This is a genomic window from Ottowia sp. (genome assembly GCF_016703145.1).
Taxonomy (GTDB): Bacteria; Pseudomonadota; Gammaproteobacteria; order Burkholderiales; family Burkholderiaceae_C; genus Ottowia.
In genome coordinates this window covers 54,719-109,346 of sequence record NZ_JADJCO010000002.1, presented here as the reverse complement: position 1 = coordinate 109,346, position 54,628 = coordinate 54,719, and the positions used below count along the sequence as shown (strand labels likewise).

The 54,628-nt window shown below is 70.6% G+C and carries 59 protein-coding genes and 1 pseudogene (2 of these 60 cut by a window edge); 11 read left to right on the top strand and 49 right to left on the bottom strand.

Annotation, left to right across the window (positions count from 1 at the left end):
* From IPG65_RS00660 to IPG65_RS00625, 8 genes are all read right to left on the bottom strand, one after another.
* Positions 1–143, bottom strand: the 5' portion of a protein-coding gene (locus IPG65_RS00660; protein WP_293187376.1) for a thioesterase family protein. 724 nt of this gene lie to the left of the window's left edge; 143 of the gene's 867 nt are visible here — the first part of the coding sequence; it begins with the start codon at positions 141–143; its stop codon lies off the left edge, out of view.
* A gap of 118 nt (positions 144–261) precedes the next feature.
* Positions 262–636: a DUF2147 domain-containing protein gene (locus tag IPG65_RS00655; RefSeq protein ID WP_293187914.1), complete on the bottom strand. Its 375-nt coding sequence runs from the start codon at positions 634–636 to the stop codon at positions 262–264.
* 110 nt (positions 637–746) lie between these two features.
* Positions 747–2,543, bottom strand: coding sequence for an acyl-CoA dehydrogenase C-terminal domain-containing protein (locus IPG65_RS00650; protein ID WP_293187375.1), 1,797 nt, complete (start codon positions 2,541–2,543; stop codon positions 747–749).
* A 55-nt stretch (positions 2,544–2,598) separates the two neighbouring features.
* Complete coding sequence (locus IPG65_RS00645; RefSeq protein ID WP_293187374.1) at positions 2,599–3,243, bottom strand: TetR/AcrR family transcriptional regulator; 645 nt, start codon at positions 3,241–3,243, stop codon at positions 2,599–2,601.
* Positions 3,244–3,366: 123 nt separating this feature from the next.
* Complete coding sequence (locus IPG65_RS00640) at positions 3,367–4,236, bottom strand: fumarylacetoacetate hydrolase family protein (RefSeq protein ID WP_293187373.1); 870 nt, start codon at positions 4,234–4,236, stop codon at positions 3,367–3,369.
* A gap of 87 nt (positions 4,237–4,323) precedes the next feature.
* Entirely contained in the window at positions 4,324–4,968 is a 645-nt protein-coding gene (gene slmA, locus IPG65_RS00635) for a nucleoid occlusion factor SlmA (protein WP_293187372.1), read from the bottom strand.
* Positions 4,969–5,708: 740 nt separating this feature from the next.
* On the bottom strand, positions 5,709–6,608 hold the full coding sequence (argB, locus tag IPG65_RS00630; RefSeq protein WP_293187371.1) for an acetylglutamate kinase: 900 nt from the start codon (positions 6,606–6,608) through the stop codon (positions 5,709–5,711).
* Between the two features lie 253 nt (positions 6,609–6,861).
* Positions 6,862–7,968: a glycosyltransferase family 4 protein gene (locus IPG65_RS00625; RefSeq protein WP_293187370.1), complete on the bottom strand. Its 1,107-nt coding sequence runs from the start codon at positions 7,966–7,968 to the stop codon at positions 6,862–6,864.
* A gap of 164 nt (positions 7,969–8,132) precedes the next feature.
* On the opposite strand from IPG65_RS00625, the gene IPG65_RS00620 reads away from it, so the two are divergent.
* On the top strand, positions 8,133–11,996 hold the full coding sequence (locus IPG65_RS00620; protein WP_293187369.1) for a methyltransferase domain-containing protein: 3,864 nt from the start codon (positions 8,133–8,135) through the stop codon (positions 11,994–11,996).
* Between the two features lie 32 nt (positions 11,997–12,028).
* Here the strand turns inward: IPG65_RS00620 and IPG65_RS00615 are convergent, their stop codons facing one another.
* Entirely contained in the window at positions 12,029–12,439 is a 411-nt protein-coding gene (locus tag IPG65_RS00615) for a CAP domain-containing protein (RefSeq protein ID WP_293187368.1), read from the bottom strand.
* Between the two features lie 29 nt (positions 12,440–12,468).
* Between IPG65_RS00615 and IPG65_RS00610 the strand changes: the two genes are divergently transcribed.
* Positions 12,469–13,035 carry a hypothetical protein gene (locus IPG65_RS00610; protein WP_293187367.1) on the top strand — a complete coding sequence of 189 codons (567 nt, stop codon included), beginning with the start codon at positions 12,469–12,471 and terminating at the stop codon, positions 13,033–13,035.
* On the opposite strand, the gene IPG65_RS00605 is transcribed toward IPG65_RS00610, so the two are convergent.
* The 38 genes from IPG65_RS00605 to rfbB form a co-directional block, all read right to left on the bottom strand.
* Positions 12,953–13,843 (bottom strand): cyclopropane-fatty-acyl-phospholipid synthase family protein, encoded by an 891-nt coding sequence (locus IPG65_RS00605; protein WP_293187366.1) that lies wholly within the window; start codon positions 13,841–13,843, stop codon positions 12,953–12,955. The genes IPG65_RS00610 and IPG65_RS00605 overlap by 83 nt on opposite strands.
* A gap of 11 nt (positions 13,844–13,854) precedes the next feature.
* A complete protein-coding gene (locus IPG65_RS00600; RefSeq protein WP_293187364.1) occupies positions 13,855–15,153 on the bottom strand; it encodes an ABC transporter ATP-binding protein in 1,299 nt (432 codons plus the stop codon).
* Positions 15,154–15,155: 2 nt separating this feature from the next.
* Positions 15,156–15,959 carry an ABC transporter permease gene (locus IPG65_RS00595; protein WP_293187362.1) on the bottom strand — a complete coding sequence of 268 codons (804 nt, stop codon included), beginning with the start codon at positions 15,957–15,959 and terminating at the stop codon, positions 15,156–15,158.
* Between the two features lie 97 nt (positions 15,960–16,056).
* Positions 16,057–17,001: a peptidylprolyl isomerase gene (locus IPG65_RS00590; protein WP_293187360.1), complete on the bottom strand. Its 945-nt coding sequence runs from the start codon at positions 16,999–17,001 to the stop codon at positions 16,057–16,059.
* 297 nt (positions 17,002–17,298) lie between these two features.
* The gene (locus tag IPG65_RS00585; RefSeq protein ID WP_293187358.1) at positions 17,299–17,736 is read right to left on the bottom strand and encodes a hypothetical protein; all 438 of its coding nucleotides are present in this window, start codon (positions 17,734–17,736) and stop codon (positions 17,299–17,301) included.
* The gene (locus IPG65_RS00580; protein WP_293187356.1) at positions 17,727–17,861 is read right to left on the bottom strand and encodes a hypothetical protein; all 135 of its coding nucleotides are present in this window, start codon (positions 17,859–17,861) and stop codon (positions 17,727–17,729) included. Before IPG65_RS00580 ends, IPG65_RS00585 begins: the two co-directional genes overlap by 10 nt.
* The gene (locus IPG65_RS00575) at positions 17,858–18,826 is read right to left on the bottom strand and encodes a hypothetical protein (RefSeq protein ID WP_293187354.1); all 969 of its coding nucleotides are present in this window, start codon (positions 18,824–18,826) and stop codon (positions 17,858–17,860) included. The genes IPG65_RS00580 and IPG65_RS00575 overlap by 4 nt, the downstream gene beginning before the upstream one ends.
* A 372-nt stretch (positions 18,827–19,198) precedes the next feature.
* Positions 19,199–19,756: a hypothetical protein gene (locus IPG65_RS00570; protein ID WP_293187353.1), complete on the bottom strand. Its 558-nt coding sequence runs from the start codon at positions 19,754–19,756 to the stop codon at positions 19,199–19,201.
* Positions 19,753–20,379 (bottom strand): hypothetical protein, encoded by a 627-nt coding sequence (locus IPG65_RS00565; protein ID WP_293187352.1) that lies wholly within the window; start codon positions 20,377–20,379, stop codon positions 19,753–19,755. Before IPG65_RS00565 ends, IPG65_RS00570 begins: the two co-directional genes overlap by 4 nt.
* 191 nt (positions 20,380–20,570) lie before the next feature.
* A complete protein-coding gene (locus tag IPG65_RS00560; protein ID WP_293187351.1) occupies positions 20,571–20,720 on the bottom strand; it encodes a hypothetical protein in 150 nt (49 codons plus the stop codon).
* Positions 20,717–20,854 carry a hypothetical protein gene (locus IPG65_RS00555; RefSeq protein WP_293187350.1) on the bottom strand — a complete coding sequence of 46 codons (138 nt, stop codon included), beginning with the start codon at positions 20,852–20,854 and terminating at the stop codon, positions 20,717–20,719. The genes IPG65_RS00560 and IPG65_RS00555 overlap by 4 nt, the downstream gene beginning before the upstream one ends.
* Before the next feature lie 228 nt (positions 20,855–21,082).
* Positions 21,083–21,517 carry a hypothetical protein gene (locus tag IPG65_RS00550; protein WP_293187348.1) on the bottom strand — a complete coding sequence of 145 codons (435 nt, stop codon included), beginning with the start codon at positions 21,515–21,517 and terminating at the stop codon, positions 21,083–21,085.
* Positions 21,511–22,785 carry a cell surface protein gene (locus IPG65_RS00545; RefSeq protein ID WP_293187346.1) on the bottom strand — a complete coding sequence of 425 codons (1,275 nt, stop codon included), beginning with the start codon at positions 22,783–22,785 and terminating at the stop codon, positions 21,511–21,513. The genes IPG65_RS00550 and IPG65_RS00545 overlap by 7 nt, the downstream gene beginning before the upstream one ends.
* Positions 22,786–22,918: 133 nt before the next feature.
* On the bottom strand, positions 22,919–23,350 hold the full coding sequence (locus tag IPG65_RS00540) for a hypothetical protein (protein WP_293187344.1): 432 nt from the start codon (positions 23,348–23,350) through the stop codon (positions 22,919–22,921).
* Between the two features lie 50 nt (positions 23,351–23,400).
* Entirely contained in the window at positions 23,401–25,902 is a 2,502-nt protein-coding gene (gene gspD, locus IPG65_RS00535; protein WP_293187342.1) for a type II secretion system secretin GspD, read from the bottom strand.
* 81 nt (positions 25,903–25,983) lie between these two features.
* A complete protein-coding gene (locus IPG65_RS00530) occupies positions 25,984–26,622 on the bottom strand; it encodes a hypothetical protein (protein ID WP_293187341.1) in 639 nt (212 codons plus the stop codon).
* Positions 26,619–27,182, bottom strand: a complete 564-nt coding sequence (locus tag IPG65_RS00525) for a GspMb/PilO family protein (protein ID WP_293187340.1) — start codon at positions 27,180–27,182, stop codon at positions 26,619–26,621. Before IPG65_RS00525 ends, IPG65_RS00530 begins: the two co-directional genes overlap by 4 nt.
* The gene (locus tag IPG65_RS00520) at positions 27,179–28,267 is read right to left on the bottom strand and encodes a PilN domain-containing protein (protein ID WP_293187339.1); all 1,089 of its coding nucleotides are present in this window, start codon (positions 28,265–28,267) and stop codon (positions 27,179–27,181) included. Before IPG65_RS00520 ends, IPG65_RS00525 begins: the two co-directional genes overlap by 4 nt.
* A 29-nt stretch (positions 28,268–28,296) precedes the next feature.
* The gene (locus IPG65_RS00515) at positions 28,297–29,151 is read right to left on the bottom strand and encodes a type II secretion system protein GspK (RefSeq protein ID WP_293187338.1); all 855 of its coding nucleotides are present in this window, start codon (positions 29,149–29,151) and stop codon (positions 28,297–28,299) included.
* Positions 29,152–29,201: 50 nt separating this feature from the next.
* On the bottom strand, positions 29,202–29,888 hold the full coding sequence (locus IPG65_RS00510) for a prepilin-type N-terminal cleavage/methylation domain-containing protein (protein ID WP_293187337.1): 687 nt from the start codon (positions 29,886–29,888) through the stop codon (positions 29,202–29,204).
* 23 nt (positions 29,889–29,911) lie between these two features.
* Positions 29,912–30,313 carry a prepilin-type N-terminal cleavage/methylation domain-containing protein gene (locus IPG65_RS00505; protein WP_293187335.1) on the bottom strand — a complete coding sequence of 134 codons (402 nt, stop codon included), beginning with the start codon at positions 30,311–30,313 and terminating at the stop codon, positions 29,912–29,914.
* The gene (locus IPG65_RS00500; RefSeq protein WP_293187333.1) at positions 30,310–30,795 is read right to left on the bottom strand and encodes a type II secretion system protein; all 486 of its coding nucleotides are present in this window, start codon (positions 30,793–30,795) and stop codon (positions 30,310–30,312) included. Before IPG65_RS00500 ends, IPG65_RS00505 begins: the two co-directional genes overlap by 4 nt.
* 25 nt (positions 30,796–30,820) lie before the next feature.
* Positions 30,821–31,273, bottom strand: a complete 453-nt coding sequence (gspG, locus tag IPG65_RS00495; RefSeq protein ID WP_293187331.1) for a type II secretion system major pseudopilin GspG — start codon at positions 31,271–31,273, stop codon at positions 30,821–30,823.
* A 28-nt stretch (positions 31,274–31,301) separates the two neighbouring features.
* Positions 31,302–32,531 carry a type II secretion system F family protein gene (locus tag IPG65_RS00490; protein ID WP_293187329.1) on the bottom strand — a complete coding sequence of 410 codons (1,230 nt, stop codon included), beginning with the start codon at positions 32,529–32,531 and terminating at the stop codon, positions 31,302–31,304.
* Positions 32,524–34,278: a type II secretion system ATPase GspE gene (gspE, locus tag IPG65_RS00485; protein ID WP_293187327.1), complete on the bottom strand. Its 1,755-nt coding sequence runs from the start codon at positions 34,276–34,278 to the stop codon at positions 32,524–32,526. Before gspE ends, IPG65_RS00490 begins: the two co-directional genes overlap by 8 nt.
* 49 nt (positions 34,279–34,327) lie before the next feature.
* Positions 34,328–34,867, bottom strand: a complete 540-nt coding sequence (locus IPG65_RS00480) for an acyltransferase family protein (protein ID WP_293187325.1) — start codon at positions 34,865–34,867, stop codon at positions 34,328–34,330.
* The gene (locus IPG65_RS00475) at positions 34,756–35,511 is read right to left on the bottom strand and encodes an acyltransferase family protein (protein WP_293187323.1); all 756 of its coding nucleotides are present in this window, start codon (positions 35,509–35,511) and stop codon (positions 34,756–34,758) included. The genes IPG65_RS00480 and IPG65_RS00475 overlap by 112 nt, the downstream gene beginning before the upstream one ends.
* Positions 35,508–36,296 carry a glycosyltransferase family 2 protein gene (locus tag IPG65_RS00470; protein WP_293187322.1) on the bottom strand — a complete coding sequence of 263 codons (789 nt, stop codon included), beginning with the start codon at positions 36,294–36,296 and terminating at the stop codon, positions 35,508–35,510. The genes IPG65_RS00475 and IPG65_RS00470 overlap by 4 nt, the downstream gene beginning before the upstream one ends.
* A 17-nt stretch (positions 36,297–36,313) precedes the next feature.
* Positions 36,314–36,871 (bottom strand): dTDP-4-dehydrorhamnose 3,5-epimerase, encoded by a 558-nt coding sequence (gene rfbC / locus IPG65_RS00465; RefSeq protein ID WP_293187321.1) that lies wholly within the window; start codon positions 36,869–36,871, stop codon positions 36,314–36,316.
* 11 nt (positions 36,872–36,882) lie between these two features.
* Positions 36,883–37,653: an acyltransferase gene (locus IPG65_RS00460; RefSeq protein ID WP_293187320.1), complete on the bottom strand. Its 771-nt coding sequence runs from the start codon at positions 37,651–37,653 to the stop codon at positions 36,883–36,885.
* A 123-nt stretch (positions 37,654–37,776) separates the two neighbouring features.
* Entirely contained in the window at positions 37,777–39,663 is a 1,887-nt protein-coding gene (locus IPG65_RS00455; protein ID WP_293187319.1) for a hypothetical protein, read from the bottom strand.
* On the bottom strand, positions 39,650–40,024 hold the full coding sequence (locus IPG65_RS00450; protein WP_293187318.1) for a GtrA family protein: 375 nt from the start codon (positions 40,022–40,024) through the stop codon (positions 39,650–39,652). Before IPG65_RS00450 ends, IPG65_RS00455 begins: the two co-directional genes overlap by 14 nt.
* Positions 40,021–40,806: a WxcM-like domain-containing protein gene (locus tag IPG65_RS00445; RefSeq protein ID WP_293187317.1), complete on the bottom strand. Its 786-nt coding sequence runs from the start codon at positions 40,804–40,806 to the stop codon at positions 40,021–40,023. Before IPG65_RS00445 ends, IPG65_RS00450 begins: the two co-directional genes overlap by 4 nt.
* Before the next feature lie 10 nt (positions 40,807–40,816).
* On the bottom strand, positions 40,817–41,749 hold the full coding sequence (locus IPG65_RS00440; protein ID WP_293187316.1) for a glycosyltransferase family 2 protein: 933 nt from the start codon (positions 41,747–41,749) through the stop codon (positions 40,817–40,819).
* The gene (locus tag IPG65_RS00435) at positions 41,743–42,858 is read right to left on the bottom strand and encodes a DegT/DnrJ/EryC1/StrS aminotransferase family protein (RefSeq protein ID WP_293187315.1); all 1,116 of its coding nucleotides are present in this window, start codon (positions 42,856–42,858) and stop codon (positions 41,743–41,745) included. The genes IPG65_RS00440 and IPG65_RS00435 overlap by 7 nt, the downstream gene beginning before the upstream one ends.
* Before the next feature lies 1 nt (position 42,859).
* The gene (gene rfbA, locus IPG65_RS00430; protein WP_293187314.1) at positions 42,860–43,759 is read right to left on the bottom strand and encodes a glucose-1-phosphate thymidylyltransferase RfbA; all 900 of its coding nucleotides are present in this window, start codon (positions 43,757–43,759) and stop codon (positions 42,860–42,862) included.
* Between the two features lie 13 nt (positions 43,760–43,772).
* Complete coding sequence (gene rfbD, locus IPG65_RS00425) at positions 43,773–44,666, bottom strand: dTDP-4-dehydrorhamnose reductase (RefSeq protein ID WP_293187313.1); 894 nt, start codon at positions 44,664–44,666, stop codon at positions 43,773–43,775.
* Complete coding sequence (gene rfbB / locus IPG65_RS00420; protein WP_293187312.1) at positions 44,663–45,727, bottom strand: dTDP-glucose 4,6-dehydratase; 1,065 nt, start codon at positions 45,725–45,727, stop codon at positions 44,663–44,665. The genes rfbD and rfbB overlap by 4 nt, the downstream gene beginning before the upstream one ends.
* A gap of 198 nt (positions 45,728–45,925) precedes the next feature.
* Here rfbB and IPG65_RS00415 point away from each other — a divergent pair, with 198 nt between their 5' ends.
* The 5 genes from IPG65_RS00415 to IPG65_RS00395 all read left to right on the top strand — a co-directional run bounded on the left by IPG65_RS00415 (position 45,926) and on the right by IPG65_RS00395 (position 49,513).
* Complete coding sequence (locus tag IPG65_RS00415) at positions 45,926–46,411, top strand: phasin family protein (RefSeq protein ID WP_293187311.1); 486 nt, start codon at positions 45,926–45,928, stop codon at positions 46,409–46,411.
* Positions 46,412–46,518: 107 nt separating this feature from the next.
* Entirely contained in the window at positions 46,519–47,733 is a 1,215-nt protein-coding gene (locus IPG65_RS00410; RefSeq protein ID WP_293187310.1) for a DUF3108 domain-containing protein, read from the top strand.
* A gap of 26 nt (positions 47,734–47,759) precedes the next feature.
* A complete protein-coding gene (locus IPG65_RS00405; RefSeq protein ID WP_293187309.1) occupies positions 47,760–48,446 on the top strand; it encodes a TetR/AcrR family transcriptional regulator in 687 nt (228 codons plus the stop codon).
* A complete protein-coding gene (locus tag IPG65_RS00400; RefSeq protein WP_293187308.1) occupies positions 48,443–49,219 on the top strand; it encodes a hypothetical protein in 777 nt (258 codons plus the stop codon). The genes IPG65_RS00405 and IPG65_RS00400 overlap by 4 nt, the downstream gene beginning before the upstream one ends.
* 33 nt (positions 49,220–49,252) lie before the next feature.
* The gene (locus IPG65_RS00395) at positions 49,253–49,513 is read left to right on the top strand and encodes an acyl-CoA-binding protein (protein WP_293187306.1); all 261 of its coding nucleotides are present in this window, start codon (positions 49,253–49,255) and stop codon (positions 49,511–49,513) included.
* 158 nt (positions 49,514–49,671) lie between these two features.
* Here IPG65_RS00395 and IPG65_RS00390 read toward each other — a convergent pair.
* Positions 49,672–50,748 (bottom strand): annotated as a pseudogene (locus tag IPG65_RS00390) (aminopeptidase); the annotation flags it as partial.
* 61 nt (positions 50,749–50,809) lie between these two features.
* Between IPG65_RS00390 and IPG65_RS00385 the strand changes: the two are divergent.
* From IPG65_RS00385 to IPG65_RS00375, 3 genes are read left to right on the top strand one after another with little or no spacing between them, the layout of a single operon-like run.
* Positions 50,810–52,060 carry a M20 aminoacylase family protein gene (locus IPG65_RS00385; protein ID WP_293187305.1) on the top strand — a complete coding sequence of 417 codons (1,251 nt, stop codon included), beginning with the start codon at positions 50,810–50,812 and terminating at the stop codon, positions 52,058–52,060.
* A gap of 7 nt (positions 52,061–52,067) precedes the next feature.
* A complete protein-coding gene (locus IPG65_RS00380; protein WP_293187304.1) occupies positions 52,068–52,439 on the top strand; it encodes a glyoxalase superfamily protein in 372 nt (123 codons plus the stop codon).
* On the top strand, positions 52,436–53,530 hold the full coding sequence (locus tag IPG65_RS00375; protein ID WP_293187303.1) for a M14 family metallopeptidase: 1,095 nt from the start codon (positions 52,436–52,438) through the stop codon (positions 53,528–53,530). The genes IPG65_RS00380 and IPG65_RS00375 overlap by 4 nt, the downstream gene beginning before the upstream one ends.
* An 88-nt stretch (positions 53,531–53,618) precedes the next feature.
* Here the strand turns inward: IPG65_RS00375 and IPG65_RS00370 are convergent, their stop codons facing one another.
* On the bottom strand, positions 53,619–54,524 hold the full coding sequence (locus tag IPG65_RS00370; RefSeq protein WP_293187302.1) for a LysR family transcriptional regulator: 906 nt from the start codon (positions 54,522–54,524) through the stop codon (positions 53,619–53,621).
* Positions 54,525–54,604: 80 nt separating this feature from the next.
* Between IPG65_RS00370 and IPG65_RS00365 the strand changes: the two genes are divergently transcribed.
* Positions 54,605–54,628 carry the 5' portion of an alpha/beta hydrolase gene (locus IPG65_RS00365; RefSeq protein WP_293187301.1) on the top strand. The gene runs 801 nt beyond the window's last position, so the window shows 24 of its 825 coding nt (coding positions 1–24); the start codon lies at positions 54,605–54,607; the stop codon falls past the right edge of the window.

The window sequence follows — 54,628 nt, the reverse complement described above, 5'->3', positions numbered from 1 at the left end:
GGGCCCACCATGTTGGCGTAGGCGGGACTGGTGCGGCCGACGTACTGGCCGGGCGCGCCGCCGGCTGGGCGGGCGAGCGCCACGGCGTCGTCAAAGGGCCGCTCGGTGGCGGCCGCGCCGCCCATGGGAAATCCATTTTTCATAGCATTGAACGGTTGCTGGACGCTGGCCAGCGGGGATTATCTTCCTGATGTGGCAGCGCGGATCGTGGACACGCGGCGCAGGCGCCGCCGTCGCCGAACGGATCGCCCGGCCAGCGCGCTATTTCACGCGCACCCAAGTCTGCGTGCGGCCGAAGGGGCCGATGGAGCCGCGCACTTCCAGCTTCTGGCCACCCTCGATGGGGGTGAGGCGCAGCGCGTAGTCCTTGCCGTTCTCGGGGTCAAGGACACGGCCGCCCTCCCACACGTCCTTGCCGTCGGCCTTCCTGGCGCCGCGGATCATCTCCAGGCCCTCCACCGGCTGGCCCTTGCGGTCGTCGGTGCATTCGTCGCACAGCGCGTTCGGCTTGGCGTCCTTCTTCAGCACCTTCTCGATGCGGCCGCTGAGCACACCGCCGTGGTCGCTGACGACGATCTGCGCCTTGGGCTCCCTGGTCTGGTCGTCGATGCTGCGCCAGGTGCCCACGGGGGTCATCTGGGCGTGCGCGCCGCAGGCCACGAACGCTATATAAACAGTAGCTATAAAGCGTTTATTGACGCTGGCCCACGGCATTTTTTGCATCAAAACCACCAAGGGAACGGCGTTCAGGCCAGGGCGGCGTCGGTGTCGAGCAGCACGGCGGCGCCGGAGCGCGCGGCCAGCATCAGGCTGGCGGTCTCGGGGAACAGGCGCGCGAAGTAGAAGCGCGCGGTCTGCAGCTTGCCGGCGTAGAAGGGGTCGGTGCTGCCCTCGGCGATCTTCTTGAGCGCCACGCTGGCCATGCACACGAACTGGTAGCCGAACACCAGGTGGCCGGCCACGCGCAGGAAGTCGCTGGCGGCGGCGCCCACTTCGTCGGGGTTGGTCATGGCCTTGACGCCGATCTCGGTGCTGAACTGGCTGAGCTGCCCGGCCAGCGCGGCCAGCGGGGCGGTGAACTCGGCCATCCGGGGGTTGGCGCTTTCCTCCTTCAGCAGCGCGGCCACCTGCTGGCCCAGCTTGCGCAGCGTGGCGCCCTGGTTGGCCAGCACCTTGCGGCCCAGCAGGTCGAGCGCCTGCACGGTGTTGGTGCCTTCGTAGATGGGGTTGATGCGCGCGTCCCGCACGAACTGCTCGGCGCCCGTCTCGTGGATGTAGCCGTGGCCGCCATAGACCTGCATGCAGGCGTTGGTGGCGGTGACGCCGTTGTCGGTGAGGAAGGCTTTGACGATGGGGGTGAGCAGCGCGACCATGTCCTCGCTGTCCTGGCGCACGGCGGCGTCGGGGTGGTGGCGCGCCTTGTCGAGCAGCAGCGCGCATTGCATGGCCAGGGCGCGGCCGCCCTCGGCGTAGGCCTTGGCGGTGAGCAGCATCTTGCGCACATCGGGGTGCACGATGATGGGGTCGGCCGGCTGGTCGGGCGCCTTGGGGCCGGAGAGGCTGCGCATCTGCAGGCGCTCCTTGGCGTAGGCCAGCGCGTTCTGGTAGGCCACCTCGGTCTGGCCCAGGCCCTGGTTGCCCACACCCAGGCGGGCGGCGTTCATCATCACGAACATGGCCATCAGGCCCTTGTTGGGCTGGCCCACCAGGGTGCCGACGGCGCCGTCCAGGCTCATCTGGCAGGTGGAGTTGCCGTGGATGCCCATCTTGTGCTCGATGCCGGTGCAGATGATGGGGTTGCGCGCGCCCAGGCTGCCGTCGGCGTTGACGAGGAACTTGGGCACCACGAACAGGCTGATGCCCTTGCTGCCCTTGGGCGCGTCGGGCAGGCGGGCCAGCACCAGGTGCACGATGTTGGCGGCGAAGTCGTGCTCGCCGGCGCTGATGAAGATCTTGCTGCCGGTGAGCTTGTAGCTGCCGTCGGGCTGGGGCTCGGCCTTGGTGCGCAGCAGGCCCAGGTCGGTGCCGCAATGGGGCTCGGTCAAGCACATGGTGCCGGTCCATTCGCCGCTGGTGAGCTTGGGCAGGAAGGTCTGCTGCTGCGCCTCGCTGCCGTGGGCGTGGATGGCTTCGTAGGCGCCGTGCGAGAGGCCGTAGTACATGGCCCAGGCCTGGTTGGAGGCGTTGAGCATCTCGCCCACGCAGGTGCCGATGGTGGAGGGCAGGCCCTGGCCGCCGTATTCGGGGTCGCAGGTGAGGGCGGGCCAGCCGCCTTCGACGAACTGCGCGTAGGCTTCCTTGAAGCCCTTGGGGGTGGTGATGGCGTGGTTGGCCTTGTCCAGTATGCAGCCCTCGGCGTCGCCGCTCAGGTTGAGCGGCGCGGTGACGGTGGAGGTGAACTTGCCGGCCTCCTCCATGACGGCGTTGAGCGTGTCGGCGTCCAGGTCGGCGAAGCGCGGCATGGCGCGCAGTTGATCGACCGCCTGGTGCACCTCGTGCATCAGGAATTGCATGTCGCGCAGGGGCGGGGTATAGCTGGGCATGGCGGAAGTCTCCAGGGTTGAAAGGCAGGGTGGAACGAAAGGGGTTTGGGCCGGCTTAGCCGCGCTCGCCGTGCCGCGCCAGCACATTGTCGAAGCCGCGCCGCGCGCGCTCGGCGGCGCCCGGCTGGCGCAGGAAGCGGGCCTCGTAATGCAGGGCCAGGATCAGGGCATGGATCTCGAACGCCACCTGCGCCTCGTCGGCCCGGGCGCTCAGGTGGCCCTCGGCCTTGGCCTGGGTCACGGCGCGCTCGAGCGCGCCGGTCCACAGGCGCACGGTGTGCGCCAGGGCGTCGCGCACCGGGCCGGGACGGTCGTCGAACTCCACCGCGCCGCTGATGAAGAGGCAGCCGCCCGTGTCCAGTTCGGCGCTGGTGTAGCGCATCCAGTGGTCGAACAGCGCGCGCAGGCGCGGCAGGCCGCGCGGCGCGGCCATGGCGGGCATGAACACCTCGCGCTCGAAGCGGGCGTGGTACTCGCGCACCACGGCGATCTGCAGGTCGTCGCGCGATCCGAAATGCGCGAACACGCCGGACTTGCTCATGCCCGTGGCTTCGGCCAGGGCACCGATGGACAAGCCCTCCAGCCCCAATTGCGCGGCCGTGCGCAACGCGATGTCAATGATGTGGGCCTTGGTTTGGCGGCCCTTGCCCAGTGCGCGGGGAACGGCCTGCGAGGAAACCACGGCGGACGAGGTGTACATCTTTGAATAAAAACGAACGACTGTTCTATTTTAAACGCGACTCCTGACATTCTCGCCTGACGGCAACGGCCTCTCGGCCAGGGGTTTTCCCGCCCGGCGCGCGCTGGGCTTGAGGCACGCCGGTCAGGGCGCGCGGTAGCCCACCACGCATTGCTGCTGCTGCCCCAGGCCGTCGATCCCCAGGCTGATCTCGTCGCCAGCCCTCAGGAAGCGCGGCGCCGGCTGGCCGGCCGCGTTGCGCAGGCCCATGCCGACGCCGGCTGGCGTGCCGGTGGCCAGCACGTCGCCCGGGTGCAGGGTGATGAAGCGGCTGACGTAGCTGAGGAGACGCACCACGCCAAAGATCATGTGGCGCGTGTTGCCAGCCTGCAGGCGCTGGCCGTTCAGGTCCAGCCACAGGCCCAGGCGCTGCGGGTTCGGCACCTCGTCGCGCGTGACCAGCCAGGGGCCGATGGGGCCGAAGGTGTCGCAGCCCTTGCCCTTGTCCCAAGTGCCGCCGCGCTCGATCTGGTAGGCGCGCTCGCTCAGGTCGTTGACCACGCAGTAGCCGGCCACGTGCGCCAGTGCGTCCTTCCGCGCCACGTGGTGGGCGGTGCGGCCGATGACCACGCCCAACTCCACCTCCCAGTCGCTCTTCTTCGAGCCCTTGGGCAGCATCACGGCGTCGTCGGGACCCTGGATGCACGAGATGGCCTTGGTGAAGATGATGGGTTCCTTCGGGATCGGCAGGCCGGCCTCGGCCGCGTGGTCGCGGTAGTTGAGGCCGATGGCGATGAACTTGCCCACGCCGCCCACCGGGCAGCCCAGGCGCCGCTTGCCGCGCACCGCCGGCAACGACGCGGGCTTGAGCCGGGCCAGCCGCGCCAGCGCCGCGTCGCCCAGTTGCGCCGGGCTGATGTCGGGCACCACGGCCGACAGATCCCGCAGCACGCCGTCGGCGTCGATCAGGCCGGGGGTTTCCTTGCCGAGGGGGCCATGGCGGACCAGTTTCATCGCGTGTCTCCTGAAGATCGAACAAAAGGGATTATGAATCAAATTGGCCTTAAACCCGCATGGATATTGATATATATGCTATTAATATCATAGTATCCGGGCCAGGCAAACCTCCAGGTGCTCGGACGGCGCGCGCCGAAAGCCCGAGCGCGCGAAGCGCTGCAGCCGCCCGGCGGCGAAGGCGGTGAGCGTGGACGCGGCCACCTGCGCCTCGGCGTCGGGGCCCAGAGCGCCATCATCCCGCGCCGCGCCGTCGCGCAGGCACTGGCGCAGCGCCGCCTCCAGCTTGTCGAAGAGCTGGTTCATGCGCTGCTGCAGGCGCTCGTTCTCGAACACCAGCGCGTCGCCCGCCATCACCCGCGTCATGCCCGGGTTCTTCTCGCCGAACTGCAGCACCATGGCGACGATGCGCGCGGCGCGCGCCGGGCCGGCGTGGTCGTGCTCGCCGACCTGCTGGATCAGCCCGAACAGGCTGCTCTCGATGAAGTCGATCAGCGCCTCGAACATCTGCGCCTTGCTGGCGAAGTGGCGGTACAGCGCCGCCTCGCTCACGCCCAGGCGCGCCGCCAGCGCCGCCGTGGTCACGCGCTCGGCGCCGGGCCGCTCCAGCATCTGCGCCAGCGCCTCCAGGATCTGCACCCGCCGCTCGCCCGGCCGGGGGCGCTTGCGCTCCGGCGCGGCGGAGGCGGTGTCGTCGCTGTCGGGTGCGGTGCGGTGGTCGTCGGTCGGCATGGCGGTGCGTTTATTTGTTTCCAAATGATTCTCGCACAGGGTGAGGTGGAGTTGGATGGGCTGTTGGCCGGGATGTGCGCCCGGCCCCCCCCCGGAAAACCGGGCCAGGCCGGCGCCCCCGGAGCGCGGGGGCCGCCCCCGGCCGCCGGGCCCGGGGCCCCCCGGCCCCCGGCGGGCGGGGAGGGGGGCCCCCGCCCCCCCGGGCCGGCCCGGCCGCCGGGCCGAGCCCCCCGCCCCCACCAGCCGGCCCCCCGGCCCCCCGGCCCGCGCGCCCCCCCCCCCCGCCCCCCCCCCCCCCCCCGCCGCGCGGGGGGCGGCCGCGCCGGCCGCGGCCCCGCGCCCCCCCCCCCCCCCCCCCCGCCCCGCCCCGCCCCCGCCCCCGCCAGCCCCCCCCCGCGAGGCCGCCCGCGGCCCCCCCCCCGGCGCCGCCCCCCCCGGGGGGGCGCCCGGGGGGCCGCGGCCCCCCCGGCGCCCCGCCCCCCCCCCCAGAGCCCCCCGCCGGGGGGCGGCCGCCCGCCCCCCGCGCGGGGGGGGAGGGGCCCCCCCCCCCCCCCCCCCCGGGCCCGGCCGGGGGGCCCCCCCGGGGCGCGCGGCGGGGGGCGCCGCGGGGGGGGGCCCTTCCCCACTTCGCCCGCGCAGTGGTCTCCCGCCTCATTCAACCCAAGCAGATCAAATTCAATAGCAGAAGACGCAATACCCAAGCCAGCCAAAGCCCGATTCACCCGAAACCCAGACACGAATCAATGCGACCGGATCATGGTGCCAAACGGCTCATCCGTCAGCACCTCCAGCAGCATCGAATGCGGCACGCGCCCGTCGATGATGTGCACCGCGTTCACGCCGCTCTTGGCCGCGTCCAGCGCGCCGGCGATCTTGGGCAGCATGCCGCCGGAGATGGTGCCGTCGGCCACCAGTTCGTCGATGCGGCGCGGCGTCAGCTCGGGCAGCAGCTGGCCCGCCTGGTCCAGCACGCCCGGGATGTTGGTCAGCATCAGCAGCTTCTCGGCCTGCAGCACCGTGGCCAGCTTGGCCGCCACCACGTCGGCGTTGATGTTGTAGCTCTCGTTGTGCACCCCGAAGCCGATCGGGCTGACGACGGGGATGAACTGGTCGTCCTGCAGCGCCTGCACCACGGCCGGATCGATCTGGTCGATGTGGCCCACCTGGCCCACGTCGTGCTCGATGGTGGGGTCGCGCGGGTCCACCAGGCGCAGCTTGCTGGCGCGGATCAGGCCGCCATCGCGCCCCGTCAGGCCCACCGCCTTGCCGCCGGCCTGGTTGATCAGGCCCACGATGTCCTGCTGCACCTCGCCGGCCAGCACCCATTCGACCACCTCCATGGTCTCGGCGTCGGTCACGCGCATGCCCTGGATGAACTCGCCCTTCTTGCCCAGGCGCTTGAGGGCGGTCTCGATCTGCGGCCCGCCGCCGTGCACCACCACGGGGTTGATGCCCACCAGCTTGAGCAGCACCACGTCCTCGGCGAACGCCGCCTGCAGCGCCGGGTCGGTCATGGCATTGCCGCCGTACTTGATGACCATGGTCTTGCCATGGAAGCGGCGGATGTAGGGCAGCGCCTGCGCCAGGATCTGGGCTTTGTCGCGCGGGGCCAGGGAAGCGGTGTCGAGGGAGGTCGTCATGGCGGGTGGGCAGATCGGGGATCGCGAATCATAGTCACGAAGCCCCCAAGCCCCACCGCCCGCAGCGCACGAATCCCAACGCCCCCATGGTCCTCTATCGCCGGCAGCGCCCACACCCCAAAGAAACAAAAGGCCGCGGAGCAGGCCATGCCAGCAGCCGCCGCGGACGGGCTGGGCCCGGCCGCTGGCGGCGCCCCCTCGAGGGGAAGGCGCCACATCGCGAGGCGAGTGGCGCCACGGGGGTGGTCAGAATCTAGAGCGCTGGAAACACGCGCGGCACCTTGAAGCGCACCAGGCTCACGTAGGCCACCACGTAGCTGACGGCGAACAGCACGCAGAAGGCCAGCAGCACCCCGCTGTAGCGCCAGAACAGCACCGCCGGCACCACGGTGAGCGCGATGAAGCCCCACAGGTAGGGCGCGGTGCGGTTGTTGCGCATCAGCATGTTCCGGGCCTCATCCTCGTGCAGCACGCCGCGCACCAGGCGCCGGTAGACGAGCTGGTGCAGGTGCAGCGCATCGGCCATGCCGGGCGAGACGCCGCGCCACAGCTTGCGGTAGATCGAGAACAGCGTCTCCCACACCGGGTAGATCAGCAGCAGCAACGGGAACCAGGGCGAGACGATCGGGTGGCGCTGCACCAGCAGCAGGCTGATCACCGCGATCAGCAGCCCCCACAGGTAGGCCCCCGCGTCGCCGGCGAAGATCAGCCCGCGCGGGTAGTTCCACACCAGGAAGCCCCCCGTCGCCGCCGCCAGCGCGATGGCCATGGCCGCCAGCTCGCGGTCGCCCACCTGCATCGACACGTGCGCCAGCGCCAGGCACACCACCAGCGCCACCATGCCCGCCAGGCCGTTGTAGCCGTCGATGATGTTGAAGGCGTGCGGCAGGCCCGTCACCGCCAGCACCGCCAGCCCGGCGCCCAGCCACGGCCAGCCGGCCCAGAGGGTGTCGAGCCAGTCGAAGCCCAGGTGCGTCACCGACAAGCCCAGCAGCGCCCAGGCCAGCAGGCCTGAAGTGAGCGTCAGCAGCAGGCGCCAGCGCACCGCCAGGCGCTGGGTCATGTCCTCCAGCACGCCGCCGGCGAAGGCCGGCAGCAGCATCAGGCCCCAGGTCGGCAGGTCCAGCTGCGCCCGGTCGATGTTGCCCGCCAGGTGCGCCCATTGCAGCAGCGGCAACGCCGCCAGCGCCAGCGCCCAGCCCGCCAGCAACCCCAGCCCGCCCAGGCGCGGCGTGTGGCCGACGTGGAACCGCTGCGGCGCGTCGTCCGCGTAGCCGTGCGGCAGGCGCCTGAACACCCGGCGCACCCACAGGGTGGCCACCAGGGACAGCACGAAAGCGAGCACCGCCAGCGAGATCATTCGGAAGCAGGAAAACGGGTTCGGCGGCAGGCCGGATCGTGGGCACCCGGCGGGCGGGTGGAAAAATGCACCATGGTAGCATCCAAGCCCCCCATTTCGAGGGCGGAGCGAGGCCTCGCGCGCGCCGCCCTCCACGATCCTTCATGGCGCCAGAATCGCCCGACATGAACGTCTCCGCGCCCGCCCTGCACGTCTACGACCGGGACATCCAGTCCACCGAACGCACCTCCCTGTCGGTCCTCGCGGGCCGCATCCCGGCCGGTGCGCGCGTGCTGGACCTGGGTTGCGGCAGCGGCGCCGTCGGGCGCTTCCTGGCCGCGCGCGACGGCGCCGCCGCCGGCCCCATCGACGGCCTGACCCTCAGCGCCGACGAGGCCGCCCTGGCCGCGCCGCACTACCGGCGCGTCGAGGTCGCCGACCTGGACGCCTGCCGGCTCACCGGGCTGTTCCCCGAAGGCGGCTACGACATCATTGTCTGCGCCGACGTGCTGGAGCACATCCGCGGCAGCGACCGCGTGCTGGCCGAATGCCGGCGGCTGCTGGCGCCGCGCGGGCGCGCCCTGCTGTCCATTCCCAACGCCGGCTACTGCGGGCTGGTGGCCGAGCTGATGGCCGGCGAGTTCCGCTACCGAGAGGAAGGGCTGCTGGACGAGACCCACGTGCGCTTCTTCACGCGCCGCACCCTGCAGCGCTTCCTGTCCGACGGCGGCTGGGCCATGGACAGCCTGGACACCATCGAGCGCCAGTTGCCGGACTCCGAGTTCCGCGTCGCCTTCGACGCCCTGCCGCCGGCCGTGGCCCGCCATCTGCTGGCCTTGCCCGACGCCCTCACCTACCAGTTCATCGTGGCGGCGCACCCGGCCGCCGAGGGCGAGCGCCTGCCCGACCTCGACGACGGCGCCGCGCTGCCCGCGCGGGCGCTGTTCACCAGCGAACTCTACCTGGGCCAGGGCCGCGACTTCAGCGAGGACCGCAAGCTCATCACCCGCGGCACCATCGGCCAGCAGCGCCAGACACTGTGCTTCGCCTTGCCCGCGGAAGCGCCGCCGGACGGGCTCAAATGGGATCCGGCCGATCGCCCCGGCTACCTGCACCTGCACGCCCTCACCCTGCGCGATGCCGCCGGCCAGCCGCTGTGGCGCTGGTCGCCCGCCGACGCCGGCACGCTGCTCGACGCGTCCCGCAGCGGCATCGTGCCGCAGCCGCCCTGGTGGCCCGGCGGCCCCTTCATGCTGCTGCTGCACGGCAACGACCCCTGGATCGAACTGCCCGTTCCCGCCGAGGCGCTGGCACGGTCCGCCGGCGGCCGGCTCGAAGCCGAACTCGGCTGGCCCATGTCCGCCGACTACCTGGCGCTGGCTGGCTCCACCCAGGACCACATCGCCCGCGCCGAAAAAGCCATCCAGGCGGCAGACGCCGAGCACGCCGCCGCCGAAGCCCGGCGCGCGGCGGCCGAAACCGCGCGCGAGGCGCGCGGCGAAACCGCGCGCGAGGCGGCCGAAACCCGGCGGCAAGCCGCCGAGGCCGAGCGGGACGCCGCCCGCCAGGCCGTGCGCCAGACCCAGCAAGCCCTGCACGCCCTCGCCGAGCAGAACGAGGACCTGCGCCGGCAGAAGCAGACCCTGCTCTCCCGCACCCTCGCCCTCGGCCGTGAGCGCGACGACGCCCGCAGGCTGATCCACGACATCGAGAACTCCACCGTGTTCCGCGCCACCCGCCCCATCGTCCACGCCAAGATGCGGGTCGACCAATGGCTGGGCGTCGGTTCGGCGCGCCCGGCGGTCCGGCCCGAGGCGCGTCCGCTCGCGCCCGAACCGCACCCCGTCGACGTCATCGTGCCCGTCTACCGGGGCCTGGCCGACACGCGGCGCTGCATCGAATCGGTGCTGGCCGCCCGCTGCGCCACGCCTTGGCGCCTCATCGTCATCAACGACGCCAGCCCCGAGCCCGAGGTGACCGACTGGCTGCGCGCCGTCGCTCCCACCGACGCGCGCATCACCCTGCTCGAAAACGAGCACAACCTCGGCTTCGTCGGAACCGTCAACCGCGGCATGGCGCTCTCCGGGCACGCCGACGTGCTGCTGCTCAACAGCGACACCGAAGTGGCCGGCGACTGGCTCGACCGCATCCGTGCCGCCGCCTACGGCGACCAGAAGATCGCCTCGGTCACGCCCTTCTCCAACAACGCCACCATCTGCAGCTACCCGCGCTTCTGCGCGGACAACGACCTGCCCGCCGGCTGGGACACCGCCCGCCTCGACGCCCTGTTCGCCCGCGTCAACGCCGGCCAGGTGGTGGACGTGCCCACCGGCGTGGGCTTCTGCATGTACATCCGCCGCGCCGCGCTGCAAGCCGTCGGCCTGTTCGACGTCGAGCATTTCGGCAAGGGCTACGGCGAGGAAAACGACTTCTGCATCCGCGCCCAGGCAGCCGGCTGGCGCAACCTGCACGTGCTCGACACCTTCGTGCGCCACTTCGGCGGCGTGAGCTTCGGCGCCTCCAAGTCGCCCCGCGAGCGCGCCGCCATGGAAACCCTGCGCCGGCTGCACCCGCGCTATGAAGGCGACGTGCTGCGCTTCGTCCAGGCCGACCCGGCGCGCCTGGCGCGCATCGCCGTCGACCTGGCGCGCGTGCAGGACGGTGGCCTGCCCGTCATCCTCGCGGTGCTGCACGACCGCCAGGGCGGCACCGAGCGCCACGTCCACGAATTGGCCGACACCCTGCGCGGCCGGGCCCAGTTCCTCGTCCTGCGCCCGCTGTCCGACGAACGCGCCAGCCTGCGCCTGCCCGACCCCGGCGAGAGCCTGGACCTGGTGTTCTCCCTGCGCACCGAATACGACAGGCTGATGGGGCTGCTGCGCATCCTCGGCGTCCGCCACCTGCACTACCACCACCTGCTCGGCAACGGCGACCGCGTCCGCGAGATGGCCGGGCACCTGGGCGTGGGCTACGACTTCACCGCGCACGACTACTACACGCTCTGTCCCCAGATCTCGCTGACCCGGCGCGACGGCGTCTACTGCGGTGAAGAAGGCGTCGGCCAATGCACCGAATGCCTGGCCGAGACACCCGCGCCGGGCGGCGTCGACATCCTCACCTGGCGGCGCCCCCACGCCGCCTTCCTCAAGGGCGCGCGCTACGTGCTCGCCCCCTCGCGCGACGCCCTCTCGCGCCTGGCCAAGTGGATTCCTGGCGCGCCGTTGCGCCTGGTGCCCCACACCGACATCGACCTCGCCGAGCGCCTGCCCGCGCCCGCGCCGCCGGCATGGCAGGGCGACCGGCCGCTCCGGGTGGCCATCATCGGCGCGCTCAGCGTCATCAAGGGCGCCGACCTGCTGGAAAACGTGGCCCTGGCCGCGCGCCGGCGGAACGCGCCGGTCGAGTTCCACCTCATCGGCTACGCCTACCGCGCCCTGCGCACCCAGCCGCGCGCCAACCTCACCCTGCACGGCCGCTACGACGACGAGGATCTGCCCGACCTGCTGCGCTGGCTCGCGCCCGACGTGGTGTGGTTTCCCGCGCAGTGGCCTGAAACCTACAGCTACACCCTCAGCGCCTGCCTGCAGGGCGGCTGGCCCGTGGTCTGCCCCGACCTGGGCGCCTTCTCAGAGCGCCTGCAGGGCCGTCGCTGGACCTGGGTGCACCCCTGGAACGCCAGCGCCGGCGAGTGGCTGGACTTCTTCACCAGTATCCGCGAGCGGCACTTCGCCACCGGCCGGTCGCCAGCGCCCCTGCTGCACCTCGCGCCGGCCGACAGCCACGCGCCCGGCGCCGTGAACTCATCCCACTGGTACGCCCACGACTACCTGGACAGCCTGCCCGAAGGCGCGCCCACCCCCGTCACCACCGCCCTGGTGGCCGCGCACCTGCCCGCCGCCAGCCAGGCAGGCGCCGCCACCCATGACGCCGCCAAGGCGCGCGCCCTGGGGGCGCTGGCGCGGCTGCGCGCCATGCCGGCGCTCTCCGGCGTGGCCCGCGCCATCCCGGCGGGCTGGCAACGCCGGGTGAAGGACTGGCTGAGAAAGTAGGCAGGCCCCCGAAGGCAAGCCGCCCTCTCACGTCAGCGTGAAGTGCCCAGGGTCACCGTCCAGTAGAACCCGTAGGTCGTTCCACCGCGGTAGGCGCAACTGCCACCGAAGTCGGTGAAACCCGGGTTCATCAGGGCCGAGCAGTGGCCGGGACTGGCCAGCCACCCCCTGAGAACGGCATCGACGCTGGAATAGCCCGCCGCGATGTTCTCCCCCCCGCTCCATCCACCGTATCCGGCCTCGCCCATGCGCTGCGGCGGCGTGCTGCGGTCGGAACCCGTGTGGTCCATGAAATCGTGGCTCGCCATGTCGTACGAATGGCGTTCCGCCGCCTGGCCCAACGGGTTCGACCACGTCAGCGCCAGCGCCACCGGCATCGACCGACCGCCGCACACCTGCCCCTGCGCCCGAAGCGCATTGACCTTGACCAGCAACTCGCCCATGTCCGCGCAAGCGGACACGCCCGGAGGTGGTGCCGTCGCGGGCGGTGGCGGTGGCGGTGGCGGTGGCGGTGGCGGTGGCGGTGGCGGTGGTGGTGGTGGTGGTGGTGGTGGTGGTGGTGGTGGTGGTGGTGGTGGTGGTGGTGGCGGTGGTGGTGGTGGTGGTGGTGGCGGTGGTGGCGGTGGCGGTGGTGGTGGTGGTGGTGGTGGTGGTGGTGGTGGTGGTGGTGGTGGTGGTGGTGGTGGTGGTGGTGGTGGTGGTGGCGGTGGCGGTGGTGGCGGTGGTGGCGAAGGCGGGACAGGTGTCGGCGCGGGAGCCGGTGGCGCCGGCTCAGGCGCGGGCTCAGGCACCGGTGCCGGCGCAGGCTCGGCGACAGGCGCTGGCGCGTCGGCCGCGCCGTCGCCTCCGCCGCCACAGGCCGCCATGGCGGCGGCGCACAGGATGGATATCGCCGCCAGGCGCGCGCGGCGGTGGGATTCGGTCATGCAGTCACTCCTCCGTGGAATGTTCAATGTTCAGTCCCGGCGCAGCACCCAGGCGTCCTGGTGGTGCCAGAACCACGTCGGCTCGAAACGGGCGATGGCCTCCTCGCCCATGAGCGCCCGCACCTGCGCGCGCACGAAGCGCTCGTCGGTGTACGCGGTGCCGTATTCCTGCGCGTCGATGGCGCTCGACTCGCTGGCCGCGTTGAACGCGTAGCCCTCGCCGTCCAGCGCGCGGCCCACGCGCCGCGCCGCCTCGGTCCCGTGGGTGCTGAACACCAGCAGCCCGCCCGGCGCCACGGCGTCCCACAGCCGGGCCAGCCAGCGCGCCCAGCTGCCGCGCGGCAGGTGCGAGAACAGCGACAGCACGAACACCAGGTCGTAGTGCTCCGGCCACCGCACCGCCTCGGGCCGCGCCTGCGACGCGAAGCCCCGCACCCCGAACGTCTGGCGCGAGAACCGCACCGCGTCCTCCACCACGTCCGACACCGTCACGCCGCCCGCGCCCACCGCCTTGACCAGGTGGCGCGTGAAGCGCCCGTGCCCGCTGGCGAACTCCAGCACGCTGCCCAGCTTCAGCAGCGGACGGTCCACCGACTCCAGCAGCAGCATCAGCTCCGACAGCGTGCGCCAGCCGTCGGCCAGGTAGTCGCGCAGCGGGTTGGTCGAGGTCGGGTGGCCATCGAAGAAGTGGAAGATGTCGTCTTGCGGCGAGATGGCGCAGTCCAGCCCCATCATCTGCGCGAACGAGCCTTCCAGCCCGTGCCGCTCGATCAGCCCGTGCGCCGCCAGCCGCGTGGCCCGCGCCTCGCGCGCGCGCCGCAACGCGCCCGCCGCGTCCTCGCGCCGGCCTGCCGCCAGCAGCGCCTCGCCCTCGCGCAGCAGCGCCATGGCGCGCTCCGCGTCCAGTTCCGTCCCGTTCATTCCCGTCTCCCTCATGTCCACTGGTGCGGCAGCTTGACCAGGCCCGGCATCAGCGTCGGCGTGACGAAGCGGAAATGCAGGAACTGGTACCACTGGTCGTACACCACCAGCCCGCTCTGGTCGAACAGGTACGCGCTGACCACGTACTGCCCGCTGTGCAGCGGCAGGTCGGCGAACGTCAGCACCGACCGCCACACGCCCGGCGACACCTGCGTCGGCGCCGCGCCCTCCTCGTGCGTCGCCAGCGACGTGATGCCCACGCCCCGCGACTGCTCGATCATGAAGCCGATGTTCGGCCGCTCCTCGCCGTGGCCGCGCACCGTGATGGTCGCCACCAGGTCGCGGCTGTCCAGCAGCGGCGGCTCGCCCTCGCCCAGGTGCGCGATGTCCACCGACAGGATCGCCGCCGTCGCATCCGGCTGGTGCGGCTGCCGCGGCGCCGCCGACCCCGCCTGCGCCGTGCCCTGGGGGTCGGCGCTGCCGGCCGCGTCCTCGGTCGGCACCACCATCGCGGCATGCCCCGTGTCCCGCGCCGGCTCGCCGCCCGCGCCGTCCCGCAGGCGCATGTGCATCTCGTAGGCCCCGACCACCGGCTCGGTCGGCCCGAACTCCATCACCCGCCCCTGGTCCAGCCACAGCGCCACGTCGCACAACTGCCGCACGTGGTAGGGGCTGTGCGAGCAGAACAGGATGGTGCAGCCGTTGCGCCGGAACGCCTCGATGCGCTCCACGCACTTCTTCTGGAAGTTCTGGTCGCCCACCGCCAGCGCCTCGTCGATGATCAGCAGGTCCGGCTCCACCGCCGTCACCAGCGCGAAGGCCAGCCGCACCACCATCCCCGACGAATAGGTCTTCACCGGCCGGTCGATCGCCTCGCCGATCTCGGCGAACGCCAGCACCCGCGGCTCCAGCCGCGCCATCTCCTCGCGCGCGATGCCGATCAGGCTGCCGCCGAAGTACAGGTTCTCGCGCCCCGTGAAGTCCGGGTGGAAGCCCGCCCCCAATTCCAGGATCGCCGTGATGCGCCCGCTGCGCGCCACCCGCCCCGTGGTGGGCTGCAGCGTGCCAGTGATCAGCTTGAGCAGCGTGCTCTTGCCCGCGCCGTTGTGCCCCACCACGCCCAGGCACTGCCCGCGCCCCAACTCGAACGACACCTCCCGCAGCGCCCAGTGGCTGCGGTGCAGCGCCCGCCCCGTCAGCAGCGACTTCAGGCGCGCCCTGGGAGAGTCGTACAGCAGGTATTCCTTGCCCACGCCGTCCAGCCGCAGGGGCACGGCCGCGGCGTGCACGGCGGGGGGAGCGGCGTCCATGCTCACAGCCAGTCCACCAGTTGGTCGCGGCTGCGGCCGATGGCCAGCGACAGCAGCGCCGCCAGCACGCCGATCCACGCCAGCAGCACGGCCCACACCGGCCACGCCGGCCACGCCCCCTGCAGCAGCGCCGACTGGTAGCCCAGGATCGGCGCCGTCATCGGATTCAGCCACAGCAGCCAGCGCCAGCCGGCGGGAAACATGGTCACCGGAAACAGCACCGGCGACAGGAACACCCCCAGCGACAGCAGCACCCCCACCACCTGCACCACGTCGCGCAGCGCCGCCGCCAGGATGGCCAGCAGGTAGCCCGCCAGGAACGACAGCACCCCCTGCAACGCCAGCAACGGGATCACCGCCCACACCCCCGGCCCGAAATGGTGCGCGCCCGCGTACAGCGGTATCAGCGCCACGACCAGAGGCGCGAACACCACGCCGCTGGCCAGCACCGCCCGCGCCGGAAACAGCCCCGGCGGCAGCGGGTTCTTCTGCAGCATGCCACCGGCCTCCAGCAGGCTGTTCATGCCGCGCTGCGCCGCATCGGCAAAGGCCATCCACGCCAGCATGCCCACGATCAGGTAGGTGCCCACGCGCGTCGTCGGCGCCTGGCCCCCCAGGCGCATGCCGAACACCACGTCGAACACCAGGTAGTACGACGCCACCGTCAGCAACGGCGGCAGCCACACCCACAGCAGGCCGCCGGCCGAGCCGGCGAAGCGCGCGCCGATCTCGCGCCGCGTCAGCACCGCCAGCAGGCCGCGCAAGCGCCAGAGCTGGCCGCATTCGGCGGTCAATGACGCGAACATGGTGGAAACTCAGCCTGATCGGCGGTTGAACGCACCCGCCAGTGCCGTGATCGGCGTGGCAGGCAAGGCGCGGTGACGCTGCGGGCTGCCGCCTGGTTCAGGGCTTCCCGAGATGGGTCGGGTGGCGCGCCATCAGGGCATTGACGGCTTCGTCATTCACCTTCGCCTCGGTGTCGGCGCTCTCCCAGAGCCGACTGCGCTCGCGCCCCTCGATCTTGGTGCGCAGTTCCTCGCGCAGCTTGGGCAGCACCTCCTCGAAGGGAACGGTGCGCGCCGGCTTGCGCTCCACCAGTTGAATGATGTGGTAGCCGAAAGGCGTCTTCACCAGTTCGCTCAACTCACCCGGCTTCTTGAGCGCGAAGGCCGCCTTCTCGAAAGCGGGCGCCATCCTGCCGGCGGCGAAGAAGCCCAGCTCGCCGCCGCGCGTGGCGCTGCCGGGGTCGGCCGACTGCTCGCGCGCCAGTTGGGCGAAATCCGCCCCCTTGACCAGCTCGGCCCGCAGCGCCTCGGCCTTGGCTTTCACCTCGGCATCATCGCCGCCGCCCTGGGCCACCGCCAGCAGAATGTGGCGCGCATTCACCTGCTCCGGTTCCTTGAAGCGGTCCGGCTGGGCCTGGTACTCCGAGCGGGCATAGCGGTCCAGTGCCTGCTCATTGGGCAGCGCCGTGCGCACGCCCTGGCGCAGTTGCAATTCCATCAGCGCGCGCTCGTGCATCATCTTCAGGTAGGCGGTGCCCTCGGGCGTCTTGTCCAGCCCGGCCTTGGCGGCCTCGGCCGACAGGGCGCGCTGCACGTAGGCGCTGCGGGCAAAACGCACCACGGCGTCGCGGCTGGCCCAGAACCTGGCGATTTCGCCGGCCGGCACCATTTCCTTGATCAGCATCTCCATGTCACCGGCGGTCACCTGGCCGGCCGGGCCGGACGTCAGCGCCGCCGCACCACCGGCCTGCGCCAGCGCGGGCACGGGCGCGAGAGAAAGACTGGCCATCGAAAGCGCGGCCGCCAGCGCCGTGCGCAGCTTGCCGTGAAGGGGATTCAGCATTGCGTTCAAACCTCGTTGCATGAAAAGTGCAGGGCATCCAGACCCACGATCAGCCTGAAGGGCCAGTTGCCCGGGAAACCCCGCATCATACCCGTTTGCCCCCGAAAGCCGCGCCACGGACCCATGGGCACCCAGACGCCTTGTGGCGCGAGGTTCTTTCGCCCCTCGCAGGAAGCAGGAAAGGCCGCCTTTCGTCCTGGAACGGCTGGGCAACAAAAAAGGGCGGGGTTGCCCCCGCCCTTTTGAGTTTGCACGGCATCGGCCCTCTCAGGCCGATGTCGATGCATCGCCCCTGAATTACTGGGGCTGCACGACAGCAGCGCCGGTCCAGCGATGCGGGATGGTCAGGCCGTAGTTGCCGTTGCCAGCCTTGATCGAGGTGGCCGCGAAGCCCACCACCGGCACCGGGTGGATGGCCGTCTGAGACCCGGAACCCGTGCCCGTGTTCTGGCTCATCTGCAGCTTGGCCCAGCCCGCCACGCCCGGCAGCGGGTGCGTCACGCTGTGCGCCGTCACCGCCGCTTGCAGCACCGAGCTGGTGCCGAACTGCAGCGTGAACACTTCACCGCACGCTTGACCCTCGCCAGGCGAGAAGCCGCCCGTCCAGCCACCCGTCTCTTCACGATCCCAGAGCGTGAGGATTGGACGCAGGCACGCCATCGGGCCGTAGCCGCCAGCGTTGCGGTTCAGCACCAGACGGCCGGTGTACGGGCTCTCGGGGTTGATCAACCCCACAAGCCCATGTCGCCGAAGAAGTCCGGCAGAATCACCGGGCTGCCGTTGGTGAGCGGCGACAGCGAGTCGTACAGCACCGCGGCGTGGTAGCGGCGCGTCGGCTGCGACACCACCCAGTCCGTCATCCAGGCCACTCCACCAGCGCCCGCGTCGTGGCCACGTAGTCGTTCATGATGAATTCCTTGGCCAGGGCGTCGGACAGCCTCATCGCCTGGACTTGCGGGGAATCACCCACGATGTACGGCGTGGACAGGTCGGGCAGATCCCACCACTGAGCGATGATGCCCAGGCCGGGGAACTGGTTGGGCGGCACGATCAGCAGCGGATCGGAGGTGAAGGCCACCGTGGTCGCGTAAGGCACGTCGCCGGTCATCTGGGGCGAGTAGTTGATCAGGCCGGCACCTTCGGGGGCCACGCCGTTGACACCCAGCTGACCAGAGGTGGCCAGAATGGCGGTCTGCTCGCCACCGTACACGGCGATCTGTTCGGTGTTCAGCACCGCCCACGAGCCCATCAGCTTGCCCGTGGGGCTGTCCAGGCCCACGGCCAGCGCGTCGGAGGCGGTGGTCAGCACCTGGACCGACTTCAGCACGTCCAGCACGTCGGCCGTGCACGGCGCAACGCCTGCCTTGTGCTTGATGGCCGTGTACAGCGGGTTGGGGGTCGCGCCGAACGGACCCTTGCTTTGCGCAGGGACGTCGGCCATGTTGTACACCTCGAAGTAGCCTTCGCGGGTCAGCGCGTTCACCTTGCTCTCGTCATTGAGCTGGGGCAGGCGCAGGGTCTTGAACACGCCAGGCCACTGGTTGGGCGCACCGGCCTCGGGCAGGGTGCACGATTTGTCGTCGGTGCTCAGCACGGTGCGGCCAGCAGCGTTGCGCGTCAGCGATCCGCTCCACACGTCGGCGGGCGACAGGAACACCATGAAGTCCAGCAGTTCGTCAGAGCCGCTGGCCCCGCGGAAGCGAACCTTCACCACCTTGCCGTTGACCGTGTCGGTGTTGGTGATGTTGAACAGCGAACCCATGTTGCCCTGGGTCGTGAAGTACGGCCCGATCAGCATGTGGCCCGTGCCGGCGGGGTGAATCACCAGATCCCTGGCGGGCCGCCGTGCCGCCAAGGTTGGTGCCCTCGATACCCAGCGCGACAACCGCGTGGGCCGTGCTGGCAAGCCCCAGGCCGCCCAGGGCAATTGCTGCGCTCAGCGACAGAATGCTCTTTTTCATAGCTATGACTCCATTGAAGAAAATGTTGCAAGACCCAAGCGAATCTTGGAGATGCGATGAAGATGCTAACACGGGCTTGCCGGGGCTTTCAATTCTCGGCCCGGCGAACACGGCATCGCTCCGTTCGACTGTCGTTTTTTTGCATCAATCGTGAAAAGAAAAAGGGCGGGGTTGCCCCCGCCCTTCTTGAATTCGCCCGCCATCGGCCATCAGGCCGCTGGGGTCGATTTACCCGCTCAATTCTCCACGCGAGCGCCGGTCCAGCGGTGCGGGATGGTCAGGCCGTAGTTGCCGTTGCCAGCCATGATCGAGGTGGCCGCGAAGCCCACCACCGGCACCGGGTGGATGGCCGTCTGAGACCCGGAACCCGTGCCCGTGTTCTGGCTCATCTGCAGCTTGGCCCAGCCCGCCACGCCCGGCAGCGGGTGCGTCACGCTGTGCGCCGTCACCGCCGCTTGCAGCACCGAGCTGGTGCCGAACTGCAGCGTGAACACTTCACCGCACGCTTGACCCTCGCCAGGCGAGAAGCCGCCCGTCCAGCCACCCGTCTCTTCACGATCCCAGAGCGTGAGGATTGGACGCAGGCACGCCATCGGGCCGTAGCCGCCAGCGTTGCGGTTCAGCACCAGACGGCCGGTGTACGGGCTCTCGGGGTTGATCAACCCCCACAAGCCCATGTCGCCGAAGAAGTCCGGCAGAATCACCGGGCTGCCGTTGGTGAGCGGCGACAGCGAGTCGTACAGCACCGCAGCGTGGTAGCGGCGCGTCGGCTGCGACACCACCCAGTCCGTCATCCAGGCCACTCCACCAGCGCCCGCGCCGTGGCCACGTAGTCGTTCATGATGAATTCCTTGGCCAGGGCGTTGGACAGCCTCTCCGCCTGGTCTTGCGGGTCATCACCAGCGATGTACGGCGTGGACAGGTCGGGCAGATCCCACCACTGAGCGATGATGCCCAGGCCGGGGAACTGGTTGGGCGGCACGATCAGCAGCGGATCGGAGGTGAAGTTCACCACGGTCTGGTAAGGCACGTCGCCGGTCATCTGGGGCGAGTAGTTGATCAGGCCCGCACCTTCGGGCGCGACGCCGTTGACGCCCAGCGGGGCAGCAGCAGCCAGAACCGCGGTCTGCGCGCCACCGTACACGGCGATCTGTTCGGTGTTCAGCACCGCCCACGAGCCCATCAGCTTGCCCGTGGGGCTGTCCAGGCCCACGGCCAGCGCGTCGGAGGCGGTGGTCAGCACCTGGACCGACTTCAGCACGTCCAGCACGTCGGCCGTGCACGGCGCAACGCCTGCCTTGTGCTTGATGGCCGTGTACAGCGGGTTGGGGGCCGAGCCGAACGGGCCCTTGCTTTGCGCAGGGACGTCGGCCATGTTGTACACCTCGAAGTAGCCTTCTCGGGTCAGCGCGTTCACCTTGCTCGTCATTGAGCTGGGGCAGGCGCAGGGTCTTGAACACGCCAGGCCACTGGTTGGGCGCACCGGCTTCGGGCAGGGTGCACGATTTGTCGTCGGTGCTCAGCACGGTGCGGCCAGCAGCGTTGCGCGCCAGCGATCCGCTCCACACGTCGCCGGGCGACAGGAACACCGTGAAGTCCAGCAGTTCGTCAGAGCCGCTGGCCCCGGCGGAAGCGAACCTTCACCACCTTGCCGTTGACCGTGTCGGTGTTGGTGATGTTGAACAGCGAACCCATGTTGCCCTGGGTCGTGAAGTACGGCCCGATCAGCATGTGGCCCGTGCCGGCGGGGTGAATCACCAGACCCCCGGCGGGCGGCGTGCCGCCAGGGTTGGCGCCCGAACACCCAGCGCGACAACCGCGTGGGCCGTGCTGGCAAGCCCCAGGCCGCCCAGGGCAATTGCTGCGCTCAGCGACAGAATGCTCTTTTTCATAGCTATGACTCCATTGAAGAAAATGTTGCAAGACCCAAGCGAATCTTGGAAATGCGGTGAAGATGCTAACAGGGCTTGCCGGGGCTTTCAATCCCGGCTCGGCGAACACGGCATCGCCCCGTTCGACTGTCGTTTCTTTGCATCAAGACGGCCCCATGAAAAAAGGGCGGGGTTGCCCCGCCCTTCTTGAATTCGCTCGCCATCGACCATCAGGCCGATGGAGTCGATTTAGCCTCCTGGGATGGGGGGCAGCTCCATCCCTGGGGTGGGGGGCAGCTCCATCACAACGGCGCCGGTCCAGCGATGCGGGATGGTCAGGCCGTAGTTGCCGTTGCCAGCCTTGATCGAGGTGGCCGCGAAGCCCACCACCGGCACCGGGTGGATGGCCGTTGGAGACCCGGAACCCGTGCCCGTGTTCTGGCTCATCTGCAGCTTGGCCCAGCCCGCCACGCCCGGCAGCGGGTGCGTCACGCTGTGCGCCGTCACCGCCGCTTGCAGCACCGAGCTGGTGCCGAACTGCAGCGTGAACACTTCACCGCACGCTTGACCCTCGCCAGGCGAGAAGCCGCCCGTCCAGCCACCCGTCTCTTCACGATCCCAGAGCGTGAGGATTGGACGCAGGCACGCCATCGGGCCGTAGCCGCCAGCGTTGCGGTTCAGCACCAGACGGCCGGTGTACGGGCTCGGGGGTTGATCAACCCCCACAAGCCCATGTCGCCGAAGAAGTCCGGCAGAATCACCGGGCTGCCGTTGGTGAGCGGCGACAGCGAGTCGTACAGCACCGCAGCGTGGTAGCGGCGCGTCGGCTGCGACACCACCCAGTCCGTCATCCAGGCCACTCCACCAGCGCCCGCGGCCGTGGCCACGTAGTCGTTCATGATGAATTCCTTGGCCAGGGCGTCGGACAGCCTCTCCGCCTGGTCTTGCGGGTCATCACCCACGATGTACGGCGTGGACAGGTCGGGCAGATCCCACCACTGAGCGATGATGCCCAGGCCGGGGAACTGGTTGGGCGGCACGATCAGCAGCGGATCGGAGGTGAAGTTCACCACGGTCTGGTAAGGCACGTCGCCGGTCATCTGGGGCGAGTAGTTGATCAGGCCCGCACCTTCGGGCGCGACGCCGTTGACGCCCAGTCGGCCGGAGGTGGCCAGAATGGCGGTCTGCTCGCCACCGTACACGGCGATCTGTTCGGTGTTCAGCACCGCCCACGAGCCCATCAGCTTGCCCGTGGGGCTGTCCAGGCCCACGGCCAGCGCGTCGGAGGCGGTGGTCAGCACCTGGACCGACTTCAGCACGTCCAGCACGTCGGCCGTGCACGGCGCAACGCCTGCCTTGTGCTTGATGGCCGTGTACAGCGGGTTGGGGGCCGAGCCGAACGGGCCCTTGCTTTGCGCAGGGACGTCGGCCATGTTGTACACCTCGAAGTAGCCTTCTCGGGTCAGCGCGTTCACCTTGCTCTCGTCATTGAGCTGGGGCAGGCGCAGGGTCTTGAACACGCCAGGCCACTGGTTGGGCGCACCGGCTTCGGGCAGGGTGCACGATTTGTCGTCGGTGCTCAGCACGGTGCGGCCAGCAGCGTTGCGCGCCAGCGATCCGCTCCACACGTCGCCGGGCGACAGGAACACCGTGAAGTCCAGCAGTTCGTCAGAGCCGCTGGCCCCGCGGAAGCGAACCTTCACCACCTTGCCGTTGACCGTGTCGGTGTTGGTGATGTTGAACAGCGAACCCATGTTGCCCTGGGTCGTGAAGTACGGCCCGATCAGCATGTGGCCCGTGCCGGCGGGGTGAATCACCAGACCCCCGGCGGGCGGCGTGCCGCCAAGGTTGGCGCCCGGAACACCCAGCGCGACAACCGCGTGGGCCGTGCTGGCAAGCCCCAGGCCGCCCAGGGCAATTGCTGCGCTCAGCGACAGAATGCTCTTTTTCATAGCTATGACTCCATTGAAGAAAATGTTGCAAGACCCAAGCGAATCCTTGGAGATGAATCCTTGGAAATGCGGTAAAGATGCTAACACGGAGGTGTGGCAGGTTTCAATCCTCCATAAGAAGGACCGCCCGGGATCACAAGGCCTGGTAGAACCACCACTGGCCGTCTTCGCGGACCCAGGTTTCGTCGACGAGGTTGACGATTTTCTGGCCGATGAAGGGCGGCGTCAGCATGGTCATGGAGAGGCGCACGCGGACTGCGCACCGCTCGGCCTCGCAGGTGACCTCGTGCACCTGCACGCCATCCCACCGGGCGCCGGCACCGAAGCGTTTGGCGTAGTCGACCTGCTTGACGATGGCGCGGAAGCCGGGCTGGGTGTATTGCCAGGCCTTGGGGAATTGGGCGTCGATCAGGGCGGCCCAGCGTTCCTCGGCACGCTGGCGCACGACGTCCTCGGTGGTCTTGGGCTGGAGCGAGGCGCAGCCGGCCAACCAGAGGACGGCGCCGGCCAGCGCGGTGGCGAACATGGCGCGGCGCGGCGCCCGGGATTGGAAGGCGATGGACATGCAGGAGGCTCCTTGGGATCGAAAACGGATGAGGGCCGGGAAGGCCGGGTTCAGGGTTGACCGGCCGGGAGCGCGGATTGGGCGCCCAGGCTCAGGGTGATGCCGCGCATGCGGTCGCGCAGCTCGCGGCTGATGGCGCGGGCGTCCTCGTCGGAGCGCAGCACGCGCGGGGTCAGGATGACGAGCAGCTCGGTGCGCTCGGCGGTGTCCCGGTGGCGGCCGAACAGCGCGCCGACGACGGGAATGGACGACAGCAGGGGCAGGCCGGCCTTGCCGCTGTCGGTCTTGTCCTTGATGAGACCGCCGAGCACCAGGGTTTCGCCCGAGCGGACGGCGACCTTGGAGTTGATCTGCCGCTGCAGGAAGGTGGGGTAGCCGGCGGTGGCGGCCGAGCTGGAGTCGAGGCCGAGGTCGGTGACGGTCTGGTCGATGTCCAGCGTGACGAGATCGCCGGCGCTGACCGAGGGGGTGACGCCGAGCATGACGCCGGTGTCCTTGTACTGGATGTTGGTGGTCTGGAAGTTGTTGGTGCCGCTGATGGTGGTGCCGGTGTTGACGGGCTGCTGGGTGCCCACCTGGATGGCGGCGGTGTGGTTGTCGAGCACCATGAGCGAGGGGCTGGACATGACCTTGACGAGCGACTTGTTGGCCAGCGCGGTGAGCACGGCGGAGATGCTGCCGGCGGCGTTGCGCAGGGTGTAGGTGAAGGCGTTGGTGTTGGCGCCGCCGGGCGGGGGAGGGGGCGCGAGGCCGCGCGCGTCGGACAGCGGCCCCAGCACGCCCTGGCCGCCGCGGCCGCCGCCGACGCCGCCGTTGAAGGTCCATTGCAGGCCGTACTCGAGGCCGTCGCCCAGGGTGACTTCGATGATGGAGGCTTCGATGACGATCTGCGCGCGCTGGATGTCCAGGCGCTTGAGGGTGGATTCGATGCGCTCGTACTCGGCCGGGGTGGCGTGGATGAGCAGGGTGTTGTTGATGCGGTCGGCCATGACGCGCACGGTCTGGCCGAGCATGGTGGTGACGACGTTGGGGCCTTGCTGCCCGCCCTGCTGGTTGACGCCCTGCCCGAGGCCGCCAAAGCCGCCGCTGGAGCCCGCGCCGAAGCCGCCGGTGTTGCCGAAGCCGGAACCGCCGAGCCCCGAGTTGCCGAAGCCGCCGCCCCCGAAGGCGTTGCCGCCCAGGCCGGCGCGCTGGTTGCGGTTGGCGCCGAACTGGCTGGCGTAGCTGTTGTTGATGTTGGTGTTGCTGCCGGCGACGCCCGTCAGGCCGGGCGCGATGCCCGTGGCGCCGGTGGCGCCGGGCTGCTGGATGACGCCGCCGCCGTAGATGCCGTTGAGCAGTTCGGCCAGGTGGCTGGAGGAGCCGTTCTTGATCTTGTAGACGAAGAGCTGGGGTTCGGCGCTGTTGAGGTTGGGGCGGTCGAACTGCTCGATCCAGTAGCGCACTTCGTCGAGGTAGGCGGCGCGGGGGGTGACGACCATGACGGCGTTGATGCGCTCGATGGGCATGACGCGCAGGGCGCCGAACAGCGGGCTGTTCTCGCCCAGGCTGGCCGGCGCCGCCCCTTGGCCGGCCGCCGCGGTGGCAGCCTGGCCGGCGGCGCCGGGCCGGGCGCCCTGGGCGGGCGCGGCGCGGCCAGGCGTGGCCGCGCCGGCGATGGCGGCGCCGGCCCCGCCCGAGGTGGCGCCGCCGGACATCATGCGCAGCGCGGCCTCGACGTCGGCGGCGGAGGTGTGCTTGAGCGGGAACACGCCGACGGACATGCCGCGCAGCAGGTTGACGTCGAAGGTGTTGACGAGGTCCATCCAGCCTTCGGCCTGGGCGCGGGTGCCGCGCATGACGAGGATGTTGCGCACGGTGTCGACGCGCAGGATGGCGTCGGAGGCGACCAGGGGCCGGAGGATGTTGGCCATCTCGCCGGCGCCGAGGTACTGCAGCGGAACGATGACGGCGCCGTAGCCGGGCGGCAGCGGCCCGTCGCCGGCGAGCTGCGGTGCGCTGACGATGCCGTTGAGGGCCTCGGGCGTGCCGACGTGGTAGGTGCCCCGGGCGTCGCGCCCGATGACGATGCCGTTGGCCTGCAGGGCCTGCTCCAGCAGGAACATGGCCTTGTCGGCGGGGACGGTTTCGCGTGTGCTGAGGGTGATGCTGCCCTGCAGGGGCGGGTGGACGACGTAATCGACCTTGAGCATGTCGTTGAGCATGACCTTGACGACTTCGCCCACGGGCGCATCCTGGAACTTGAGGCTGCTGACGGGGCCGCTGACGGGCGCGGCGGGGTTGCGCGGGCCGGCGACCATGCGGTCGGTGCCACGGATGATGATGGGGTCGGTGGCGCGCCCTGCCCCGCCCGTGTCGGCGCCCAAGGCCGGGGAAATGGGGGCCGCCTCCGGCGCGGCGGCAGCCTTGAGCGGAGCGGCTTCGAGCGCCGGCAGGCGGGCGGGCGGGTCACCGGCGGGCTGCTGAAGGGCGCCTGCCTGCTGGGCGCAGCCGGTGAGCTGGCCCAGGACGGCCATGGCGATGAGCGTGAGGGAAATGCGGGTCATGTTCATGAGGCGATGGACAGGTGGTTCGTGGCGAGCCTGGGGCGACCCCGGGAAGGAGGTGGCTCGGGCGGCGGACCGCCCGAGCGGTCAGCCAGGGGCCGGCACGACGCGGGACCGCCGTCTGGGACGTGGGCCTTCCGGGGTCGCATCGGCGGGGTTGGCGAAGTCGGGGCTACCGACGGCCCGCGCGGGCGAACGCTGCGCGGGCGCTGCTGCTGCTGCTGCTGCGCTGGCGCTGTCGAGGGGCACCTCGATCTCGCGCCGTTCGGCGTTGCGTTCGAAGCGGACGCTGCGACCCTGGACGCTGGTGACGCGCCAGCCGCCCAGTTCCTCGCCAGGACGCACGAATCGGGTCTGGCCCTCGTATTCGACCATCACGCCGGTCAGGGCCGGGCCGGTGATGACGCCGAACACGCGCGCCTGGTCGATGGGCTGGGGTGGCGGCTTGTCGGGCTCGGCGGGCTCCTTGTCGACGCTCGGCGGCCGGCGGGTGGACATGAACAGCGGACGCTCGACCGTGCCGGGATAGGCGGCGCCGGCCGCGGGGTTGAAGGCGAGCCGGGCCTGCCGCACTTCGTCGAGGGCGGGGGGCTGGGGCTCGGGCGCGGACCACTGGCGCCAGCGCTCGGGCGCGCCGGGCGCGAACCACAGGCCGGCCAGCAGCACCGCCAGCATGGCGCTGCCGGCCATCAGGGCGGTGGTGGGGGTGAAGGCGCTGCTTTTCATGGCCTTTGCCTCAGCACGAACAGGCTCAGCCGGAAGGTCGCGACGTGGGGGCGGCCAGCCGTGCCGGCGCCCTGGGCGCTGACACCGGCGACGCCGGTGAAGACCGCGGGGCGCACGGCGGAGAGGTCGCGCAGCAGGCCGAGCGCGGAAGCCCAGTCGCCCTCGACGGCCAGCGACAGGTCGATGCGGTCGAGGCCGGTGTCCTTGTCTTCCTTGGGCTGGGCGGCCTGGCTGCTGGAGACGCGCAGGCCGCGCTGGGTGGCGAGTTCGCGCACGCGCTGCAGGGCGTCGTTGCCGATGTCGTCGGCACCCCGTTCGGCGGGGTAGACGAATTGGGCCAGGTTGGCGGTGAGGTCGGCTTGCGCCCGCCGGAGCTGCTCTTCGTTCTCCAGCAGGCCGGTCAGGCGGGCGACGCGGGGGTTGACGCCGTCGAGGGCCTCGGCTGCCGCGATGTGCGCGCGCACGGCGGTGGTAACGCCCCAGCCCAGGACGAGCAGCAGCACGCACGCGGCAATGAGAAGCCAGGCGTGTTCGGGCCGCAAGGCGGCGCGCCGGATCATGGCATGCCTCCGGTGGCGGCGCGCACCAGGCCGTAGCGCGCGGCGTCGGCGTGGAGTTCGATGTTGAAGCGCTCCTTGGCTTCGCCCGGCCCGCGGGTGGCGGGCGAGGACAGGCGCACGCCGCTGACGCCGGGCTGGGAGGCCAGGTGCTTGACCAGGGCGGCGGCATCGTCGGCCTGGCCAATGGCAACGACCTTGTCGCCATCGACCTGCAGGGCGTTGAGCCAGGCGCCGTCGGGCAGGGCACGGGTGAGCATGTCGAGGACGGGCGGCAGGGCCAGTTGCTGGCGCGCCAGTTCGCCGACGTGGCGCAGCAGTTCGGCGCTGCGCAGGAGGGTTTCGCGCTGGGCCTGCTGGGGCGCGGCTTTCTGCTGCAGCGCGCGCAGGGCGGCCTGCGCCTGCGCGGCGCGCTGGTGCAGCATGAGGGTGGGTGTGACGGCCAGCGCGGCAAGCAACACGAGCAGCAGCGCGATCCATCCCAGCACCTTGCGCTGGCCGCTGGCGCTGGCGCGCTGGCGCGCGGCTTCGCCCCAGCCGCGCAGCACCAGCGGCACGGTGGGCGCGGCGGCGGTGGCTGCGTCGGCGGGCAGCAACCAGATTTCGGCCTGCTCGTCCAGGCCGGCGCGCTGCAGGACGGCCTGCCCTTGCTGGCGGGAAGTGAGGGCCAGATCGACCTGCATGAGATCGCCCTCGCCCGCCCTGGCGCGCCAGCCATGGACGGTCTGATCGACAGGGAAGGGCGTGGACGACAGCACTTCGAGCCGCACGGCCTGGGCGAGATCGTCGGCGCTCAGGCTGGGGAGCACCAGGTGGCGTTCCAGCACTTCGTCAGGTGAAATTTCGGCCGCCGCGACGCCGGCCTCGGGCGACTGGAACGGCCCGTTCAGTCGCGTGGCGAGTTCCTGGCGCACGCTCCAGTAGCTGGCCTGGCCGTCGCGGCCCACCAGCCGCACCGGCACGGCGGGCGCCAGGGCGCGCAGGGCCGGGCGCGCCAGCAGCCATTGCCCGGCCGCGCGCCATTGGGCAGGCCACCGGGCAAGGTCGAGGCCGAGCAGACGAGTGTCACTGGAGAGTTGAGCAACCATGTGGAACGTTGATCAGGGCAGCGCCCTCGTCATGAGGAAGCAGCACCCGCGGAAAGCAACTGCCGCGACTGGCGCAGAAAGCGCCACGGCAAAAGGTGCACGGGGTCGGTGGCAAGAGATACATCACGCGTGAGGACCAGTATTCTGCCTGCATCCAGAGGGACGCTGGCGCGCAGCCGGTAAAGTTCGGTGCCGCCCCCCCCGGACGATGTCGTGAATCGGCCGTCGAGAAAGCTGCTGTCCACGCCGGGTTGGCCGGCGGCGCGCTGGGCGGCGAAGCGCGCGATGCGTCCGGGATCGCCGGGGGCCAGCGCGGCCAGCACGTCGGGCGGCGCGGCCAGGGCGTTGACCTTGGCGGTGCTCAGGTCGGCGCTGACCAGGGGGGCGATGCGGGCGTACAACGTGTAGTCGACGCCGGGCACGAGCATCAGATCCTCGGGGGCTTCGAACCTGCGCTGCTGGCTGAGGGCGGCCGCGGCCGGGCTGGTGGGGTCGGCGGGTGGACGCTCGCTGCGCCATTGCACCAGTTGCCGCGCCAGCGCTTCGGCCGCGCCGGGTGCCAGGCCGCCGGCGTTGTGCAGCATCTGGGCCAGCAGCGGGACGTCGGCGCCGTTGAGGGAGATGAGCCCGTCGAGCGGCGCCGCCTCGACCTGGATGGCCACGCCTTGATAGACGATGGACGCGGTCTGCACGCCGGGGGGCCGACGGGTTTCGGCCAGCAGCGCCTGCAGCGCGATGTGGATGGCGCCGTCGCCCAGCGCCTGGCCGACGGCGGCGTCGCGCTGGACCGAGGCGGTGTCGATCTGGGCACGGGTGGTCTGGCTCAGGCCGGCCGCCAGCAGGCTGAGCGCGGCCACGATCCAGAGCACGGCGACCAGGGCCACGCCGCCATGCCGGGCGGGCAGGCGGCGCGGTGCGCGGACGGCCGGGGCCCTCAATCGCTGCCCCCGCCAAAGGTGGAGCGCACGGCCGACGGGTCGCTGATGAAGTTGGCGGACACCGGCAGCACCATCGGCGGCCAGGGCGCGTCGGCGGCGCCGAAATCGATGCGCACGGCATCGGGCAGCAAGGGGGTGCGAGACACGGTGAGCGGATCGACCTGCGCGGGCGGCCAGGCGGGCAACCAGGCGCCACTGGCGGGATGCCGGTAGCTGAGCCGCGGTTGGACCGTGGCCGATGCCAGCGGCTGCGCCGCGGCCGCTCCCCATTGATCGAAGGTGGCCGCGCCATTCCAGGGCGCGTAGCGCAGCACCCAGCGGGACTGCCCATCGACGGTTTCGACGGCCAGGCGCAGGTAGTGACGCCCGCCGACACCGAAGCGCGCGGGCATGATGCCGATCCACTGGACCGCGCCGGCGTCGCCGAGGAAGAAGGGCATCTCGGGCGGCAGCGCGGCTTGCAGCACGCGCACCCGGCGGGCGGATACCTGGTCGAACGCGCCGTTGAGGAATTGCCAGGCGAGGCGATAGTCCTCGGCCTGCGCGATGCGCTGGTCCACCCGCTCTTCGGTCTGGCCCATGGCGCGCATGGCGCCGGTCAGCACCACCATGAGAATCGAGAGCAGCGACAGGGCGATCAGCACCTCGATCAGCGTGAAGCCGAGCCGGCGCCGGGCGCGCAACGGCGATCGATCGTGGCGGCTTCTCACAGGCCGCCTCCCCGAGGCGGCAGGGTCTGGGCTCGCAGGCTGGTCAGCACGAATTCGCGCAGGGCCGTGCCGTCGGCCCATTGAACGGTCACGCGGATCTCGTGCAGGCGGGGCGCCTTGAGCACGGCATCGGCCGGCGCGGCATAGGGCTGCGAGTCGATCTGCCACGCATAGCCGCCGCCCTCGCCTCGCTCGTGCAGGCCCTCGGGTGGCACGCCGGGCTGGGCCGCGAGCAGGGAGTCGGCCAGCAGCATGGCGCGCTCGCGCCCGACCAGTTGCCCCACGTGCCGCGCGTCGCCGCCCATCACGCGGTAGAGCAAGCCCAGCGCGATGGCCATGATGGCGAAGGCGACCAGGATCTCCAGCAGCGAGAAGCCGCGGGCGTGACGAGCGGTCATGGCGCGATGGCCTCCTGCTCGACACGGCCGGTGAACCAGTCCACGCGCAGGCGCACGCCGCTGCCCGAGGGGCGAACGATGTCCACGCTGCCGCCGGAGGCGCCGCCGCGCGGCAGGAAGCGGATGGACAGGCTGCCGTCGGCGCCCGCTTCCTCGGCCGCCATGACGGCACGCAGGGCAAGGGGCTCGGGGACTTCGTGGCGCGCACCGCCCTCGACGCCGAAGGTGCGCGACGCCAGGTGCACGGCGAAGCGCGTCTCCGTGCCCTGGCTTCGCGCCAGTTGCCGCGCGGCGCGCATGTCGGTGAGGACGGCGCGCACGGTGTCGCGGTATTGCGCCGATTCGTGCAGGCGGCCGAAGGCGACGGGCACGAGGGCAACCAGCAGGGCCATCAGGGCGAAGACGACCAGCAGCTCCAGCAGCGTGAAGCCGCGCGCCGCGCGGCGCGGGGGGTGCGGACGCAGGTTCATCGCCTCGGCCATGGCGGACGGGCCGCCGGCACTCCGATCAGTGGGCGTTGCGGACGTCGGCGTTCTCGCCCTCGCCGCCGGGCGCGTTGTCGGCACCGAGCGAGAGGATCTCGATGCCGCCATTGGGGCCGGGGTTGGCGTAGCGGTAGGGGTTGCCCCAGGGATCGGTGGGCAGTCCGCCCTTCAGGTAGGGGCCGTTCCAGCCGCCGGCCGAGCCGGGCCTGGCCACCAGCGACTGCAGGCCCTCGGCGTTGGTGGGATAGCGCCCGACGTCGAGCTTGAAGAGTTCGAGCGATTTGTCCAGGTCGGCGATCTGGATCCCCGCGGTCTTGGACTTGGCGCCGCCCAGCCTGTCCATCACGGCGGGGCCGACCAGGCCGGCCAGCAGCGCGATGATGGCGATGACCACCAGGATTTCGATCAGGGTGAAGCCCAGGCCCGCGCGGCGGCCTTCCAGGCGCCGCGAGCGGCGTGCGATCCAGCGATTCATGAGTGCATTTCCTTAAAAAATCAGTCCATCAGCCGGCCAGGTCGTTGATCGACAGGATGCCCAGCAGGATGGAAACGATGATGGCCGCGATCAGCATGCCCAGCACCAGGATCAGGATCGGCTCCAGCAGCGTCAGCGCGCGCTTGATGCCGGTCTCGACCTCGCGGTCGAGCACTTCGGCCAGCTCCGTCATCATGGGGCCGATGCGGCCCGTTTCCTCGCCCACTCGGACCAGATTGATGGCCAAAGGTTCAAAACCCTGGGTGGCCGCCATGGCATTGACCATGCGCGAGCCTTCCTTGACCAGGGGCGCCATCTTGCCCAGGGCCGCGCGCAGGTTGCCGTTGCCGACGGTCTCGGTGGCGATGTGCAGGCCGGTGAGCAGCGGCACGCCGTTGCCCAGCAGGGTGCCGAGCGAGCGCGAGAACAGCGTTAGCTCATATTTATATAGCAAAGAACCCAGTATCGGTAATGACAAAACGCGGTTTTGCCACCAAATCCGGCCGCCGGGCGAGCGCAGCCAGCGCGCTGCCAGCCAGCCCAGCACGAGCGCGGCGATGGCCAGCACCAGCCCGTGCTGCCGGAACCCCTGTCCCAGGGTCATGACGATGCGCGTGGGCAGCGGCAGCGCGTCGCCCATGTCGGCGAAGAGCCGCTCGAACTGCGGCACGACGAAGCCCAGCATGCCCACCAGCGACAGCACCGCCACGCCCAGCAGGATGGCGGGGTACAGCGTGGCGGAGATGACGCTCTCGCGCAGCGCGCGCATGCGCTCCATGTGCGCGACCAGGCGCTCCAGCACCTGGGACATCTGGCCGCTGGCCTCGCCGGAGCGCACCATGTTGATGTAGAAGTCGCCGAACAGATCGCGCCGCGCCGTCAGCGCGCGGCTGAAGGGCGCGCCGCCCTTGACGTCTTCCAGCAGGCCCTGCAGCAGTTGCTGGACGCTGGGCTTGGCGCTCATCTCGATCAGCACGCGCAGGGCGTTGTCCAGCGCGAGGCCGGCGCGCAGCATGATGGACAGCTCGGAGGTCAGGGCCAGCACGTCGACCCGGTTGACCGGCCCCTTGGCCGGGCGCTGGCGCGCGCGGCCGGCGGGCAAGGCGCCGGCGGGCGCCTGGGTGGCGTCCTCGACCTTGATCGGCGTCAGACCACGCTCGCGCAACTGGCGCAACATGGCATCGGCGGCGGCGGCTTCGCCGCGCCCCTCGACCAGTTGCCCGTCGGCCTGGGCGGCGCGCCAGGCGAATTCAGGCATCGCTCTGGTCCTGGGTGACGCGCAGCACTTCGTCCAGGCTGGTCACACCGGCCGCCACCTTGCGCAGGCCGTCGTCGTACAGGGTGTACATGCCGGCCTTGGTGGCGATGGTCTGCAGCGTGCTGGCGTCCATGCCCTGGAGGATGGCGCTGCGCATGGTCTCGTCCACCACCAGCAGTTCGTGGATGCCGGTGCGGCCCTGGTAACCGGTGCCGCGGCAATGCTCGCACCCCCGGGCCTCGTGGATGGGCGCGCCGGGCGCCACGAAGCGGTCGAGGCCGGAGCTTTGCAGCAGCTCGGGCGGGGGCTGCACGGGCGCCTTGCAGTGCGCGCACAGGCGCCGCACCAGGCGCTGGGCCAGCACGCCGTTGACGGTGGAGGTGATGAGGTAGCGCTCCACGCCCATGTCCTGCATGCGCACGACGGCGCTGGCGGCGGTGTTGGTGTGCAGGGTGGACAGCACCAGGTGGCCGGTGAGCGCCGACTGCACGGCGATCTGCGCCGTCTCGCCGTCGCGCATCTCGCCGATCATGATGATGTCCGGGTCCTGGCGCAGGATGGAGCGCAGGGCGTTGGCGAAGGTGAGGTTGATCTGGGTGTGGACCTGGATCTGGTTGATGCCTTCGAGCTGGTATTCGACCGGGTCCTCGACGGTGATGATCTTCTGCGTCGTCGAATCGAGCTTGGCCAGCGCGGCGTAGAGCGTGGTGGTCTTGCCCGAGCCGGTGGGGCCGGTGACCAGCAGGATGCCGTGCGGACGGCTGACGAGGTGGTTGAAGCGGGCCAGGGTGTCCTTCTCGAAGCCCATGTCCTCCAGGCTGAAGCGCACGCTGGCGCGGTCGAGCACGCGCATGACCACGCTCTCGCCATGCACGGTGGGGACGGTGGACACGCGCAGATCCAGCTCGCGCCCCTTGACGCGGGTCTTGATGCGGCCGTCCTGCGGCAGGCGGCGCTCGGCGATGTCCAGGTGCGCCAGCAGCTTGACGCGCGAGCTGACGGCCGCGCCCTGCTGGGCCGGCACCACCTCGCCAGGGTGCAGCACGCCGTCCACGCGGTAGCGCACGTGCAGGCCGTCGTCGAAGGGCTCCAGGTGGATGTCGGAGGCGCGCAGCTCGATCACGCGGCCGATGATGGCGTTGACCAGCCGGATGACCGGCGCCTCGCTGGCGAGGTCGCGCAGGTGCTCGACGAAGTCGCCGGCGTCGCCCTCGGCGTCGCCCCCGCCCTCCTCGCCGTCCGCGCCGGCCTCGGCCTCGTCCAGGTGGCGCCGCAGCGCCTTGTCGATGTCGGAGGCCAGGCCCACGGCCGGCCGCACGCGCAGCCCGGTGGTCAGGTGCAGCGCCTTGACGACGAAGGCGTCCTGCGGCGTGCGCATGACCGCTTCGAGGCTGCCACCGTCCACGCGCAGCGGCAGCACGCGGTGGGCCTTGAGGAACTCGGGCAGCAGCCCGCCCAGTTCGGGCAACACGTCAGGGAAGGCTTCGACCGGCACGAAGGGCAGTCGCAGGTGCTCGGCCAATGCGCGGGCGGCGTCGATCTCGGACACCAGCCCCAGGCTGACCAGCACGCCGTCGAGCGCGCCGCCCATCTCGCGCTGCGCGGCCAGCGCGCGTTCCATGTCGCGCGGCGTCAGCTTGCCGGCGTGCACCAGCAGTTCGCCGTATTCGGGCCAATGCACCGTGGGCGCGGAGGGGCTGGCAGGGCGCGCCGGGGTGTCGGGAGAAGTCAATCGGGGTTCCGTCATGGCAATGAATTGCCCGTGGATTCTAAGATGCCGGCCTTTGCGGGCAGGGTCAGCCCTCGCCCCGCCCGCCGAAGGGGCCGGCCTGCACCCGCCGGGTGAAGCGCTCGCGCAGATCGGACACGGGCTTTTCGAAGCTGTGGAACACCAGCGCCGACAGGCTGAGCACCAGCGCCACCCAGGCCAGGACCACCCAGCCGACGATGGGGCCGATGTCCACGCCGAGCGCCTTGAGCGCGTACACCATGGCCAGCATCAGCGGCATGTGGCACAGGTAGATCGAGTAGGAGTAGTCGCCGATGCGGCCGGCCAGCCAGCGCACCCAGTCGGCGCCGCCCTGGCGATTGGCGAGCCACGGCAGCAGCAGCACCGTGCCGACGCCAGGCGCGACGATGAGCGCGAGGTCGTTGAAGCGCCCGCCGGCGAAACCGCGCCAGTCGATGAGCATGAAATAGAACATGGCGGCCGCCGCGCCCAGCATCAGCAGGGCGCCCAGCACCGCCTTGCCCCCCTGCCAGCGCCCCCACCAGGCGGGGTGCCAGCGGTTGAGGATGGCCGCCGCCACGCCATAGCCGGTGGCGTCCAGATGCATGACGGTGACGCGGCGGACGTGGTCGTCCCATTCGAAAAGTGCGCGGGCGGCACCGCCATCAGGCTGCGCAGCACCGAAGGCAGCAGGATGAGCAGCCCGGCCACGGCCCAGAACAGGTGGCGGCGATCCAGCCGGGTCAGGAAGGCGACGCAGCCCAGCAGCAAGGGCATCAGGAAATAGAACCACTCGTCCAGCGCCAGCGACCAGGCCTCGGCGAAGAACAGCGGCTTGGCCTCGGCCCAGGCCAGGTTCTGCGAGAACACGGCGAACGGCCAGGCAAAGTGCCCTTCCTCGATGCCCCACCACGCCAGCGCGGCATTGATGGCCAGGAACAGGTAGTAGTTGGGAATGGTGCGGAACCAGCGCCGCAGCCAGAAATCGCGCGCGCTGGCCCACCAGCCTGCCCGGGCTTCGAAGCTGCGGATCATCATCGATCCGATCAGGAATCCGCTGAGCACGAACAGCCACTCGATCGAGAACACGGCGCAGGCGCTCAGCGCCGCGCGCCAGCCCTCCCACCGGGAAAGGCCGGTGGAGAGGAAGAAGCCGATGAAGCCATGGTTCATCAACACCACGGTGATGGCCACGGAACGGAGTGCGTCGAGACCAAAATTGCGCTGGTAGCGGGGCGCGGAGGACGTCATGGAGAAGCGGAGGAATCGGAAACTGAGGCCGGACCGGACCGCCATGCCCGCCAGACCGGGGACCGCCACAGGCGCAGCAGGCTGCGAGCATGCCACAGCAGATGCCGGACCTCGCGCCGGCTGGCGCGCTGGGCCGCGTGCTCGACCACGGCGCCGTCGGCGCGCGCCAGCCGCCAGCCGGCCAGTTGCAGCCGCAGGCACAGGTCCACGTCCTCGCAGTACATGTGAAAGCCTTCGTCGAAGCCGTGGATGCCGGCGTAGGCGGTCCGGCGCAGCAGCAGGAAAGCGGCGTTGACCCAGTCGGGCCGCTGACCTTCGCCAACCTCGGCCGCCCGGCGCAGCACGTGGCGCGCCAGCAGCCGGGCGGGGGTGGGCAGCAGGCGCTCCTGGTCCTGCCGGCGGCTCGCGGCGTCGAGCTGAACGGGGTACACGGCGCCGGCCCGGGGGTCGGCTTCGAGCACGGCCGCCATGGCGCCCCAGGGCTCGGCGCGCCACCGCAGATCGGGGTTGAGCACGGCGAAGAACGCGCTGGCGCCGTGCCGGCCGTCCCGTTCGAAGGCGCGGTTGTGGTTGGTGCCGAAGCCGGCGGGCGCGGCGTTCTCGGTCACGTCCAGATCGAATGGCCAATCTCGCGCGCGCAGCCGGACGGTCAGGCCAGGTTCGGGCAGGTTCAGCGTGACGATGACGCGCCGCGGACGGTGCCCGCCGGGCTGCGCCAGCCGGGCCAGCAGCGCCTCGACCTGCGTCCCGTGCCCATGGCTAACGATGGATGCCGTGATGTCCACGCCTGGCGGTCCGCGCGTCAGCCCGGGATCTCGGCACGCGCCAGCGGCACGCCGGCGCGGTCCTTGGCGGACAGCAGCGGCTCGATGATGCCGTGCGCGGCCAGCGGCCAGTCGATGCCGATGTCGGTGTCGTTCCAGGCGATGCAACGCTCGTGCTCGGGCGCGTAGTAGTCGGTGGCCTTGTACAGGAAGTCGGCCGATTCGCTGAGCACGACGAAGCCGTGGGCCATGCCGGCGGGCAGCCAGAGCTGGCGCTGGTTGTCGGCCGTCAGTTCGACGCCCACCCAGCGCCCGAAGGTGGTCGAGCCCCGACGGACGTCGACCGCCACGTCGAACACCGCGCCCTGTGTCACGCGCACCAGCTTGCCCTGGGGTTGGCGCACTTGGTAATGCAGGCCGCGGAGCACGCCCCTGGCGGAGCGGCTGTGGTTGTCCTGCACGAAGTCGATGTCCAGCCCCGTGGCGGCGGCGAAGGTGCGGCGGTTGTAGCTTTCCATGAAGAAGCCGCGAGTGTCTCCAAAGACCTTGGGTTCGAGGATAAGAACGTCCGCGATGGCGGTGGGAATGGCTTGCATGCTCTGGGGTGTCACTCAAGGGAAGGGTTCTCGTTCACGTGGAATTCGGTGCGCCACCGGGCCACCACTTGGTCCGGATAGCCCCGCGTGAACTGGCGTGGCCACGGGTAGGCCGCATTGCCCGTCCCGTCACGCAGTTTGATTTTGCTCGTCGGGCACAGGAATCTGGCGGGCACACCGCCAACGACCGTGTGCGGCTCGACATCCTTACCGACACAGCTGTGTGCGGCGACCAGCGCGTGTGTCCCGACTTTGACACCTGGAAGGATGACGGCCATCGTGGCAATCGCTGCATAGTCACCGATTTCCGACCCCATGCACAGGTTGCTGGGAGGATGAGGGTCATTGGTGAAGACGACGTACGGAAAAACCCAGACAAAGTTTCCGATCTTCGTGCCGTGCGCGACAAATACATTGCTGTGCATGCGCGTGAAATCGCCGATTTCGCAATGACCCTGAATGTCGCCAAGGGTGCCGATCTGAAGATGTCTGCCAGCCCGCGTAAGTTCTCGCACGGTCACGCGGTGACCGGTGACGAGGCGCTCACCGAATGTCGAGCCCGCATAGAAGATGCTGTGCGATCGAATGAGCGAATCATTCCGGATGATCAGTGGTTGATCGTTCGCAAGCTTCGTGGGGTGGCCGATTTCACAGTGGCTCTCGATGACCGTGTTGTCGCCGACAACGACACGGTCATGAACAATCGTGAAGGCTCCGATCCGGACATTTTGACCAATGGTCGCGTTTTTCGATACGAAAGCCGTCGGATGAATTTGTGTCATAGCTCTCTCCACTTCCAGTGACCGCCCGGTCGGGACGCATGCGGATGATGCAGCAGCGAACCGCCTGCGTTCGAGGTCATGTCCAGGCGCTGGATCGTTGTCTTGCGAAGAGCGTGAACGGGCCTAAGGCTCCGAACGCAAGCGGCAGGCGACGCGCAGCCTTGACAAATCGACGCGCCCGCTCGGCCCCACGACATCGACCCGCAGCACGGGGGCGAATCCGGACCTGCTTTCCAATGCGAACTCGATCTCCGCCTCGCTCGTGGCCGCACTGGCCAGGCTCTTCTGGACGGACCATTCCTGCTTGAACTCCGCGCTGCCGGGCGGCCGATGGAACAAACGGATGGCACTCGCGCCGGCCGTCTCCCGCAGCGCAAGCCGCACTCCCATGATCCAGCAGCGCGCCGACTCGGCTTCAGCCTGCTTGAACTTCACCAGCAGACGCGTGGAACCGGGGCCGTCCGCAGGCTGGGTCTCGGTCATCTCCACGTCCGGCAAGGGCGTGCTCCCGGCGTCCCAGCGCAGCAGGTCGGCGCCCAGATGTTCGCGCTCAACGATGGGAAAGTAGCGCGTGAACGATGCGCGGATATCCAGGCCGTATCTATAAGCGCGCGTCGCGTCCGGTATGTTCATGAAGACGAACAGGGGACAGTCGATCGGATGACCCGTGCCGATCTGCCGGCTCAGGCAGCGGATCTCTTCCATGCGGGACAGAGACGTTTCCTTGTAGGCTTTCTGAACATTGAACACGCCTCGCGGCAGCGCGGCAAGAATAACGAGCCCCCCCACGGCGACCGGGACGACCAGGAGCCATCGCACAGCGCCCGCATGCCCGCGGACGGATAGCAGCGCCACGATCAGCGTCGCCGCGAGCCAGGGATAGAGCAGCGTGGCCCAGAAGAAATGAAAGCGCAGGTACGCCAGCCGGAACACCGCTTCGGGACTTTGAACGGAGGCTTCCCGCAGGCCGGTGCGTCCCAGGCTGACGAGTGCCAGGTACGCCAGCACGGCGGCCAGCAGTGGCAGGAATACCAGCGCCAGGCGGCGCCTCATGACGTCCGCTCCGCCCTGCTGGTGGCCGCCGCGAAAGCATCGTCCGACGGTCCACGCGGCGGCGGCCGCGATCACGGCGATGAGCAAGGCCACCCACGCGACCTCCAAGGCCAGGGAAGCGAACCCCGCGCCGCTGCTGCGGCCGAGCTTGCCGGCCATGAAGAGCCAGAAATCGGATTGATCGGGCCAGGTCAGGCCCATGTACTGCACCCGGCTGCCCGGCGCCGCCCTTCGCGTGAGCACGATCTGCAGGGCGCTGGTGGCGCCGCCCGCCGCGACCAGAGCCCACCCGCCGTGAGCGACGCGAACGAGCAGGGGATCGGTTCGTTCGTGCCCGAGGCGCCATGCCAGTCCCGTCCAGGCCACCCCGATGACGAAAGCCGCGACCGCGCCTGAGATGTAGGTCAGGCCCGCCACCACACCCAGCACGAAAATCGCGCTCACCCGCGGGAAGGCAGGCCACCCGCCGCGCAGGGTCAGGCTCATCGCCGCCAGCAGCGCGACCAGGGGCAGCGCCTGGTGGTAGGCCAGGTTCTGCGCTCCCCAATAGGTGTCCGACTGCAGCATGAACACCGAGAAGGCGAACGCCAGCGCGGCCCATTCGGTGCGCCGCAGCACCCAGGACAGCAAACGCCACTGCAGCCACAGCAGGCCGCCCAGCACGCCCAGCATGGACACTGTCTGATAGGGCAGCGGATTGCCGCCGAACCACCGTTGCGCCAGGACATCCAGCACCAGGCCAACGGGAGTCAGGGTGTTGTTGATGGCCTCGAACAGGCGCGCGGGGGCCAGCGACAGGGCATTGCGCTCATCGTAGACCCGCCAGTCGTCCACCATCGGCAGGTCGGTGCCCCAGCGCAGCCAGGCCAGCAGGTTCGCCGCCAGCATCAGCAGCGGCACGATCACGCATGCGCGCAGCAGCCAGCGCTGCAGGCGAGGGGTTTCAGTGCGACGCATGGGGCGTGAAAATCCAGCGTTGCAGGACGAACATGACCGGCACGCTCACCAGCACGGCGGCCACCGGCGCCAGCCACGCCGGCCCGTGCAGCCAGGCGACCCAGCATTCCACGACCGCCAGGCCCAACCCGAGTTGCAAGCCATGGCTGGCCGCGACGTAGGCCAGCGAGAAACGCTTGCCGGGCCGCGCGAACACCATGTGGCGCAGCAGCAGGAAGGACAGGCCGATGCCCACGATGAACGCCAGCACGTAGGCCGAGCGGTAATGCATCACCTGCAGCAGGGCCAGATACAGCACATAGGTCACCAGGGTGTTGGCCCCGCCGGCCAGCAGGTAGCGCAGGGCTTCGCGCGCGATCACGTGGCGGCCCCCGCGCGCACCAACGCCACGAACTCACCGTAGTCGCGGATGTAGTCCGCCGGGTCGTACGGGTCGGAGGCCAGCACCAGCAGCACCGCGCCCTCGGCATAGCGGTACTGGATGCCCCAGGTCATCGGCGGCAGGTACAGGCCCAGGTTAGGCCGGTCGAGGCTGAATTCTTCGCGCTGCGCGCCGTCGTCCACCACCACGCGCACCGAGCCCTTGACAGCCATCAGGAATTGCGCGCAGCGGCGGTGCGCGTGTTCGCCGCGCAGCTCGGCGTTCGGCACGTTGTAGACCAGGAAGCCGCGGCGCACGACGAAGGGCAGGTCACCGCCGACCTCGGCGGCGCACAGATCGCCCCGCATGTCCTGCACCTCGCGCAGCACGTGCAAGCGCACGCCCTTGACCACGCTCTCGACCACGCCTGGCGCGGCCGGCGCCACGCGCGCGGGCAGGTGCGCCGGTGCGTCGGCGTAGCCCACGATGGTGGCGGCCGGCCCCTGCACCACGGCGCGCGGCGGCACCTGGCGCGTGACCACCGCGCCCGCCTCGATGCGCGCCCCGGCCCCCACCCGAACGCGGGCCGCGACGACCGCGCCCTCGCCCACCGTCGCACCCGCGCCGATGACGGCGCCCTCGCCGACGCAGGCCGCCGCGCCCAGCCTGCAGCCATCCTGCAGCTCGGCGCCAGCGCCGACCGCGGCCAGCGGACCCACGCTCACGCCGCTGCCGACGCGGGCGGCGGCGACCTGGGCGCTGGGATGGATGGCGGCGGTCATGGCAGGCGGATTATCGAGACTCGAAGCGCTGCACGCGCAGGACCACGGCCTGCGGGCGCTGCTTGGTGTTCTCGTAGGCACGCCAGGCGTAGGTGCCGACGATGCCCAGGCTCAGGAGGTTGAGCGCGCCGAAGAAGAGGATGGCGATCAGCGTCATGGCGTAGCCGGGCACACTGATCAGGCCCGCCAGCCTGCCGAACAGCACCACGGCGGCCAGCGCCGTCGCCACCAGCAGGCCCAGCGCGCCCACGCGGGTGAGCAGGCGCACCGGCAGGTCGGTGAAGGCGAACACGCTGTCGGCCAGGTAGGCCACCTTCTTGCGCCAGGTCCAGGCCGATTCGCCATGCCGGCGCGGCTGCCGCACGTAGGGCACGCTGGCGCGCCGGAAGCCGAGCCAGAAGATCTGCGCGATGAGCGAGCTGCGGCTTTCCTCCAGCCCCAGCAGCGCGTCGCGGAACGCCCGGTTGCAGGCGAAGATGTCCACGCCGCCGGGCGGCATCTCGGGCACGACGTAGCGCCGATAGAACCACCAGAACAGTTGCGCCTGCCAGCGCTGCCAGGGCGGGTCGTGGCGCAGGGTGCGTTCGGCCACGACGACATCGGTCTCGCCGCGCGCCAGCACGGCCTGCATCCGCAGCACCAGCTCGGGCGGCTCCTGCAGGTCGGCCGCCATCACGGCGAAGAACTCGCCGCGCGCATGCGCCAGGCCCGTGCGCACGGCGGCGAAGGCGCCGAAGTTGCGCGTCAGCAGCACCAGCGTGGCGTCCAGGCCGGTGTGCGGCAATTGCTCGCGCAGCAGGTCATGGCAGCGATCAGGGCTGCCATCGACGACGAACACCACTTCCAGGGCGCCCGCCAGCGCCTGGTGCAGGCCCTGCAGCACCGCCAGCAGCTCGGGAATCGAGCCCTCGTTGCGGTAGACGGGAATGACCAGGCTCAGCATGGCCGCGCCTGGTCGAAGAAGCCGCGCACGGCGCCGACCACCTGTTCGGCCTGCGCGGGCGTCAGCCCCGGATAGCAGGGCAGCGACAGCACCTCGGCGCACGCCGCTTCGGTGACGGGTAGGTCGGGCGCCGCCTGCCCGGCACGCACGGGCTGCCGATGGTCGGGCACCGGGTAGTGCACGTCGCTGGCGATGCCGCGCGCGGCCAGGTGCGCCTGCAGCTCGGCGCGGCGCGGCGTGCGCACGACGTAGAGGTGCGCCACGTCGTCCTCGCCCGGCAGCGGCGGGCAGGCCAACGGCAGGTCGGCGAATGCGGCGCCGTAGCGCGTGGCGATGGCGCGGCGCTCGGCGTTGGCGGCGTCCAGCCGGGGCAGCTTGGCCAGCAGCACGGCGGCCTGCAGCTCGTCGAGGCGGCTGTTGACGCCACCCGCCAGCGCCACCTCGTACTTGCGCGCCCAGCCGTACTGGCGCAGCGCGCGCAGGCGTTCGGCCAACGCGGTGTCGTCGGTCAACACCGCGCCGCCGTCGCCCAGGGCGCCCAGGTTCTTGGTGGGATAGAAGCTGAAGCAGGCCACGGCGCCCCAGGCCCCGGCCTGGCGGCCCGCCCGCACCGCGCCGTGGGCCTGGGCGCAGTCCTCGATCAGCGGCACGCCGGCCTGCCGGCACAGGGCGGCGATGGCCGAGGCCTCGCCCATCCGCCCGTACAGATGGGTCAGGATCACGGCGCCCACGGGGCCGTCCCGCAGCGTGGCCCGCAGACGATCGGGCGAAAGCGTCAAACTGCCCTCATCCACGTCCACGAAACAAGGCACGGCCCCGACCTGCGCGATGGCGGTGCTGGCATAGCAGCCGGCATTGGCCACGGTGGCCACGCGCTGGCCCGGCCCGATGCCGAGCGCGCGCAGCGCCAGGGCCAGCGCGTCGGTGCCGTTGGCGACGCCCACCGCATGGCCGACGCCGACGTAGCGGGCAAAGGCCTGCTCGAATTCGCGCACGTTCGGTCCCAGCACGTACCACCCGCTGTCGACCACGCCCTGCAAGCAGACGCCCAGATCGACCCCGAAGGCTGCGCCCCGCGGGGAGAAGAACGGCACGGCGGGCGAGGGCACTTCAGGCTCGCTCGGATGGATGGCGCGTTTCCTTGAGCAACCGCAGCAGGTACTGCCCATAGCCGTTCTTGGCCAGCGGCGTGGCCAACCGCTCGACCTGCGCGGCGTCGATGAAGCCCTTGCGCCAGGCGATCTCCTCCGGGCAGGCGATCTTCAGGCCCTGGCGGCGCTCCAGCGTGGCGATGAACTGGCCGGCGTCCAGCAGGCTGTCGTGCGTGCCGGTGTCCAGCCAGGCGTAGCCGCGCTGCATGATCTGCACGTTCAGCCGGCCCTGCTGCAGATAGGCGTGGTTGACGGCGGTGATCTCCAGCTCGCCGCGCGCGCTGGGCCGGACGGACTTGGCGATCTCGACCACCTGGCGGTCGTAGAAATACAGGCCGGTGACGGCGTAGCTGCTCTTGGGCTGGGCGGGCTTTTCCTCGATGCTGATGGCCTTGCCGGCGGCGTCGAACTCGACCACGCCGTAGCGCTCGGGGTCGTGCACCGGGTAGGCGAACACGGTGGCGCCCTGGCCTTGAGCGTCGGCGCGCGCCAGCAGCGGCTCGAAGTCGTGGCCGTAGAAGATGTTGTCGCCCAGCACCAAGGCGCTGGGCGCGTCGCCGACGAAGCGCTCGCCGATGATGAAAGCCTGCGCCAGCCCGTCGGGGCTGGGCTGCACGGCGTATTGCAGGCGGATGCCCCACTGCGCGCCATCGCCCAGCAGCTGCTCGAAGCGCGGCGTGTCCTGCGGCGTGCTGATGACCAGGATGTCGCGGATGCCGGCCAGCATGAGCGTGGCCAGCGGGTAATAGATCATGGGCTTGTCGTACACCGGCAGCAGTTGCTTGCTGAGGGCCAGGGTGGCCGGGTGCAGGCGGGTGCCGGAGCCCCCGGCGAGGATGATGCCTTTGCGTTCGGTCATGTCGTCGTGGGAGTCAAAGAATCTCGGCCAGCATCCGGTCCACGCCATCCTGCCAGGGCGGCAGGGACAGGCCGAACGTCGCTTGCAGCCTGCGCGTGTCCAGGCGCGAATTGTGCGGGCGCCGGGCGGGCGTGGGGTAGGCGCTGGTGGGAATGGGCGCAATTTCATTTACTACTATTTTAATAGCTGATGGCCCAATGCCGGCGCGGCCTATCACGTGTTTTGCATATGAAAACCAATTGGTCTCACCGGCTGCCGCCAGGTGGTAGATGCCCGCCTTGCCCGGCTGCGCGCGCACCTGCGCGATGGCGTGCGCGCTGACGTCGGCGATCAGCTCGGCCCCGGTGGGCGCGCCCCACTGGTCGTCGATGACGGTCAGGCGCTCGCGCTCCTGCGCCAGCCGCAGCATGGTCTTGGCGAAGTTGCCGCCGCGCGCGGCGTAGACCCAGCTCGTGCGCAGGATCAGGTGCGCGCCGCCCGCCCGCACGATGGCTTGCTCGCCCGCCAGCTTGGCGCGGCCGTAGACGCTCAGGGGGCCGGTGGCGGCGTCCTCGGTCCAGGGCGCGCTGCCGCTGCCGTCGAAGACGTAGTCGGTGCCGTAGTGCACCAGCAGGGCGCCACTGGCCGCCGCCTCGCGCGCCAGCACGGCGGGGGCTTCGGCGTTGATGCGCCACGCCAGTTCGGGCTCGCTCTCGGCCCGGTCCACGGCGGTGTAGGCGGCGGCGTTGACGATGACCTGGGGACGCAGCGCGCGCACGGTGGCGGCCAGCCCTTGCAGGTCGCCCAGGTCGCCGCACAGGCCGTCGCCTCCCTGGCGGTCCAGCGCGGTCAGGCGGCCCAGCGGTGCCAGGCTGCGCTGCAGTTCCCAGCCGACCTGGCCGTTCCTGCCCAGCAGCAGGATGTTCATGCCGCCTGGCCGTATTGAGCGGCCACCCAGTCCCGGTAGGCGCCGCTCTGCACGCCGAGCACCCAGTCGGGATGGTCCAGGTACCACCGGACGGTCTTGCGGATGCCGGTGTCGAAGGTTTCGAGAGGGCGCCAGCCCAGCTCGCGCTCGATCTTGCGCGCATCGATGGCGTAGCGCCGGTCGTGGCCGGGGCGGTCGGCCACGTGCGTGATCTGCGCGCGGTAGCTCTGGCCGTCGGCGCGCGGCGACAGTTCGTCGAGCAGATCGCAGATGGTGTGGACGATGGCCAGGTTGGTCTTCTCGTTCCAGCCGCCGACGTTGTAGGTCTCTCCGGGGCGGCCAGCCTCCAGCACGCGCCGGATGGCGCTGCAGTGGTCCGTCACGTACAGCCAGTCGCGCACCTGCTGGCCGTCGCCGTACACCGGCAGTGGCTTGCCCGCGAGGGCGTTGACGATCATCAGCGGGATCAGCTTCTCGGGAAAGTGATAGGGCCCGTAATTGTTGGAACAGTTGGTCGTGAGCACCGGCAGCCGGTGCGTGTGGTGCCAGGCGCGCACCAGATGGTCGCTGGCGGCCTTGCTGGCGCTGTAGGGGCTGTTGGGCTCGACGACGTGGTCCTCGGCGAAGGCCGGCGCGCCGGGCGCCAAGCTGCCGTACACCTCGTCGGTGGACACGTGCAGGAAGCGGAAGGCGGCCTGCTCGTCCGCTGGCAGGCCGGCCCAGTAGCCACGCGCGGCCTCCAGCAGGCGGAAGGTGCCGACGACGTTGGTGGCGATGAAGTCTTCCGCGCCGTGGATGGAGCGGTCCACGTGGCTCTCGGCCGCGAAGTTGACGATGGCACGCGGCCGATGCTCGGCCAGCAGCCGCTGCAGCAGCGTCGTGTCGCCAATGTCGCCCGGCACGAAGACGTGGCGCGCATCCCCCTGCACCGCCGCCAGGTTGGCCAGGTTGCCGGCGTAGGTCAGCTTGTCGAGGTTGACCACGCCCTCGCCGCCGCCGGCCAGCCAGTCGAGCACGAAGTTGCTGCCGATGAAGCCGGCGCCGCCGGTGACGAGGATCATGGGAGTCGAGGCCTTTCACGCGCACCGGCCGGCGGCGCCCTCATTTGGGACGCCCACGCCGAAATGCGCAACGGTGGATTATTTCATGCGCTCCGCCGCGCCCTGGACGGCGTTACAGTGTGGGCTGTCGCGGCAAGGCGGCTTCGGGGCGGACGCCCGCAACCGCCCGCGACCGCCGTGCCGCCCGGAGACACCGCCATGCCGACCAAGCCCCGCAAGACCGCCACAGAACCCGCCCCCACGCCCTCGCCCGCTTCCCTGCCGTTCCAGTTTCCCGCCTCGACGCAGACGCCGGCGCACAACGTCTGGCTGGCCGGACTGGGCGCGCTGGCCAGCGCGCAGGCCAATGCGCATGCCGAGGGCAGCAAGGCGTTCGAGGCACTGGTCAAGCAAGGGCTGGAGATGCAGGCCCGCACGCAGGAGCAGTGGGCCGAGGCCGCGCAGCGCATGGGCGCGATGACGACCCAGGCCACCAGCGGCGGCGGCTCGTGGGACCGGCTGGGCGGCATTTTCGAGGGCCGCGTGGCCCGCGCCCTCGCCAGCATGGGCATGCCGTCGGCGTGCGAGATCGCCATCCTGAAAGCGCGCGTCGATGCGCTCGAGCAGGCGCTCGCGAAAATGACGGGCCAGGCCGATGCACCGGCGCCGGCCAGCGCGGCCCGCAAGAAGCCGCCGCGAGGCTGACGCGGGCGCGCCGCGGGCGAACCAACGCCGGCCGCCGCGCTCCAATCTGGCCTGACCCGTTCACACCGCTTCGACGCCGATTCACTCGACGCCCTGGCTTTTCCCACTTGAGCACCGATTCCATCGCCCCTACCACACCACCTGGCCGTCAGTTGACGTCGGTCACGCTGCTGGTGGCCGCCGTGCACGCCTTGCTGCTGCTGGGCCTGCCGCGCCTGGGCCAGACCGCGCGGGCTGGCCAGGATGCCGGGACGTTCACGACGCGCCTGGTGGCGCCGCCCGCCGAAGCAAGCCCGCCAGCGCCGGAGACCGCTCCACCCCCATCGCCTGCTCCGGCACCGGCACCGGCTCCAGCGCCCCGCCCCAAGGCCAAGCCAACGCCCAAGCCCAAGCCCAAGGCGCCCGCCACCCCACAAAGCGCCACCAGCGCGCGCGACGCCAGCAGCGATACCAAGGCCGAAGCCCCGGTGCTGGGTCCCTACACCGGAACCACCTTCGGAGGCGAGTCGGCCCCCCTGCCGATCAGGATCCCGTTGCCACCAGCCGACGCCGCAACGGCGCTGACGTTCGCTCAGGGCCAGGGCGATGCGCCCGTGCGGATACCGCGCGCGGCCCATCTGACTTACCGCACCACCGGCACCATCGGCGGCGAGTCGTTCGAGGTGCCCACCGCGTTGAACTGGCGCCAGGACGGCCGCTGGTACGACGCCCACTGGAATCTTTATGTGTATGGCTCGCCCATTGGCCAGCACACGCGCACCGTCACCGGCCTGCTGACGCCGCAAGGCCTGGTACCGGTGCAGGCCACGCTGCGCACGCCCGCGGTGCAGGACGTGCGCTTCGACTACGACGCGCAGCGCGTGCGTTTCGCCGCCGCCGACGCCCCGTTGCAGGCCGGCATGCAGGACCGGGTGGGCGTGCTGCTGCAACTGGGCGCCCTGCTGGCGGGCGACCCCGGCCGCTACCCGGCCGGCAGCGTGATCGAGCTGCCGGCCGCGCACCTGCACGACACAGGGCGCTGGCGCTTCGTGGTCGAGGCCGACGAGATCGTGCCGGCGCTGCGCGACCGGACCTTGCCCACGGTCCGGCTGGTGCATGCGGCGCAGGACGAGCGTGACGTCCGCATCGAGGCCTGGCTGGGCCGCACGCTGGACTACCTGCCGGTGCGGCTGCGCGTGACCGAGGCGAATGGCGATACAGTGGAGCACACCGTGACGGTGGCCTACACCCAGCTTGTCCCCGCGGCGCCGGAGCCCGTGGTAGCGCCGCCCGAGCCCCAGACGCCCGCGCCCGCGCCCGCGCCGGCCTCCAGCACACCCTGAGAAGCCGTGAAGCCGAGGAGAACACCATGACCCGGAAAGCGCCCCGCCGCACCGCCGAGCGCATCCTGGTCACGTCGCTGGAGTTGTTCAACCGCTTCGGCGAGCCCAACGTCTCCACCACCATGATCTCGGCCGAGCTGAACATCAGCCCCGGCAACCTGTACTACCACTACCCGTCCAAGGACGAGCTGATCAACACGCTGTTCGGCCTGTACGAGGGCGCGCTGGTCGAGCTGCTGGCTGCCAGCGACGACGTGCGCGACGTCGAGGACGCCTGGTTCTTCCTGCACTCGCTGTTCGAGCTGATCTGGCAGTACCGCTTCCTCTACCGCGACCTCAACCACCTGCTGTCGCGCAACCGGCGGCTGGAGACGCACTTTCCCGCCTTGCTGATGCGCAAGAAGGGCGCGCTGCGCGTGGTGCTGGACAACCTGCGCGCCGAGGCCGCGCCCTCGGACGACGCCCTGGCCGGCACCGCCGGCGAGCGCGGGCACGACGCCGTGGCCGCCAACATGGTGGTGCTGCTGACCTACTGGCTCAGCTACGAATACGTGCTGAGCCCGCGCAGCGCCATGGAGCCCGAGAACGCCCAGGACGCCTTGCTGCGCGGCGCCTACCACGTGCTCGGCCTGCTGGCGCCCTACCTGGGCGACGAGCCGCGCGCCCACCTGCTGGCGCTGATCGAAGCCTACCAATCCCCCGCCACGCCATGACGACCTGGCTGCCCTGCCCCCACGCCGGCGACTACGCCTTCCTCGACGCCGACGAAGTGCGCGCCCAATGGCCGCGCCTGCACGCGCTGGACGCCGAGCCGCTGCCGCGTGGCGAGGCCGCGCTGGCGGCCTGGGCGCTGCTGCACGCCGGCCAGTTCGAGCGCGCCGAGGCCGCCGGCCTGGCCGCGGGCGTCGAGGGCCTGTCCGTCGCCAACCGCGCCGCCACCGCCCACGCCACGCTGGTCGAGCCTGGCGAGAAGGCGCGCCTGGCGCTGCTGCAGCGCGTGCACTTGCGCGGGCGCCAGCACGCCGCCCTCGCGCCGCTGCACCCCAACGCCTGGTTCTGGCAGGGCTACGCGCTGGCGCGCTACGCCCAGGGCATCCACGTGGCGCGCGCGCTGGCGCAGGGCCTGGGCACGCAGGTGCGCGCCGCGCTGGAGATGACGCTGATGCTGGCCCCCGGCCACGCGCTGGCCCATGCCGCGCTGGGCCTGTTCCACGCCGAGGTGATCGACAAGGTCGGCCCGCTGGTCGGCGCCATGACCTACGGCGCCCGGGCCGAGACGGCGCTGCACCACCTGCGCGAAGCCGGGCGGCTGGCGCCCGATTCGGCGGCGGTGATGATCGCGCGCGCGAACGCCGTGGTCATGCTGGAGGGCGAGGCGCGGCTGGCCGAGGCCGCCCGGCTGCAGGAGCAGGCGGCCGCCGTGACGGCGCGCGACGCGGTGGAGCGCCTGTGGGTGGAGCTGGCGCGCGCCAACCTGACGCTGTAGGTAACATCGCCTCTCCCCCTGAAAGTGCCCCTCATGTCCGACCTGCAGGCCCGCTTCGAGCAAGCCTATGCCGACGCCCAGGCGCGCCCCGAGCGTCCCGACAACCTGACGCTGCTCAAGCTCTACGCGGCCTACAAGCAGGCCACAGAGGGCGACAACGGGCGCGACAAGCCGCCCTTCAGCGACTTCGTGGCACGCGCCAAGTGGGACGCCTGGAAGAAGCTCGAAGGCACCGGCCGCGAGGAAGCCATGCAGAAGTTCATCGACACGGCCGAGGCAGTGCGCGCCGCCTGAGCCGCATCGGTCTCGGCGTGAATTCTTGAAAGAAATCGGGCTACAGCCCGCGCCGGTATTTCGCCTTCAGCTATTCTTTTGGAAGCGATCGATCCGGTTCGGGCCGCGCTGGCGTGGCGCGCGGGCGCCTCGCCCGCCAGCGCGTCCAGCCGCGCGCCGCGCTCGTCACCCGGCAGCCGGGCGAGGTCGCGCACGGCGGCGTGAAAGCGCGGCCAGTCGCTGCCCTCCCGCGCGAACAGCGCCTCGAAGGCCGGCACCCGCTCGTCGTAGGCCGCCTGCAGGCCGAAGCTGGCGTTGTTGGCCTGCGCCACCCAGCCGTCGAAGCCGTCGAACGGCGTGCCCGCCGCGGCCCAGCCGGCCTTGAGCGCGGCGTAGCGCTGGCGAAAGCGCTCCATCACTTCGTTTTTGATAGCTGTCAGCGCAATACCGGCAAGGGCTTCGGCCTGTTTTTTCTCATAAACCGCCGCCAGCTCGCGGCGCGTCTGCCGGGTGAGCTGGCGGAAGGCCTGGCGGCGCGCGTCGAACACGGCGTATTCGCGCCGTGCCGCCTCGCCCGCCTGCGTGGACAGCCAGCGCGCCACGCCCAGGCGCTCCACCGCCGTGGCGTAGGACTCGTTGAACATGGTGTCGCCGCCGACGTACACGCGCTGGTGCGTCAGCTCGTGGAAGATCAGGCGCGCCAACTCGCCCTCCGGGTAGCGGATGAAGGTGGACAGCAGCGGGTCGCCCCCGGCCCAGTTCAGCCAGCCCAGGGTGGAATAGGCCGGCACGCCGTAGACCATCACCTCCAGCCCCTCGCCGGACCGCAGCTCGGCCGCCAGCGCACGAGCGTCGGCCTCGTCGTAGTAGCCGCGGTAGCCGACGCAGCCGACGACGGCGAAGCACCAGCGCTTGAGCGCCAGCCCATCGGGCGGCGCGGCGGCCACGTTCCACACCGCCGCGCGGCGCCCGAGGTCGCTGTAGCGGTGGTAGCTGGGGTTGTCGGGCAGCGCCAGCTCGGCGGTGGCGAAGGCGCGGATGCGGCGCGCCAGCGCCAGGCGGGCCTTCAGGTCTGCCGGGGTGACCGGGTCGGCCAGCAGTTCGTCAATGGGCCGCGCGGCGGCCATCAGCGCCAGGTGGCCGCGCACCGACTGCGCGTAGTAGCCGGCGGAGCCGCAGCCGGCCAGCAACGCCGAGGCCAGCGCGAGTGGCACGGCGAGGCGCCGGATCACTCCTGAATTCAGAGCACTGGTCATCGGCATCATGGATATGGGAAACCCCTTCCCGCCATTCTGCCGGGCGTACTAGACTTTCGCCATGAACCTCATCGAACCCATCCTGGCGCAGGCTGCGGCCATCACCGAATTGCGGCGAGACCTTCACGCGCACCCCGAGTTGCGCTTCGAGGAGGTGCGCACCGCCGACCTGGTGGCGGCCCGGCTGGCCGAATGGGGCATCCCCATCCACCGCGGCATGGGCACCACGGGCGTGGTGGGCATCGTGCACGGGCGCGACGGCGGCCAGAACGGGCGGGCCATCGGCCTGCGCGCCGACATGGACGCGCTGCCGATGACCGAGTTCAACACCTTCGCGCACGCCAGCCGGCACCCCGGCAAAATGCACGCCTGCGGCCACGACGGCCACACCGCCATGCTGCTGGCCGCCGCGCTGCACCTGTCGAGGCAGCGCGACTTCGACGGCACCGTCTACCTGATCTTCCAGCCCGCCGAGGAAGGCGGCGGCGGCGCGCGCGAGATGATCAAGGACGGCCTGTTCCGGCAGTTCCCCATGGAAGCGGTGTTCGGCATGCACAACTGGCCCGGCATGGCGGTGGGCCGGATGGCCGTCTCCAGCGGGCCGGTCATGGGCTCCAGCAACGAGTTCAGGATCGTCGTCACCGGCAAGGGCGGCCACGCCGCGATGCCCCACATGGGCACCGACCCGGTGCCCATCGCCTGCCAGATCGTGCAGGGCTTCCAGACCATCCTGACGCGCAACAAGAAGCCCATCGACGCCGGCGTCATCTCGGTCACCATGATCCACGCCGGCGAGGCCACCAACGTCATCCCCGATGCGTGCGAGATCCAGGGCACGGTGCGCACCTTCACCTTCGAGACGCTGGACCTGATCGAGCAGCGCATGCGCGAGATCGCCGAGGGCGTCAGCGCCGCCTTCGGCGCGCGCTGCGACTTCCAGTTCAAGCGCAACTACCCGCCCACCATCAACACGCCCTACGAGGCCGGGTTCGCGCGCGAGGTCATGGCCGGCATCGTCGGCCCCGAGAACGCCATCGCGCAGGAACCCACCATGGGCGCCGAGGACTTCTCCTTCATGCTGCTGGAAAAGCCCGGCGCCTACTGCTTCATCGCCAACGGCGACGGCGCCCACCGCGCCGGCTACGCGGGCGGCGGCCACGACGCCGGCCCCTGCACCCTGCACAACCCGCACTACGACTTCAACGACGACCTGATCCCCCTGGGCGCCACCTACTGGGTGCGTCTGGCCGAGGCCTGGCTGGCCCACACGCCGCCGGCGGACCGGCCGATGCCTGCTGGCGCACGCACCTGAGCCGCGCATGCCCTTGCAGGCCGCCACGCCCATCCTGCGCATCTTCGACGAAGCCAAGGCGCGCGAGTTTTACCTCGACTTCCTGGGCTTCCGGCTCGACTGGCAGCACCGCTTCGACGATCACGCGCCGCTTTACATGCAGGTGTCGAAAGACGCTTGCGTGCTGCACCTTTCAGAGCACCATGGCGACTGCTGCCCCGGGGCGGCGCTGCGCATCGCCACCGGCGACGTGGCCGCCTACCAGCAGCGCCTGGCGGCGGCGAACTACCGCCATGCCCGCCCCGGCCTGGAAGAAGCGCCCTGGGGATCGATGGAAATGAGGGTGACGGACCCCTTCGGCAACCGCCTCACCTTCTTCTCCGAGAAAGGCACCCCGTGATCCCCATCCCCTCCGCCTTCTCCCCCAGCTACGCCAAGGCGCGCGTCAAGTTCCTGGAGGGCGCGGCCACGCTGGGCGCGCGCATCGAGTCGTTCAACCACCCCCTGCCCGGCCGCGACGGCGAGCAACTGGCGCTGGACGTGGCGCTGGTGGGCGACGCCGCGAGCGAGCGCCTGCTGATCATCAGCAGCGGCTGCCACGGCGTGGAGGGCTTCTGCGGCAGCGGGGTGCAGGTGTTCGCCCTGCACGACGCCGACTGGCACGGCAAGGCGCGCGCGGCGGGCGTGGCGGTGCTGTACCTGCACGCGCTCAACCCCTGGGGCTTCTCGCACCTGCGTCGCGTGACGCACGAGAACGTGGACCTGAACCGCAACTTCGTCGACTTCGCCCGGCCGATGCCCGTCAACGCGGCCTACCGCCGCGTGCACCCGCTGCTGCTGCCGGCCGACTGGCCGCCCGACGAAGTCAACCGCGCGGCCATCGGGGCCCTCATCGCCACCGACGGCGTGGCAGCCTGGCGGGCGGCCATCTCGGGCGGGCAATGGGAGTTCGCCGACGGCCTGTTCTTCGGCGGCCACGCGCCCACCTGGAGCCACCAGGCCGTGCGGCAGGCGCTGGCCCGATACGCCGGCCGCGCGCGCCGCTTGGCCTGGATCGACCTGCACACCGGCCTGGGCCCCAGCGGCGTGGGCGAGCGCATCCACGCCGGCCGCGACGACGCCACCGCCCTGGCGCGGGCGCGCCGCTGGTGGGGAGCGCGGGTGACGTCGATCCAAGACGGCTCCTCCACCAGCGCCCCGCTGACGGGCTTGATGTGGGAAGCCATCGAAGACGCCGCGCCGCGCGCCGAAACCACCGGCATCGCGCTGGAATACGGCACCGAGCCCCTCGCCGAGGTGCTGGACGCCCTGCGCGGCGACCACTGGCTGGCGCTGCACCCGCAGGCGCCGGCCGCGTTGGCGGTGCAGATCAAGGCACGGCTGCTGCGCGCCTTCCACACCGACACCGACGGCTGGAAGGGCCAGGTCGTCAGCCAGGCGCGGCAAGCGATGTTCCAGGCGGTGGAGGGCTTGGGCGACTGCGGCGCCTGACGTCAGCTTCAAGCCAAATCAGGCTGAAGCCGGCGCAGAATAAACGCTTATAGCTATTAATTTAGAAGCATTCGGTCCACGGCATCTGTCATGCATGCCCCCGCGAAGCCTGCGCATGCGCAAGCAAGCGCTCCCGCATGGCCTGCGCCGCCGGGCTGAGTGATCGTCCGGCCAGCCGGACGATCCCCAGCCTGCGCTGGCGCCGGGGCCCCGCCAGCGGCACGAACGCCAGGCGCTCGGCCAGCATCGCAGGCACGCCCAGGCGCGCCAGCACGGTCACGCCCACATTGGCATCCAGCAGTGCCAGCAGGGTCAACATGGTGCTGACGTGCATCACCGGCGCCTGCAGCCAGCGCGCCTCGTCAGGCCAGGCGGCCAACTGGTGGTGGGCCGTGGTGCTCAGGAGCGGCAGCCCCCGCAGTTCATGCCAACGCAACCGCCGCCGCCGGGCCAGCGGATGGCTGCGGCTGCACACCAGGCCGAAGGCGTCGTCGATCAGCGGATCGAACAGGAGCTGCGGCGTTCCCGACACCAGGCTGCCCACGCCGAAGTCCACCTCCTCCTCCAGCACCATGCGCTCCACGTTGCGCGAGTTGTCATCAAGCAGGCGCACGGCCACGCCCGGGTAGTCGCGCTGATAGTCGCGCACCAACCGCGGCAGCCAGTTGCCGGCCAGGGCCGCGATGGACGCCACGGTCAGCGTTCCCCGATCCTTGCGCACGAAGGCCAGCGCCGTGCTGGCCGAGCGGTCGTGGTGCAGCACCAACTCGCGCAGATAGGGCAGGCACTGGCGGCCCAGCGGCGTCAGCACCGAGCGCCGGCTGGGCTCCAGCAGCGCGCCGCCCAGGCGCTCCTCCAGCGCCTGGACGGACTTGCTGATCGCCGGCTGCGTGCGAAACGCCTTTTCCGCCGCCGCATGAAAGCCTCCGTGCTCGGCCACCAGCAGGAAATGGCGCACCTGGGCAATGGGCAGATCAGGCAGATCGGATGGCATGGCAGCAGATTCCTTTTGCTTATTGAACGATAAAAATTATTCCCTATGTCCATCAGCCGTGCCTGCCTACGATGGGCGCCATGCCACAGCCCCGCGCCACCGAC

Bases quoted from the DNA above. Each gene is read 5' to 3' on its own strand.
- IPG65_RS00655 (WP_293187914.1), bottom strand. From the start codon at position 636: ATGACCCCCGTGGGCACCTGGCGCAGCATCGACGACCAGACCAGGGAG.
- IPG65_RS00650 (WP_293187375.1), bottom strand. From the start codon at position 2,543: ATGCCCAGCTATACCCCGCCCCTGCGCGACATGCAATTCCTGATGCAC.
- IPG65_RS00645 (WP_293187374.1), bottom strand. From the start codon at position 3,243: ATGTACACCTCGTCCGCCGTGGTTTCCTCGCAGGCCGTTCCCCGCGCA.
- IPG65_RS00640 (WP_293187373.1), bottom strand. From the start codon at position 4,236: ATGAAACTGGTCCGCCATGGCCCCCTCGGCAAGGAAACCCCCGGCCTG.
- slmA (WP_293187372.1), bottom strand. From the start codon at position 4,968: ATGCCGACCGACGACCACCGCACCGCACCCGACAGCGACGACACCGCC.
- argB (WP_293187371.1), bottom strand. From the start codon at position 6,608: ATGACGACCTCCCTCGACACCGCTTCCCTGGCCCCGCGCGACAAAGCC.
- IPG65_RS00625 (WP_293187370.1), bottom strand. From the start codon at position 7,968: ATGATCTCGCTGGCGGTGCTCGCTTTCGTGCTGTCCCTGGTGGCCACC.
- IPG65_RS00620 (WP_293187369.1), top strand. From the start codon at position 8,133: ATGAACGTCTCCGCGCCCGCCCTGCACGTCTACGACCGGGACATCCAG.
- IPG65_RS00615 (WP_293187368.1), bottom strand. From the start codon at position 12,439: ATGGGCGAGTTGCTGGTCAAGGTCAATGCGCTTCGGGCGCAGGGGCAG.
- IPG65_RS00605 (WP_293187366.1), bottom strand. From the start codon at position 13,843: ATGAACGGGACGGAACTGGACGCGGAGCGCGCCATGGCGCTGCTGCGC.
- IPG65_RS00600 (WP_293187364.1), bottom strand. From the start codon at position 15,153: ATGGACGCCGCTCCCCCCGCCGTGCACGCCGCGGCCGTGCCCCTGCGG.
- IPG65_RS00595 (WP_293187362.1), bottom strand. From the start codon at position 15,959: ATGTTCGCGTCATTGACCGCCGAATGCGGCCAGCTCTGGCGCTTGCGC.
- IPG65_RS00590 (WP_293187360.1), bottom strand. From the start codon at position 17,001: ATGCTGAATCCCCTTCACGGCAAGCTGCGCACGGCGCTGGCGGCCGCG.
- IPG65_RS00580 (WP_293187356.1), bottom strand. From the start codon at position 17,861: ATGACGGACTGGGTGGTGTCGCAGCCGACGCGCCGCTACCACGCCGCG.
- IPG65_RS00570 (WP_293187353.1), bottom strand. From the start codon at position 19,756: ATGACGGACTGGGTGGTGTCGCAGCCGACGCGCCGCTACCACGCTGCG.
- IPG65_RS00555 (WP_293187350.1), bottom strand. From the start codon at position 20,854: ATGAAAAAGAGCATTCTGTCGCTGAGCGCAGCAATTGCCCTGGGCGGC.
- IPG65_RS00545 (WP_293187346.1), bottom strand. From the start codon at position 22,785: ATGAAAAAGAGCATTCTGTCGCTGAGCGCAGCAATTGCCCTGGGCGGC.
- IPG65_RS00540 (WP_293187344.1), bottom strand. From the start codon at position 23,350: ATGTCCATCGCCTTCCAATCCCGGGCGCCGCGCCGCGCCATGTTCGCC.
- gspD (WP_293187342.1), bottom strand. From the start codon at position 25,902: ATGAACATGACCCGCATTTCCCTCACGCTCATCGCCATGGCCGTCCTG.
- IPG65_RS00530 (WP_293187341.1), bottom strand. From the start codon at position 26,622: ATGAAAAGCAGCGCCTTCACCCCCACCACCGCCCTGATGGCCGGCAGC.
- IPG65_RS00525 (WP_293187340.1), bottom strand. From the start codon at position 27,182: ATGATCCGGCGCGCCGCCTTGCGGCCCGAACACGCCTGGCTTCTCATT.
- IPG65_RS00520 (WP_293187339.1), bottom strand. From the start codon at position 28,267: ATGGTTGCTCAACTCTCCAGTGACACTCGTCTGCTCGGCCTCGACCTT.
- IPG65_RS00505 (WP_293187335.1), bottom strand. From the start codon at position 30,313: ATGACCGCTCGTCACGCCCGCGGCTTCTCGCTGCTGGAGATCCTGGTC.
- IPG65_RS00500 (WP_293187333.1), bottom strand. From the start codon at position 30,795: ATGGCCGAGGCGATGAACCTGCGTCCGCACCCCCCGCGCCGCGCGGCG.
- gspG (WP_293187331.1), bottom strand. From the start codon at position 31,273: ATGAATCGCTGGATCGCACGCCGCTCGCGGCGCCTGGAAGGCCGCCGC.
- IPG65_RS00490 (WP_293187329.1), bottom strand. From the start codon at position 32,531: ATGCCTGAATTCGCCTGGCGCGCCGCCCAGGCCGACGGGCAACTGGTC.
- gspE (WP_293187327.1), bottom strand. From the start codon at position 34,278: ATGACGGAACCCCGATTGACTTCTCCCGACACCCCGGCGCGCCCTGCC.
- IPG65_RS00480 (WP_293187325.1), bottom strand. From the start codon at position 34,867: ATGCATCTGGACGCCACCGGCTATGGCGTGGCGGCGGCCATCCTCAAC.
- IPG65_RS00475 (WP_293187323.1), bottom strand. From the start codon at position 35,511: ATGACGTCCTCCGCGCCCCGCTACCAGCGCAATTTTGGTCTCGACGCA.
- rfbC (WP_293187321.1), bottom strand. From the start codon at position 36,871: ATGCAAGCCATTCCCACCGCCATCGCGGACGTTCTTATCCTCGAACCC.
- IPG65_RS00460 (WP_293187320.1), bottom strand. From the start codon at position 37,653: ATGACACAAATTCATCCGACGGCTTTCGTATCGAAAAACGCGACCATT.
- IPG65_RS00455 (WP_293187319.1), bottom strand. From the start codon at position 39,663: ATGCGTCGCACTGAAACCCCTCGCCTGCAGCGCTGGCTGCTGCGCGCA.
- IPG65_RS00445 (WP_293187317.1), bottom strand. From the start codon at position 40,806: ATGACCGCCGCCATCCATCCCAGCGCCCAGGTCGCCGCCGCCCGCGTC.
- IPG65_RS00440 (WP_293187316.1), bottom strand. From the start codon at position 41,749: ATGCTGAGCCTGGTCATTCCCGTCTACCGCAACGAGGGCTCGATTCCC.
- rfbA (WP_293187314.1), bottom strand. From the start codon at position 43,759: ATGACCGAACGCAAAGGCATCATCCTCGCCGGGGGCTCCGGCACCCGC.
- rfbD (WP_293187313.1), bottom strand. From the start codon at position 44,666: ATGAACATCCTGCTGCTGGGCAGGAACGGCCAGGTCGGCTGGGAACTG.
- rfbB (WP_293187312.1), bottom strand. From the start codon at position 45,727: ATGATCCTCGTCACCGGCGGCGCCGGCTTCATCGGCAGCAACTTCGTG.
- IPG65_RS00415 (WP_293187311.1), top strand. From the start codon at position 45,926: ATGCCGACCAAGCCCCGCAAGACCGCCACAGAACCCGCCCCCACGCCC.
- IPG65_RS00405 (WP_293187309.1), top strand. From the start codon at position 47,760: ATGACCCGGAAAGCGCCCCGCCGCACCGCCGAGCGCATCCTGGTCACG.
- IPG65_RS00400 (WP_293187308.1), top strand. From the start codon at position 48,443: ATGACGACCTGGCTGCCCTGCCCCCACGCCGGCGACTACGCCTTCCTC.
- IPG65_RS00395 (WP_293187306.1), top strand. From the start codon at position 49,253: ATGTCCGACCTGCAGGCCCGCTTCGAGCAAGCCTATGCCGACGCCCAG.
- IPG65_RS00385 (WP_293187305.1), top strand. From the start codon at position 50,810: ATGAACCTCATCGAACCCATCCTGGCGCAGGCTGCGGCCATCACCGAA.
- IPG65_RS00380 (WP_293187304.1), top strand. From the start codon at position 52,068: ATGCCCTTGCAGGCCGCCACGCCCATCCTGCGCATCTTCGACGAAGCC.
- IPG65_RS00370 (WP_293187302.1), bottom strand. From the start codon at position 54,524: ATGCCATCCGATCTGCCTGATCTGCCCATTGCCCAGGTGCGCCATTTC.